The organism is Bradyrhizobium erythrophlei (genome assembly GCF_042430365.1).
Lineage (GTDB): Bacteria > Pseudomonadota > Alphaproteobacteria > Rhizobiales > Xanthobacteraceae > Bradyrhizobium > Bradyrhizobium erythrophlei.
The window spans coordinates 2,474-58,879 of the sequence record NZ_JBHMET010000254.1 but is presented as its reverse complement, the minus strand read 5'-3'; the positions used below and the strand labels follow the sequence as shown (position 1 = coordinate 58,879).

Below are 56,406 nucleotides of genomic sequence, written 5' to 3'. Positions count from 1 at the left end.
GACAGTATCGCGACCTTCTATCGCGTATTTCGTACGGCCTACGGAATGACGCCGGGCGATGCCAGGCTCGTTCCTGCCGTGAATTAGAGCACGATGAGATTAGGTCGATTTGGCGCCGCGAAGACGCTGCACTCCCTCTCCCGCTTGCTTGCGGGGGAGGGCTGGGGTGGGGGCTCTCTCCACGAATCGTACTGTGGAGAGAGCCCCCACCCGACGCGCTCCGGACGACGCTTCGCGTCGCTCGGCGCGCGTCGACCTCCCCCGCAAGCGGGAGAGGTGAAGCGAGTCCGCGGACAGTCGGTTCATCAAGCTCTAGTCTAGCTCGCGAATTGCGCAAACCGCGTTGCGACCGCGCGATAGACGTCGCGGCGGAACGGCACCACGAGGTCGGCGACCCGGTCGAGCCGCTCCCAGCGCCATTGATCGAATTCGGCGGGCTGGCCGTTGCGCGGCGTCAGCGGGTCGATCTCGTCGTCACGCCCGGTGAAGCGAAGCGCGAACCATTTTTGCCGCTGCCCGCGGAATTTCGCCAGCCGGTGCGACGGCGGTCCGTCATAGGGCGGAAATTCGTAGGTCATCCAGTCGGTCTCGGCGAGGTAGTCGGCGCTGACGGCGCCGGTCTCCTCCCAGAGCTCGCGCATGACAGCCTGGCGCGGATCCTCGCCCGCGTCGATGCCGCCCTGCGGCATCTGCCATTCGAGACCGGGCAGGACGATCTCCGGTCCATCGTCCTTGAAACGATGGCCAATCAGCACGCGTCCGTCGGCGTTGAACAGCGCGATGCCCACGTTCGGGCGATAGGGTTTGCTTGTCGGCATGGCAGTGGTCGCGCGTCGCTATTCGGTCGCCAGCGGCGCGAATTCCTTCACGACGCGCTCATAGACCGGGCGTTTGAACGGCACGATCAGACCGGGGAGGTTCTTCATCGGCTCCCAGCGCCAGGTGACGAACTCGGCCTTGTGTCCGCCTCCGCCGGGATTGGCGACGTTGATCTCGTTGTCCTTGCCGGTGAAGCGCAACGCGAACCACTTTTGCCGCTGGCCGCGATAGCGGCCCTTCCAGGCGCGACCGGCGACGGTGCGGGGGATATCATAGATCAGCCAGTCGGCGACCTCGCCGAGCTTCTCCACCGATCTGACGCTGGTCTCTTCGTAGAGCTCGCGCTTGGCGGCCTGAAACGTGTCCTCGCCGGGATCGACGCCGCCCTGCGGCATTTGCCACACATGGCTCTCGTCGACATGCTCAATGCCGCCGGCGCGGCGCCCGATGAAGACCAGTCCGGCCGCGTTGAGCAGCATGATGCCAACGCAGGTCCGATAGGGCAGGTCCTCGTAACGTGCCATGCCGTCGCTACCTCACACACCTTCTAAGCTGCCGACTCGGCCCAGCGGGGATGGAGTCGCGCCAACAGATTGATCTTTAGCCCGATTTTGATTTCAGCATCGCCGTTGTCAATGGCACAAGCATGATGCCGTGGGAGTCCAGCGTCTTGATCCAGGCCGAGAGCCGCTCGATCGAGACCGGCAGCGCCGAGGCGACGCCCACGGCCGTGCCGCGTTCCTTGGCAAGCGTCTCCAGTTTCACCAGCGTGCGGTCGATTTCGGCCGATGTCGGCACCGCATCGATGGTGAAATCGGCCTTGGCAAACGGCATCGCCTGCCCCGCGGCGAGGGACGAGGCGACGCTGCGCGGGGTGGAACCATCGTCGAAAAAGCCGAGGCCTCGCTTGGCCGCCTCGCGGACGATCGGCTGCATCACCGGGTCGGTGGCGACGAAGCGGGCGCCCATGAAGTTGGCGATGCCCGCATAGCCCTGCAAACGGCTAAGGTGCCAATAGAAGCGGTCGAGATTTTGCTCCCCGCTCAGCGACGTCAGCAGGGTCTGCGGCCCCGGGTCGTTGTCGGGATAATCGAACGGTTCCATCGGGATCTGCAGCAGGATCTCGTGGCGCTGCGCGCGGGCGCGTTCGGCGAGCTTTCCGGGGTCGGCGCCATAGGGCGTGAATGCCAACGTTACGGCGGACGGCAGCTTCATGATCGCATCGGCGGTCTTTGCCGCGCCGACGCCGAGGCCCCCCACCACGATCGCGACAACGGGCATCCTGGCGGCCTTGGCGCGGTCCGCCTCGGCAGCATAGACCGTGAACGGCTTCAGGCCGTCAGCGACCACCGGGATCATGCCGTAGCGGGTCTTTTCAAGCAGACGCTGGTCGACGCCGGTCATCATGGGGGCGGGGGTGTCCCCATCGGACTTGTCGGCGGCATCGCCCGCGCCGATCACCACGTCCTGGCGCTTGCCGCTGGAGCCGTCGATGATGGTGACGGTCTTGGCATCGCCAGCGGTGGCCGGCGACTTGGATGCGGCCTTGGCGGCCGGTTCGGCATGGCCGGGCGGGGTCTGCTTCTCGGCCGGCGCTGATGTCTCCACCTTGCGGAGCGCGATGTGGGCGATCGGCTCGCCGCCAAGCGGATTGTCGTTGAACAGGGCAATCCCGCCGAAGGTGACCAGGATCAGGCCGAGCAGCACCGCGAGCGCCTGCATCGCCGTGAACGGCAGGCGGAAGCGGCGCGTCTTGCCCCCCGTCCCCTGCCCGAGCGGCGTGCTCAGTTCGTCGGCCGCCTCTGCCATCATCCTCCCCGAATCAACAGTGCGAACGATAGCACGGCGCGGCGCGTTCCCACCCGCGCCGGCGGCCCGTCAAAGCACGGTTAGAGGGGAGATGTCTTACCCCACAAGCAAAAAGGGCGGCCCGGAGGCCGCCCTTCTCGTCAAACTGATATTGCGGGTCAGTTGGCGGCCTTGTTGGCCGGCTTGTCGACCGCGGCCTTGTCGCCGGTTGAGCCGGGCGTCGGCGCCGAGCTGGCGGTCGACTTGATGCCGTGCAGGAGGTCGTCGGCCATCTTCAGCGCCTTGTCGTCCTTGGCATCCGGCGGCACGTAGGACTGCGAGCCGGTCTTCTCGTCGCCGTCGTTCTTCAGATGGCCGCGGAGCGAAGCTTCGCCCTTGGTGTCGGTGCGCGCCTTCAGCTCGTCCGGCACGTCCTGCAGCACCTCGATGTCGGGCACGATGCCCTTGGCCTGGATCGACTTGCCCGACGGGGTGTAGTAGCGCGCCGTGGTCAGGCGCAGCGCGCCGTTGCCCGAGCCGAGCGGGATGATGGTCTGCACCGAGCCCTTGCCGAACGAGCGGGTGCCGACCAGCGTCGCACGCTTGTGGTCCTGCAGCGCGCCGGCGACGATTTCGGAGGCCGAGGCGGAGCCACCGTTGATCAGCACGATGACCGGCTTGCCCTTGGTCAGGTCGCCCGGATGGGCGGCGCGGCGCTGGGTTTCCTCGGCGTTGCGGCCGCGGGTCGAGACGATCTCGCCGCGCTCGAGGAACGCATCCGACACGGTGACCGCCTCTTCGAGCAGGCCGCCCGGGTTGTTGCGCAGGTCGATGATGTAGCCCTTCAACTTGTCACCGATCTGGCTCGAGAGATTGGCGATCTCCTTCTTCAGGCCTTCGGTGGTCTGCTCGTTGAAGGTGGTGATGCGGATATAGGCGATGTCGTCAGCCTCGACGCGGGCGCGCACCGAGCGGACGCGGATGTTGTCGCGCACCAGCGTGACGTCGATCGGATTGTCCTGGCCCTTGCGGATGATCTTGAGCCGGATCTTCGTGTTCACCGGACCGCGCATCTTCTCGACGGCCTGGTTGAGGGTGAGGCCCTGCACCGCTTCGTCGTCGAGCGTGGTGATGATGTCGTTGGCCATGATGCCGGCCTTCGAGGCCGGGGTATCGTCGATCGGCGAGACGACCTTGATCAGTCCGTCTTCCATCGTGACTTCGATGCCGAGACCGCCGAACTCGCCGCGGGTCTGCACCTGCATGTCACGGAAGCTCTTGGCATCCATGTAGCTCGAGTGCGGATCGAGGCCGGACAGCATGCCGGAGATCGCGGATTCCACCAGCTTGCTGTCGTCGGGCTTCTCGACATAGTCGCTGCGCACGCGCTCGAACACGTCGCCGAACAGATTGAGCTGGCGATAGGTGTCAGAGGTCGCGGCGCGCGCGCTCGATCCCATCAGCACAGCGCGGGGCTGGGTGACGAAGAGCGTCAATGCCGCGCCGGCAGCGGCGCTGAGAAGGATTACAGAAGTCTTGCGCATCATCCGCGAACCTTTTCGCCTTCATTTGCGGCCCACCATGGACCTGGATCGATTGGAGTGCCGTCCTTACGGAACTCAACATAGAGCACGGGCTGGCTCGCATTGGTTGCGAGAATGGATGCGACTTGGGATGTCGACCCCATCGTCGCGACCGGCTCCCCCGTAAGTACAAACTGGCCGATGTTTACCGAAATGCGCTCCATCCCGGCGATCAGGACATGATACCCGCCCCCGGCATTGAGGATCAAGAGTTGTCCGTAGGAGCGGAAGGGGCCAGCGTAAACAACCCAGCCGTCACACGGGGTTGTGACCTGAGCCCCCGCCTTGGCTGCCAAAGAAATGCCTTTTTGTACGCCGCCTGCGCCGTCGGAACCGCCAAAATCGCGAATCTTGGTGCCATTGACGGGGTACGAGAACAGGCCCTTGGCCGAGGCGAAGGCGACCGCCGGGCTGAGCCGGGCCGGGTCCTTGAACGCCCCCAGATTGGGCTTGCCGTTCGGAGCAGCCGGCGCGCCCTGGAGGTTGGCGGTGGCGGCCGCCTTGGCGGCGCTCTTCAGGTCCTGCTCCATCTTGGCGATCAGGCCCTGCAGGCTGTCCACCTGCTTCGACAGCGCAATGGCGCGGGCACCTTCCGCCTCCATGTCCTTTTCGGCGGCGCTCTGTTGCCGCTGCCGTTCGTCGACCAGGGCCGCGAGCCGGGTCTGGTCCTCTCTCAACTTGTCGCGATCGCGTGCCAGCGCGTCGCGCTCGGTCGAAATCGTCTTGCGCAGCTCGACCAGTTCGCCGAGATCGGTGACGAGCCGCTCGGCGCGGCCGCGCAATTCCGGCACTACTGCGCCGAGCAGCATCGCGGTGCGCAGCGACTGCAGCGCATCCTCGGGCCGCACCAAAAGCGCCGGCGGCGTGCGCCGGCCTGCGCGCTGGAGCGCGGCGAGCACTTCGACGATCTCGGCGCGGCGCGAATCCAGCGACGACCGGATCTCGCGCTCGCGGCCGTCGAGCGGCTGTAGCCGCGCTTCGGCGGCACCGATCCGCGTTTCGACGCTGCGCACCTGGCCCGCGATATCGATGATCTGCTGATTGAGCTTGCTGCGGTCCTGGCCGATCGCCGCGATGTCGGCCTTCAGCTTTTCCTGCAACTCGGTTGCCTTGCGCTGCTGCTCGCGCGCAGCCTCGAGCTCCTGCTCGCGCTGCTTGATGGCGTCGGGCGACGTTGCGGCGGCCTGTTGCGCCGGCGGCGCGGCTTGCGCGTACGCTGGCGTCAACGGCGTCGCTGCGAGCAGGCCGATCGAGAACGCTGCGAGCCGTCGGCGACGGACGACGTCGAGTCGCGAAGCAATGTCCCGATTGTGCTGCATCCAGTTTATATCAGTGTTCGTCGGTTCGCCGCCAAGTTCAGGCGCGGTGATAGGGGTGGCCGGCAAGAATGGTCGCGGCCCGATATATCTGTTCCAGAAGCATGACGCGGACCATTTGATGCGGCCAGGTCGCCGAGCCGAACGCAATGCGCAGTTTAGCCGTGCGCTGCAATTCAGGCGAAAGTCCGTCCGCACCGCCGATCACGAAGACAGTATTTGCTACTCCCTCGTCGCGCCAGCGGCCGAGCTGCTGGGCGAAGCTTGTGCTGTCGACACTCTTGCCACGCTCGTCGAGCGCCACGAGCACATATTCCTTCGGGATCAACGCCGAGATCGCGTGCGCCTCTTCGGCGATTCGCGCAGCCGCATCGCGCGCGCGGCTTTCCGCAATTTCATGGATGTCGAGGCCGCGAAAGCCGAGCTTGCGGCCGATATCGTCGAAGCGCGCGCGATAGCGCTCGGCAAGCTCCCGTTCCGGACCTTGCTTCAGGCGGCCGATGCAGATCACGACAAGTCGCATCAACGCAGATTAACTGCGCCGCAGCCGATTCGCATCGGCTTCGAACCCCCCTTAGACCGCCGCGACCGCCGAGTTCTGAGCCCACAACCGCTCGAGATTGTAGAACTCGCGCACCTCGGGTCTGAACACGTGCACGATCACGTCGCCGGAATCGATCAGCACCCAGTCGCAGTTGGACATACCTTCGACGTGGACGCCTTTGACCCCGTTTTCCTTCAGGCCCTTCGTGACATTTTCCGCGATCGCGCCGACGTGCCGGTTGGCCCGGCCCGAGGTGATGATCATGTAGTCGGAATATGCCGATTTGCCGCGAAGGTCGATTGTGACCGTTTCTTCCGCCTTCATGTCGTCGAGGCGGGAGAGGATCATATTCAGCGTCTTGTCGGCGTCGGGTTGCGCCTTCAAGGCCGCGGTTTTCGTCGATGTTTTACGCGCAGTCTTGGGAACCTTGGGTAAAACAGACTTTGACAATACAGATGTGGCCAGGGACCATTCCTTTCACTGTATCGCGAGGGCCGAATCCTCGGCGCCCGCCGACCATACTACGCATGTGGGGTTAATGGTTTCAATATTCCAGTAACCCTTTTTGCACTTCACGCCGTCCTCCAGCTCCCGTCCGGGTTCCGAAGGCCGGTCGAAGACAGATTGGATTTCATCCCGGTGAGGAAAACCCAAGCCGGTGCGCGCTGGTCGGCGAGGCGAGTCGCCTGATTTTCGGGCATGCGGTAGCGCGCAAGCGCCTGTGCCGCCGGTGCGGCGAGGGCGCGGAAACTCTGCGGCGGTCGGTCGATCACGGCAATCGGCACATCCGAGGCGATGCGCCGCCAATCCTTCCAGCGATGGAACTGCGCGAGGTTGTCAGCGCCCATGATCCAGACAAAGTGCACACCGGAGACGCGGCGGCGCAAGTGGATGATCGTGTCGACAGTGTAGCTGACACCAATGACAGCTTCGAGACAACTGATGTCGATGCGGGGATCGTCCGCCACCCGCCGCGCGGCCTCGGCGCGCTCGGCGAGCGCATGCAGGCTGTCGTGATTTTTCAACGGATTGCCCGGCGTCAGCAGCCACCAGACACGGTCAAGCTGCAGCCGCTTGATCGCGAACTGGCTGATGGCGCGGTGCGCCGCGTGCGGCGGATTGAACGAGCCGCCGAGCAGTCCGACGCGCATGCCGTTGGTGTAGAACGGAAGCGCTCGGGCGGTTGGTTGCTGCGCGGTCGAAGCTTGCTGCAATGGCTCTACCGCGCGCGTCGGGGGAGGATCACGGCCGCGTCTGTCCGGTGCCGTGGACGCGATATTTGAAGCTCGTCAGCTGCTCGGCACCGACCGGGCCGCGGGCGTGGAATTTGCCGGTCGCGATCCCGATCTCGGCGCCGAAGCCGAACTCGCCGCCGTCGGCGAACTGCGTCGATGCGTTGTGCAGCACGATCGCGGAGTCGACTTCACTCAGGAACTTCTCCGCGGCCCTAACATCCTCGGCCACGATCGAATCGGTGTGATGCGAGCCGTGATCGTGGATATGCGCGATCGCCGCATCGACGCCGTCGACGACGCGTGCGGCGATGATGGCATCGAGATATTCGGTGTCCCAATCATCCTCGGCTGCCGGCTTCACGCGCGCATCGACCTTTTGCACGGCATCGTCGCCGCGCACCTCGCAGCCGGCGTCGAGCAGCATCTCGACCAGCGGCTTCAGGCTCGTCGCAGCGCTGGCGCGATCGACCAGCAGGGTCTCGGCCGCGCCGCAGACGCCGGTGCGGCGCATCTTGGCATTCAGCACGATGGACTTCGCCATGTCGAGATTGGCGGATCGATCGACGTAGACGTGGTTGACGCCTTCGAGATGCGCGAACACGGGCACGCGCGCTTCTGTCTCGACGCGCGCGACGAGGCTCTTGCCTCCGCGCGGGACGATGACGTCGATGCCGCCATTGAGGCCCGACAGCATCAATCCGACCGCCGCGCGGTCGCGCGTCGGCACCAGCGTGATCGCGGCCTCGGGCAGGCCGGCCTCGCGCAGGCCCTGCACCAGGCATTCATGGATCGCACGGCAGGAGCGGAAGCTGTCGGAGCCGCCGCGCAGGATCACCGCGTTGCCCGACTTCAGGCACAGCACGCCGGCGTCGGCCGCGACGTTGGGGCGGCTCTCGAAGATCACGCCGATCACACCGAGCGGCACGCGCACGCGCTCGATCGTCATGCCGTTCGGCCGCTGCCAGCTCTCGGTGACGGCGCCGACCGGATCGGGAATCTCGCGCACGGTGGCGACGCCGTCGGCCATACCGTCGATGCGCGCCTGCGTCAGCGTCAGGCGGTCAAGGAACGCCGCGGTCGTGCCGCCGGCACGCGCCTCCGCGACATCCTCGGCGTTGGCCGCCAGGATCGCCGGCGCATGTTCGCGGATCGCGCGTTCGATCGCCGCCAGCGCACGGTTCTTCTGCTCCGGCGGCGCCAGCGCCAGCACGCGCGCCGCGGCGCGCGCCTTGGTGGCGAGGTCGGTCATCAGGGCGGTGAGATCGGCGTTGCCGTCGATCGCCTTCAGCGCGGTCATGGACGTCCCAGCTTTTGTTTGAGCATGATCTTCTCGGAAAACCGGTTTCCACTTTTCCGGATCATGCTCCTAAGGCCATGTTCTAGCATGGCAATTGAGGGGTGGCGAGGCGCGGAGCCGGCATGGCAGGTGGGCGGTAGGCCGTCCCGCGGTCGGCCAATGGCCTATTTGGCCGGAATGGTACCGGCCGGGCCCACAACTAGGTCGTCGCGATGGATCATCTCGGCGCGGCCGCTGATGCCCAGAATGGCCATCACGTCGGGCGAGGAGCGGCCCTTGATCTTCTCGGCGTCCTCGGCGTCGTAGGCAACGAGGCCACGGCCGATCTCATGGGTGTCAGGGCCGCGCACCACCACGGCATCACCGCGGGCGAACTGGCCGTCGACCCTAATGACACCGGCCGGCAGCAGGCTCTTTCCGGCGCGCAGCGCGTTCACCGCGCCGGCGTCGATAGTCAGCGTGCCCTTCGGCTCGAGCGAGCCTGCGATCCAGCGCTTGCGCGCGGTGACCGGGTTGGCCGGCGTCAGGAACCAGGTGCAGCGGCCGCCGTCGGCGATCGCCTGCAACGGATGCTCGATCTTGCCGGAGGCGATCAGCATATGCGTGCCCGCGGTGGTCGCGATCTTCGCGGCCTCGATCTTGGTGTACATGCCGCCGCGCGACAGCTCGGATTCGGCTGCGCCCGCCATCGCCTCGATCTCCGAGGTCACGCTCTCGACGATAGGGATCAGTTTCGCATCGGGGTTGGCGGACGGCGGCGCGGTGTAAAGGCCGTCGATGTCGGACAGCAGGACCAGAAGGTCAGCGCTCGCCATGGTGGCGACGCGGGCGGCAAGCCGATCATTGTCGCCGTAGCGGATCTCGTTGGTGGCGACCGTGTCGTTCTCGTTGATGACGGGCACCACGCGCCAGTCCAAGAGCTTTGCGATGGTCGAGCGCGCGTTGAGGTAGCGGCGGCGCTCCTCGGTGTCCTGCAGCGTGACGAGGATCTGCCCAGCGCCGATGCCGTGATGGCCGAGCACCTCCGACCAGATTCGCGCCAGCGCGATCTGTCCGACCGCAGCCGCCGCCTGGCTCTCTTCAAGCCTCAGCGCACCACGCGGCAATTTGAGGCGGCTGCGGCCGAGCGCGATCGAGCCCGACGACACCACCATGACCTCGCAGCCGTCCCTGTGCAGCCCGGCGATGTCGTCGACCAGCGCCGCAAGCCACGCCGCGCGCAGCTCGCCGGCCTGCGAATCGACCAACAGCGACGAGCCGACCTTGACGACGATACGGCGAAAATTCTTGAGCGCGGGGCGTTTCATGAGCTGGCTGGATCAAGCGAAGGTCGGAGGAAGCAATACGCGCCACAATGTGGCTTGGGAAGTGCAGGGGTTGTTCAGCCCTGCGGCACCGGCGTCGCCCACGGCTCCGCCAGGCCCTTGGCCTTGTGGGAGACCGGCGCCTCGCCGATCACCTCGACCAGCGCGCGCAACGCCTCCTGCACGCCTTGACCGGTGGCGCCGGAGAGCAACAGCGGGGTCTTCTTCGCCGCCCGCTTCAGCCGGTCCTTCTGCTTCTTCAGTTCGTCCGGCGTGACCGCGTCGATCTTGTTCAGCGCCACGATCTCGATCTTGTCGGCGAGATGGCCCTCATAGGCCTCGAGCTCGGTGCGCACGGTCTTGTAGGCCTTGCCGGCGTGCTCGCAGGTCGCATCGACCAGATGCAGCAGCACGCGGCAGCGCTCGACATGGCCGAGGAAGCGGTCGCCGAGGCCGGCGCCCTCATGCGCGCCCTCGATCAGGCCGGGAATGTCGGCGAGCACGAATTCGCGGCCGCCATAGTCCACCACGCCGAGCTGCGGGTGCAATGTGGTGAAGGGATAGTCGGCGATCTTCGGCCGCGCTGCGCTGACCACCGAGAGGAAGGTCGATTTGCCGGCGTTGGGCAGGCCGACGAGGCCGGCATCGGCGATCAGCTTCAGCCGCAACCAGATCCAGCGCTCTTCGCCCGGCGCGCCCGGATTGGCGTTGCGCGGCGCGCGGTTGGTCGATGATTTGAAATGCGCGTTGCCGAAGCCGCCATTGCCGCCCTTCGCCAGCACGAACTTCTCGCCGAGCTCGGTGAAGTCGTGCAGCAGCGTCTCGCGATCCTCGTCGAACACCTGGGTGCCGACCGGCACCTTCAGCACGACGGACTTGCCGTTGGCGCCATGGCGGTCCTTGCCCATGCCATTGCCGCCCTTCGGCGCCTTGAAGTGCTGCTGGTAGCGGTAGTCGATCAGCGTGTTCAGTCCGTCGACGGATTCGATGATGACGTCGCCGCCGCGGCCGCCATTACCGCCCGAGGGGCCGCCGAACTCGATGAACTTCTCGCGCCGGAACGCGACGCAGCCGTTGCCGCCGTCGCCCGAGCGAATATAGACCTTGGCTTCATCGAGGAATTTCATGATCCGCCCTAGTTAGGCCAGGGGGGGCGATGCGGCAACCCCAGGACGTCGGGACTTTGCCGAGAAGCCTTAATTTTCGGGCCTTTTTGCGGCCCGAGGGGCCCGGATCAGCGGCTAGGCGGGCCGGCGTCGCACCAAGAACTTCTGGGTCCCCTCCAGCACCAGCTCACGGCGCTGGTTGTGCACGGTCGAGCGCAGCGTCACCACGCCGGTGCTGCGGCCGGGCGCGAGCTCGATCACCTCAAGCGCCGGGTAGATGGTGTCGCCGGCGTAGACCGGCTTGAGGAACTTGCAGGACTGCTCGAGGAAGCCGACCAGCGACTCCTCGACGATGTAGGGAAACAGCCCCGCGCCGGGCGCGGTGTGCACCAGCGTCTGGAAGCCATGTGCGAGCAGGTCGGGCATGCCGCGGGCGCGACAATATTCGACGTCGTAGTGGATCGGATGGGTGTCGCCGCTCGCGGTCTGGAATGCGGCGAATACCGCCGAGGTTTGGGTCCGGCTCGGAATCACGAAGCGCTCGCCGAGCACGAAATCCTCGAACCAGCGTTGTGCTTGCACCATGCGATGCTGGGTGGGGTCGAACTCGGTCATCCGGCGTTTCCTGCGTTGCTTTTTGAACGGCTGACCAACCGGTAGCGCAGGCGCCGGACTGCGACAATTGGGGCGATTCGCAACCCTCGGGGTTGTCCTGCGCATCCATGCCGGTAAAACCAGATGGCAAAGAGACACCGCCTGCTCACGCGCGGCGACAACGAGCAACAAACAACAAGCAAGATGAGCCTGTTCGCAAAACTGTCCTCCTACGACGATCGGTCCGCGCGGCTCGCCGGCATCGGGCTGATGCTGCTGTCGATCTTCATGTTCTCGTTCGGCGATGCGATGGGCAAATTCATCGTCGCGACCTATTCGGTCGGGCAGCTGTTGTGGCTACGCGCCTGCGCCGCGCTCATCGTATTGCTGCCGATCGTGTGGCGGCAGCGTGCGGAATTTGTCCATCTCGAGCGGCCATGGCTGCAATTGCTGCGGGTGACGCTGTCGACGCTGGAGGTCGCGGCGTTCTTCCTCGCCACCGTCTATCTGCCGCTTGCTGATGTCATCACCTATTACCTCGCAGGCCCGATCTTCGTCACCGCGCTGTCGGGCATCGTGCTCGGCGAGCATGTCGGCTGGCGGCGCTGGACCGCGATCCTGGTCGGCTTCTGCGGGGCGTTGATTGCGCTCAGGCCGTCAGCGCAGACGTTCAGCTGGCCCGCGATGATCGCGCTTGGCGGGAGCCTGTCGTTTGCCGTGCTGATGCTGATCACCCGCTCGCTACGGTCGACGCCCGACATCGTGCTCGCGACGTCGCAGTTCGGCGGCACGTTCATCCTCGGCGCGGCGCTGTCGCCGTTCGGCTGGGTGACGCCGAGCGCCGGCAGCCTCGTGCTGTTCGCCACCGCCGGTCTGATCTCGGTCGCGGCGCTGCTGTGCGTCAACCGCTCGCTGAAGCTCGCGCCGGCGAGCGTCGTGGTGCCCTACCAATATTCGATGATCGTGTGGGCGGTGATCTTTGGCTTCGTCGTGTTCGGCGACGTGCCGTCCTGGGCCACGATCATCGGCGCCGCGATCATCATCGGCGCCGGCCTCTACATCTTCCTGCGCGAGCAGAAGCTCGGAAGGGAAGAGCCGGTGGTGAATCCGCCGGTGTAAGGCTGTTCGGCAATTCGTCATTGCGAGCCACCCGGTCGGCGCGAAGCGCCGCCGGATGACAGGCTCCGCGAAGCAATCCACGGTGCCGCATGCGGTGAAATGGATTGCTTCGTTCGCTTTGCTCCTCGCAATGAGGCGGACCTATCCGGCGCGCCGTGTCGAATGGCCCCAGTTCTTCAGCGACGACCAGACGCTGCGCGACAGGCGGAAGCAGTCGACCGGGGTCGACGAGCCCAGCGCCTCGAAGCGGTGCAGCTCGACGCCGCTCCACTGGAAGCCGCACTTCTCGAGAATGTTGCGCGACGACGGGTTGGTGACGCGGGCGCCTGAGATCAGCTGGTCGAGGGCGAATTCCTCGAAGAAGTAATCGATTGCCGCGCGCGCGGCCTCGGTGCCAAAACCCTGGCCCCAATGCTCGACGCCGAGCCAATAGCCGAGCTCCGGCGTGGTCTCCTCGCGCCAGTTGATGCCGACCATGCCGATCGGCGTGTGATTGTTCTCGATCAGGAACACGGTCTCGCGCCCGCCCTCGGCCAGCGCCCGCACGAAAGCGATGGCGTCGTCCTGGGTATAGGGATGCGGCAGGCGGCGGGTGTTCTCCGCGATGCGACGATCATTGGCGAGCCGCGCAATTGCTTTTACGTCCGCGAGCGTCGGCTTGCGCAATGTCAGCCGTTCGGTCTCGAGGACGCAAGCTCTCGCCTCGCGCAAGGTCGGGGTTGGAATCTCCTGCAGCATGTCGGGCTCCTGTGATGCGAAAAAACGATACGCAACGCTTGGAACGTTGGGCGTGATCGAAGCCGAACACGCGCAACAAAAAGGGGAGGCCGGTTATCCCGCCTCCCCTGGAGCCCTTTTCGACTCCGCCGGTTCAACAGGACCCGGCGGACTCGGATGTGTCCACCGTCTATTCGGCCGCTTCCGCCATCGGGATAACCGATACGAATGTGCGGCCGTTGGCTTTGGCACGGAACTCGACATGACCCTCGACCTTGGCGAAGAGAGTATGGTCGGTGCCCATGCCTACATTAAGGCCGGGATGCCAGGTGGTGCCGCGCTGACGCGCGATGATGTTACCGGGAATGACGTGCTCGCCGCCGAACGCCTTGATGCCAAGGCGCTTGCCCTTGGAATCACGCCCGTTGCGCGATGAACCGCCTGCTTTTTTGTGAGCCATGGCTCGTCTCCGACTTCGCTCGAATTCCTAGATCAATTCCTTGACGGAATCACTTCAATTCTGGTCACGCTAACGTTTGCAGCGTGACGATCACTTCTTCTCGCTCTTGGCCGCGGCCTTCTTGGCCGGAGCCTTCTTCGCGGCCGGTGCCTTGGCGGACGCCTTCTTCTTGGCCGCCTTCGGCGCTGCGTCCTCGCCCTCGGCGGGAGCTGCGACCTTTTCCTTCTTCGGCCGCGGGCCGACGGTCGGCTTGGCGTTATCGGCGAGGATCTCGGTGATGCGAAGCACCGTGAGCTCGTCGCGATAGCCGCGCTTGCGGCGTGAATTCTTGCGGCGACGCTTCTTGAACGCGATCACCTTGGGGCCGCGCTTGTGCTGCAGCACCTCGGCCGCAACGGACGCGCCTGCCACGGTGGGCGTTCCCAATACCGGCGTGTCACCGCCGAGCACCAGAACTTCGCCAAGCTGCACGATCGTGCCGACGTCGCCGGCGATCTTGCCTATCTCGAGTACATCATTCGGAACGACACGGTACTGCCGGCCGCCGGTCTTGATGACTGCGAACATCGTTTGATTCCTTCGTGTTCGGTCCCGGCCTCGGACGGATCGCCCGGGTCGGCTTTTTGTTCAGTCGCTATGGGTTACGATTTTCGCGCGAAGGGAACGAATTCCCGCATGACTCGCGCAAAAACAAGCGGCGCGAGAAATCCTCGCGCCGGATGGGCGGGACTTATAGCCGCAAACGTCGGGGAGTCAAGGCAAGATAGGGCAAAAACCGGCCATAAATGAAGGATTTGGCGCCATTTTGGTCCCGTCGCCGCCGCCCGCCGCCCCTCCGAGGCATGAAACCAACGGGTTCCGCATCCGTTGTCCCTCGAACCTCCACCCGGGCAGAGGGGCATATGGCCGACGACATTGCAACAACCACGGGCATCGCCCGCCACGGCGCCTCGCGGCTGCCGTCGGTCGATATCGACAGTTTCAACCTCGAGCTCAAGGACGAGGACGGGTTTCTCGGCGACCGCGCCTCCAAGGGCGCGTTCCGCAAGATCCTCGATCACTGGCGCAAGCCCTTGCGCAAATCGGGCGCGGACCCGTTCGGCGACGAACCGTCGGACAAGATCAGCAAGAAGACGCTGGACGCCATGCTGGTCGGCGACGACACCGAGGCCTCTGCCGTCGTGCACAGCGCGATCGAGGAGTTCGCGCAGGAGCTCGCCTATGTGACACGGCGCTTCCTCAAGACCAAGGCCTGGGCGAAGACCGAGCGCATCGTGGTCGGCGGCGGTTTTCGCGAGAGCCGGCTCGGCGAGCTCGCCATCGCGCGCACCGAGATCATCCTGAAATCCGAGGACTTCAAGGTCGACCTGGTGCCGATCCGCTTTCATCCCGACGACGCCGGCCTGATCGGCACGCTGCATCTGGCGCCATCATGGATCTTCGAGGCCCATGACAGCATTCTGGCGGTCGATATCGGCGGCACCAATATCCGTTGCGGCGTGGTCGAGACTCGCTGGAAGAAGGCGCCCGACCTGTCCAAGGCGTCCGTCTGGAAGTCCGAGCTGTGGCGCCATGCCGACGACGAGCCGACGCGCGACGGCGCGGTGAAGCGGCTGGTGAAGATGCTGAAGGACCTGATCGCCGCTACCGAGGCCGAGGGGATGAAGCTCGCGCCGTTCATCGGCATCGCCTGTCCCGGCGTCATCAAGGAAGACGGTGGAATCGAGAAGGGCGCGCAGAACCTGCCGGGCAACTGGGAGAGCAGCACCTTCAACCTCCCGGCGAGTTTGGTCGAAGCTATCCCCGAGATCGGCGGCCACGATACCGCTGTCGTCATGCACAATGACGGTGTGGCCCAGGGGCTCGCGGAGGTCCCCTTCATGCAGGATGTCGAACGTTGGGGCGTGCTGACGATTGGAACCGGGCTCGGCAACGCCCGCTTTACCAATCGCAGGAAAGAGAACGGCAAGGACGAGAAGAAAGCCAAGGACGACGACGAGGCGGAAAAGAGCGAGAAAAAGGCCAGGAAAGCCAAGGCCTGAGGCTATCTCGCGGTTTACAAGCCGGGTTAAGGTTGACCGGTTAGGTTAAGAAACGGTTCGCGTTGCCGTTTCGGTGCCCGTTGCTACCGTGATCCAGTCGCTCCCGCTGGCCGGCGAAGCCGCACTTCCCGGCCAGCATTTTTTAAGCAGCGGCACGGGACCGCCAGTTTTTTTGTCGCGTCTGGCGGTCCCACCCAATTTCTACCTCCAATTGATCCGTTCGAAGAAGCCGGAAATTTCGGAGGCCGCACGATCGGGATCCTCGCGGTGTGGGAAGTGCCCGACATCGGGGAACACCTTGAGGTCGAGATCGGTGAAGGTCTCACCGAGGCGGTCGGTCCAGGCATAGGGAAACAGCGGATCGTGTTCGGCCCAACGGATGCAGGTCGGAGTTGCGATCGGCGGAAGCGCGGGCGCTTCGCCCTGCATCATCTTCACGCGCGCCGCATGCGCCGCCCGATAATGCGCAAAGCCGCCGGCGAGGTTGCCTGCCTTCAGGAAATTGTCGGTGAAGGCCTCGCGCACGTCGTCGAACGCAGCCTTGCGATGCGACCAGTTGCGCAGGAAATGCCCGATATAGAGGCGGCAATTCTCCCGCGTCGCGCCGACCAGCGCCGACGCCATCTCCATCTGATGGAACGACTGGTACCAGATGTGGTTCAGCCGGTCGGGCGTGGCCATCCGCACCCCGATGCCGGGATAGACGAAGTCGAAGAAGAACAGGCCGGCGAGTCGCTCCGGCGCCTTGCGGGCAAGTGGCTGCATCACCGCGCCGCCGACATCGTGGCCGACGATTCCGCACCTTTCGATGCCGAGCGCATCCAACAGCGCCAGCATGTCGTCGGCGTGCTGGTCCGGGCCGTAGGGGCCGTCAGGCTTGTCGCTGTCGCCGAAGCCGCGCAGGTCGGGGGCGACCAGCGTGAAGCGGGAGGCCAAGCGCGTCATCACCGGCTCCCAGGTCCGCCAGAATTCCGGCCAGCCGTGCAGCAGAAGCAGCGGCTTGCCGCCGCCGATCCGCGCAACGTGGAACGCCGCGCCGTTGGCTCGAACCGTCAGATGCTCCATTTGCAGGCTCCTCTTCTTGATTCGATTTGGCGTCCGATCGATCGCAACGCGGCTGCTAGTGCCTTGTTTCCACGCGTGTTCTTCGTGCCGTCCGATTCCGGTCATCGCCTTAGGACGCCATGACGGAAATATTATTGCAGCGCCTTGTCTGGCCCGCCATCCTCGCCTAGAACACGCCCCGACCGCGGGTGACGCAAATCACCTGCGCCACTGGAGAGGTGGCAGAGTGGTTGAATGCACCGCACTCGAAATGCGGCATAGGTGCAAGCCTATCGGGGGTTCGAATCCCTCCCTCTCCGCCACCCGCCTTCGCTAACGCTTCGGCGCGGCATGCCGCGACGGAACGTTTGCGAAGGCGGGTGCCGCGCCAAAGCTGCGCAGCAGCGACGGCGGGCCCCTTCGCTGGGACGCCGATGATCTTTGATCCACAAGTCAAACAGCGTGAGGGCATGACACCGCGTTCTCGCGACACGATTTGTCCGAGCTTTGCATCTTCGGCTGCCCTCCTGAAGTACAGAGGGCGCAGGGAAAGCCGGGTGCCGATTGCACCCATGGGCGGCGCCGATCGCACCCATGGGTCCCGTGCAACAAAAAGCACGGGGGTAGGACCACAGGTGTAACCGGAATCCCGGCTTTCCCTGCGCGATGGTTTTACGGCTTCCTTCGTGCTCTCCCCGGCGAGACCGGGCTTGTTTGTCACCGTCTTCGCAGGACGTTTCGCGTCTTGCGAGGAGACACCTGCCACTGGGGCGTCAGGACCACACGACTTCGCCGTCCGCATTGCGCGCACTCGTCAGTTGCCCGCTTCGCGTCCACCGCATCTCACCGCAACACTCGTGACGATCGCGACGCGCCCCTCAAGCGGGTGAGACGGGCGGATCATTACACTAATTTTCACTTACGATAAACCGAAATATTTTTGACGCGCAGGCTTGCGCCGTCGGGCAAATCAGTGGCATGGGCGCGCCCGTCGGCGCGGCATGCCCCGGTAACCTTAATTTTTCCTTTCGATTGTCGATAAAGTTTTATCGGTTATCCTGACGACAGTTGAGCGGTGTGACGAACCGCACGATGAGAGGCAGCGAAGAGCCGCGTGGCTTGACGACCTCGCCGAAATCGACGGGTGGGCAGAGCGCAGTGCCAGCCACCTTTCGGGCTGTCCGGCGGTTCCCGACAGGGCAAATCAATTCCTGAAGTGCTGTTGATTGCCAGGTTGCTGCGCATATCGCGCAGCACGAAGCTTCTCAATCGGGATGGTCCAGGATGACGTTCGCGCATTGCCTAATCGCGGCCGGTGGCTTGCTGTTGTTGGCCAGCTTCGTCGGATTTGCCTTCAAGAGAAACGCGCTTCATTCGACGGCGCGCATTTAGCAACAGCAGAGATTTGGTTCCGACAGTCTCGCTCATTTGGTTGAGCGAGGCCAACGGGATGGCCGCACCGCCGCGCGGCCTGACAGCCGAGCACCGCGCCTACGACCTGCCCCAAGGCGATGCGTGCTCGGCTGTCGCTATTTGATCAACCGTCACCGTTCGAAACATTGATTGCGTGAAAGCAAGGGCCCCGGCGCGGGACGTCAATCGCTATGCGATCGCGACAATCTGGATTTCCTGACCCGACGTCTCGATGACGTCTCCAACAGACTTGCCCATCAAAAGCCTGGCGATCGGTGAAACGAAGGAGATCGTTGCCTTCTTCGGGTCGGCCTCGTCTTCACCCACAATTCGATACGTCTGGACACGTCCGTCGTCGCGGCTGAAGGTGACCGTGCTTCCGAAGCTGACGGTGTCGAACGTTGTTGGATCAGGAATCACCTGAGCCGTTCGAACCCGCGCTGCGAAGTATCGCGCATCTCGCAGTGGCAGCGCACCTTGTCGCCGCCGCTCGTTCACATCCTCGATCCTTTGCGAGATGTCGTGGGCTTCCTGGGCCTCCTTCAATTGGGCTTCCAGGGCCTTCAGCCCTGCCGCAGTGACGAGGTTCGGGTGAGGCGAGATCGGGCGGTCCGGCAGCAGTGTCTCTGATGCGGTTTCGGCACTGTCTTCCTTGGTGAATGCGACGCTCACGCGTGGAACTCCTGCAACGAGGCGCGAGCCGGCGCGCCGACTTCTCTCTTTCCTTCGCGATGCCCTGCAACCCGCATGCCTGCGCCTCGGCTCTTTGAGAGTTTCGCATGCCAGCGTTACCGTCCAACGGCTCACAAGCAGGTCGGGATCAGCGCGCCAGTTTACGCCCCCGATCCGAAGTCCGCAAACGCTGATCGGGGCCGTGATCGTCGTCTATGATCGCTGGTCTTTGCGAAGCTCGATCTGATGCAGCGTTTCTTCCGCTCTTGAGCGGATCGCGCCTCCAGCTCTCCGCGTCATCGCCACGAAGCGAGATCCAGCCTGCGTGTGATCGCGATGGCCTCAAGGAAGGCTTCATCGTGGCTGACGACCAGCAGCGCTCCGTCATAGGCCCGCAATCCGGCCTCGACCGCTTCGATCGACTCGATGTCCAGATGATTGGTCGGCTCGTCGAGGATCAGGAGAGGTGGTGGCGTCGATCCCACCAGCACACAGGCGAGGCCGGCGCGAAGCAACTGCCCGCCGCTGAGGCACGCGACGGTCTGCAGGGCGGCATCGGCCCGGAACATGAATCGGGCGAGCGCAGCCCGACACTCATTTTCGCTGGCCTCCGGATTGATGCGTTTGAAGTTGTCCAGAATGGTGCTTGAGGCATCGAGCAGACTGACCGTCTGGTCGAACATGGCAAAGTCGGGCGCGACCTGCACTGTGCCCGCCGCCGGCGGCAGATCACCGCCGATCAGCTTCAGCAATGTCGTCTTGCCGGAGCCGTTGGGCCCGACAAGGGCGACGCGCTCCGGCCCGGTGATTGACAGAGTGAGATTGCGCAGGATTGGCTCGTCCGGCCGATAGCCGACACTTGCATCTTCGATCCGCAGAACCGTCTTGCCGGCCGGCAGGTGCGTCGACGGAAGATGAACCGAGAACGGTTGAAGCACCTCAATGCGCTTGCGCGCTGCGGTCGCGGCTTCCTGCGCCTGTGTCCGCCGGCGTTCCGCGAGGCGGGCGTTTTCGCCGCTCGTGTCTTCGCTGCGGTCCTTGCGCAGGCCGGCAACGATGCGCGGCATGTCACCCTTCGCGCGCTTGCGATTGCCTGCGCCATCCTTGCGCGCCTTCCTTTCGGCGGTTTGCCTCTCCTTCCGGTCGATGTCGGCGACGCGCTTTTCGGCATCGGCCAGGTCGCGCCGGGCGGCCGCCAGCTCGACCGCCTTGCGGTCCCGGTACTGGCTCCAATTGCCGCCATAGCGTCTGGCTTCCAGCGATGTCAGTTCGACGATCGCGTCAACGGCTTCCAGCAGCTCGCGGTCGTGGCTGACAATGATCGCGCCATGTCGCCAGCCGGCGATTAGATTGATCAGTGCCTTGCGTCCCTCGCGGTCCAGGTTGTTGGTGGGCTCATCCAGCAGCAGGAAGTCAGGTTCGGCGAATATGAGCGCGGCGAGGCGAGCCCTGGTGTTCTGTCCGCCGGAGAGCGTTGCCAGGGGCGCGTCGAGGGCATCGTCCAGTCCCACACGGCCGAGCGCGGAAGCGATGCGCCCTTCCAGCGTCCAGTCGACATCTGCGAGTTCTTCGGTGGTGGCATGGCCCTGTTCGGCACGACGCTGCGCGACAAGGGCCTGTCGTGCGCCGAACAGGTCGATAACCGTTTCATCGTGCTTCACCTGAACCGTCTGATGCAGCACTCCGACGCGTCCCTCGACCGAAACCGTGCCGGAGTGTGGCGGGCGCGCGCCTGCGATCAGGGCGAGAAGCGTCGTTTTTCCGATGCCGTTGCGGCCAACGAGGCCGGTCCGTTCGGGCCCGAAACTCAGACTGATGTTGGAGAGGAGCGATCGGCCGTCAGGCGCGGACAGGGTCAGATTGGAGAGCGTGATCGAAATGGGCATGACGATGGATTTCCCCGTTGGCAAGGCTGAGTGGCGTTGCAGTCGGGATGAAATCCATGGCGGTACGCATCCTGTCGGTTGATCAATTCGAGTGATCTAGTTGCTGTTCGAATCCAGATCAAGTCACGCGAGCGCGTCGACTTGTGCTTCGAGCGCTTCGATCACCATCGTCAGCGAGGCCGCTTCGCCAATCGTCCGCGAAATGATGGCCGCGCCGGATTGGAAGCCGGTCAAACCCGCAATCATTAGCACGGCGCGGACGCGTGCCTGCGCCGTGGTCAATTTCTCTCCGGAAGCGGCGATGATCAGCTTCGCGACCAGCTCGATTCCCGGCCGCCACAGCCCGGCGTAGAGAATCTCGAATGCGGGCCCGGGGTCCGCCAGCTCGCGTTGAACAAACAGCCGATTCTGGGCGCTCGCGGATGTCAGAAGGAACCGCGCCAAAGCAGTGAGCAGAAGCTTCAACTGCGCTCGGGCGCCGGCCGGATCAGGCGGCCCCTGCAGCGACGCGAAGGCGGTCTGGCCGACGTCATCCATTCCTTCGCGATAGCGCGCCAGGATTTCATGCGCGCAGGCCAGATAAAGGCCTTCCTTATTGCCAAAGTAGTAGTTGAGCGCGGGCAGGTTGATGCCCGCCTCTTCGGCGATCTGGCGCGTCGTAACCGCGGCGAAGCCGCTGTTGCCGAAAGCGGAGAGGGCGACGTTGAGGATGCGGACGCGCGTTTCGTCGCCCTTCCTGTAACCGGTCGTGGCCGACCGCGTCGGCGGTGGGAGGGGGCTGTTTTTCGAGTTCATCGCTAAATCATATCACCTGATATTAATCTGTTGCATTTCATATCGGCTGATATAAATTTGGCCTGACCATAGCTACCAGCCGATTTCAGGGGGAGACGCGCATGCAGACCGAAACGTTAGAGAGGCTGCGTAGCAATGTCGCGGCCCAAAGAGAAAAATTCCCGAAATCTACGGCAGGGTCGATTTTTCCATCGTCCCGGAGCGATTTGCCGGAGATATCGGCGTCACGAGCGCCCTCTCCAGCAAATACGCTGCCGCCCGCGCGGCGCTGTTGGCCGATGCCGACCGCATGGCGTTCATCCGCAGCTACACCATGATGGGCGATCCGGCAGCCGATGCCTATGCCGCACTGATGCGCGAATACGGCTTCCGCCGGCTGGTCGCCATGCTGGTTCAGGCGTGCGAGGCGGGAGTCGAGGCGGTGCCCGATGCGCCGCGCGAACTCATCGCCCTGATCCGCGACATGGAGCGAACGCCCGCCTGGCTCGACATGACGCTGGTCGAGGAAGGCGCAAGGATCGATCGCAACGGCGCCGCCAATCTGAGCCCCTTTCTCATCCGTGGCGCGTTTCTCGCAACCTTCATGAACAAGTACGCGGCGCTGCCGATGGCGATCACCAACGCACTGTCGAGCGGCACGTCGGCGCGGCGCGTCAAGGAAACCGCGACGTTCTTCGCCACCTCGGTGCTTCCGGGTGCGCTCGGGCGTTTCGGCCCGGGTTTCAAGGCGGCCGCGATGGTGCGGCTGATGCACTCCATGGTGCGCGCCAACGTGATGCGCCGGGCCGACAATTGGGACCTTGCGGTCTACGGCATCCCGATCCCGCAGGTCGACCAGATGCCCGCCGGACTGATCCCGATCTTCCTGCTGGCGCAGCAGGTGCTGGCAGATGGCCGCACGCAGTTCACGCCGGCGGAGCGGGCCCGCGTCGAGCTCGCGCGCTACCGCTGCTTCCTCCTCGGCCTGCCGGAGGACCTGCTCGCCGATACACCGAAGGGAATTGTCGAGCTCATGCTCTTGCGTTCTGCGACGCTGCGGGCCGGCTACGATGACAAGACGTGTGGCGAACTGGTTCGGGCAACGATGGCTGCAACCCTGCGGTCTGACGAATCCCTTGGCAGCCGTCTCTTCGAGATCTTCGAACGCAGCTTCTCGAAGGTGTTCTTCGTGAACAGCTTCCTGAACGGCGACAAGGCCAGAGCCGCATCGATCGGTGTTCCCATCACCGCGAGGGATCGCGCTCTCACGGCGCTGGCGGGGCTTTTCGTCTACACCAGGCTTGCGTTGCACCGGTTGGCATCCCGCATTCCCGGTGTGCGGGAGGTAGCCGAGCGGCGCCTGGTCAAGAGAATCGAAAACCAGCTGAAGGATTATGGCCACGCCGAATTCACGACGGACGCCTCCGCCTACCGGCCGGCCCATCCCTCGGTCGCGAAGTCTTAAGCCCGCGTCGTTGCGGCGTGGATGCTAGAGCATAGTGAGGTTAGGTTTGATTGGCGACCGCGACCGCGACGGCGCTGCGCTCCCTCTCCCGCTTGCGGGGGAGGGCTGGGGTGGGGGCTCTCTCCACGAATCGTACTGTGGAGAGAGCCCCCACCCGACGCGCTCCGGACGACGCTTCGCGTCGCTCGGCGCGCGTCGACCTCCCCCGCAAGCGGGAGAGGTAAGCGAGTCTGGGGACAGCCGATTCAACCAACAATCATCACGTTCTAGCGTCGCTGCGGCCATATCGCGGTCGCAGGGATGTCAGCCGCCGCGCGCCAACGGCTTGCCGAGGTAATCGTGCACGCCCTTGTCGAGGCCGCCGATCAAGTCCGCAAGCTCGCCGCGGGCGGTGAGCACCAACACCGCACGGCATTGCCGCGCTCGCGCAGTTTCGGAATTAGCGACAGGCCATCGCCGCCGGGGAGCTGGCGATCGCGCATAATCGCGTCGTAATTGCCCACGGCCGCGATCGCCTCGGCCTCGCACAGGTCCGGCTCGTCTTCCATCAATCGCAGTCGCATCGAGACGCGCTCGTCGTCGCCCTCGCCGAGTTTACGTCGCATTCATTGCGGCAACCTTGCGGCCTCGTCAGGCGAAAACGTCGCGGATGATTTTCTGAAAAATGAGGCGTCGCGACAGGTTCACGCAAACTTTGCGTGAGACTGAAGACAGCGTCGGGCCCGGCTTGATTTTCCTGCTTCACCCGACGTGGCTCATTTCGCGCGTGCCGCCGCTTTCGACGGCGGGCACACGCAAGCGGAAAGACATTTGAATGGCCCTGCTACCGAACCACCGCCGCGCGATCGGCTGCGTCTCAACCGCAAGTGAGATCGGCCATGTCGGCTGCTGACATCCTGCCGTTCTTCCTCGCATGGGTGCGCAATCCGATGCGCGTTGCCGCCGTCGCGCCGTCGGGCCCGGTTGCGGCGTCGCTGATGGCGCAGGAGATATCCGCCGACACCGGTCCGGTCATCGAGCTCGGCCCCGGCACCGGCGTGTTCACGCACGCGCTGCTCCGTCGCGGCGTCAGGCAGCAGGATCTGACGCTGGTCGAATACGGCTCCGATTTCATCCCGCTGCTGCAGCAGCGCTTCCCCGGCGCGCGGGTGCTGTGGATGGACGCAGCCTGGCTGGTGAAGGAGAAGCTGTTCGAGGGGGCGCCGGTCGGCGCCGTCGTCTCTGGGCTCGGGCTGCTCACGATGCCGCCGGAGAAGGTGCTGGCGATCCTCGGCGGCGCATTTGCCTATCTCCGCCCGGACGGCGCGTTCTACCAGATCACCTACGGCCCGCGCTGCCCCGTTCCCGACGCGATCCTCGATCGCCTCGACCTGCGGGCCAGCTGCATCGGGCAGACTTTCCGCAACCTGCCGCCGGCCTCGGTGTACCGGATCAGCCGCCGTCCTCCTTACGCGTGATCGAGGCATCATGGACACGTCGAGCACGATCGCATTGTTTCTGCACTTCGGCCTCTTGGGCATCGGATGCCTCGCGGTCGCCGAGAAATTCATTCCGCTGTTTCCGTCCTACGTGCTGCTGATGCTGCTCGGTCTCACCGTGTCCGATGGCGCTATGCTCGCCATGACCATCGTGGCGACAAGCGTAGGCTCCGTCGTCGGTGCTATCGGCTGGTACGGGCTCGGCCGCGCGCTCGGCTCGCAGCGCATCGAGCGACTGGTGGGGACTTACGGCAAATACGTGCTGCTGCGGCCTTCGTTCTATCAGCAGCTCACCAATGCCTATCGCGGCAATCATTTCTGGGTGACGTTGATCGGCCAGACGCTGCCGACCGTGCGAATCTATCTTGCTCTGCCGGCCGGCGTGCTGCGGCTCGAGCCGCGCGCCTTCGTTGCGGCCACCGCGATCGGCACCGTGATCTGGAACATGCCGTTCCTCAGCCTCGGCTACGCGCTGCGCGGCAGCGGCCAGGATCCGGTCAGCATCGGCTTCTGGGTGGTCGCCATCCTCATCGCCGTGGAGGTCGCAATCATCCTCGGGCTTCGCTTCTACAAGCGCGCGATCGCGCGGCCGCGCCGCGCGCCGTCGCGCGCCATCGCCGCCCCCAAGCCTGTCGAGGAGATCGCATGAGAGCCCTGTTGTCCCGCTTCCGGCCCGGCTCCCACACCATCGAGCATCTCACCGCCGCGCTGCTGACCCTGCTTGCCGGCCTTCAGTTCGGCATAGCTGTGTCCGACGGGCGGCATCGTGGCGCGCAACTCGCGCTGTTGGTGTTTGCCGTCGCGGTCTACTGGCATCGCTCGATCTTCCGGCGACGCGCCAACCGCGATGTGACGAAAGCCGTCGCGGGCCTGGCGGAAGCCGCGGCAATGGCGTTCCTGCGCGAGGGCGGCAATTGCGACCATCAGGCGCAGCGCCAGGACCTGATCGCGTCGTCGCCGCGCGACGTCGTCAGGGTCAGAAGCCTTTTCATCTCCGATGTTCATCTCGGCACCAGGGGATGCCAGGCCGAGCGGCTGATCGACCTTCTCCGGCACCACGACGCCGACACGGTGTATCTGGTCGGCGACATCGTCGACGGCTGGTATCTGCGGTCGAGCTGGTATTGGCCGAGCGCGCACAATGCTGTCGTGCAGGAGCTCGTCGAGCTCGCGCGGCGCGGCAAGCGGCTCGTCTATGTGGCCGGCAATCACGACGAGTTCGTCCGCGACTATGTCGGCTCGACCTTCGGCGGCCTCGAGGTGGTTGAGCATGCGATCCACCGCGGGATCGACGGCCGCGACTATCTCGTCGTTCACGGCGATCATTTCGATCTCGTCGTGCGCCACGCCCGCTGGCTCGCGCTGCTCGGCGATGTCGGCTATCGCACCGCGCTCGCCGCCAACGTCTGGCTCAACTGGATCCGGAGCCGGTTCGGGCTTGCCTACTGGTCGTTCTCGTCCTGGGCGAAACTCCGGGTCAAGAATGCGGTCAACCACATCAGCCGCTTCGAGGAGGTGCTGTCATCGGAAGCGCGGCGCCACAATGCCGAGGGCGTGATCTGCGGCCACATCCATCACGCGGCGATGCATGACGATTTCGGCATCCGCTACATCAACACCGGCGACTGGGTGGAATCCTGCACCGGCGTGGTCGAGCATCATGACGGGCAGTTCGAGATCATCCGCTGGGCCGAGGCGCGGCCACGGCAGATGGCCGGCGAGGCGAGCGTCGTGCCGTTCGCAAGGGCGGTCGCCTGATGCGCGTGCTGGTGGCAACCGACGCCTGGCGTCCGCAGGTCAACGGCGTGGTTCGCTCGCTTGAATATCTCGCGAGCGAAGCGCCGTCGTTCGGCGCCGATATCGAATTCCTCACGCCGGGCGATTTCCGCACCGTGCCGCTGCCGGGCTACCGGGAGATTCGCCTGGCGCTGGCCACCGTGGGGCGCATCGAGCGCGCGATCAAACGGCTGCGCCCGGACTCTGTGCATATCGCGACCGAGGGGCCGATCGGCTGGATCACGCGCTACGTCTGCCAGACCCGCGGCTATCCGTTCACGACGAGCTATCACACCCGCTTTCCCGAATATCTGGCGGCGCGGCTGCCGGTGCCGCTGAAGTGGAGCTATGCGGCGTTGCGCCGCTTCCATAACAGTGGCGACGGCACCATGGTCGGCTCGCCGACGCTGGAGCAGGCGCTGAAGGCGCACGGCTTCCGCAACCTGATGCCGTGGTCGCGCGGCGTCGACGCCGAGCTGTTTCGTCCGCGCAGCGTGCGGCCGCTCAGCTTCGCGGGACCGGTGTTCCTGTATGTCGGCCGCGTCGCGGTCGAAAAGAATCTCGAGGCATTCCTCAATCTCGACCTGCCGGGTTCGAAGGTCGTGGTCGGCGACGGGCCACTGCGTACGAGCCTCGAGGCGCGATTTCCGCAAGCGCATTTCTTGGGCACGCGGACCGGACGCGCGCTCGCCGACGTCTACGCCTCGGCCGACGTCTTCGTCTTCCCGAGCCTGACCGATACGTTCGGGATGGTGATCCTGGAAGCGCTGGCGTGCGGCCTGCCGGTTGCGGCCTTTCCGGTGATGGGGCCGCTCGACGTGATCGGCAAGTCTGGCTGCGGTTGTCTCGATCCCGATCTCCGCCGCGCCGCGCTCGCTGCACTTGAGGTGCCGCGTGAAAAATGCCGGGCCTACGCCCTGACCTTCACCTGGCGCGAAAGCGTGCGGCAGTTCCTCGACAACGTCAAACGGGCGCATGGCATGCTCGCCGACGCCGCACGGCCGCTGCTTGTGGGTGTTTGACGAAGGCTCGCACGCAATAGGTCGCGAGACGACACCACTCAGGCCGCGGCCGCAACGGTCCAGCGGTCCGGGTCCGGCGTGTGGCCGATCAGGGCGAGGCCGTAGGCGATCGATTCGAACTGATCGGCCGATGTCAGCCGTTCCGCGCCGAAGCGCTCGGCGAACAGGCGCTGCACCGCCGGCACGAACGAGGTGCCGCCGGTCAAGAACACCTTCTCGACGTCGCGCGCGGTGATGCCGGCGCTGGCCAGCGCCTCGTCGACGGTTGCGCCCAAGCGTTCGATGTCGTCGGCGATCCACTCTTCGAAATCGCTGCGGGTGACGGTCGCGGCGATATCGATGCCCTCGCGGTCAAAACGGAATTCGACGCTGTCCTGGGTCGACAGCGCGACCTTGGTGTCGGACACCGCGCGATAGAGCGAAAAGCCGAGATCGTGATCGACGATGGTGATGAAATCCTCCAGCGGCGCGGGATCGAGCGCGGTGCGCACGAGCTGCTTGAGGTCGCGCAAATCGTTGCTTCCCTTCATCATCGCGAGCTGATGCCAGCGGGCGAGGCTGGAATAATAGTGATTGGGGATCGGCAGCACCTTGTTGAACGAGCGGTAGCTCGTGCCCTTGCCGAGCCGCGGCGAGACGATGTGGTCGACGATGCGATAGTCGAAAGTGTCGCCGGCAATGCCGATGCCGGAATGCCCGAGCGGCTCGGCGCGCAGCACGCCGCCCTTGCGCGAGAAGCGCATCACGGAGAAGTCGCTGGTGCCGCCGCCGAAATCAGCGACCAGCACGGTGGCGTCGTGGTCGAGTTGCCGGGCGAAGGAGAACGCGGCGCCGACCGGCTCGTAGACATAGCGCGCGTGGCCGGCGCCCAGCCGCTCGAACGCGGCCTGGTAGCGCTGCATGGCGAGCGCATCGTCGGGATTGCCGCCGGCGAAGCGCACCGGGCGGCCGACCATGACGGTCGGCGCGCCGAGATCGAAGCCGTCGCCGGCGTGACGCGCCAGCGTGCGCAGGAACGCCGCCAGGAGGTCCTCGAACTTGTAGCGCTGCCGGAAGATCTGGGTGGTGTTGAAGGCCGTGCTCGCCGCGAACGTCTTGAACGACTGGATGAAGCGATGGATGGTGCGGCCCTCGAGGAACTGCTCGATCGCCCACGGCCCGCCCTCGGCGCGCGCATGTAGCCCGCTGCCCGGCCGCTCCTCCCAGAAGCACAAGGCCGACACATAGACGCTATGGGTCCGGCCGCCATGGTCGAACCTGATGGCCTCGACGCGGCCATCGCCGTCGGACAGCGCCACCACGGTGTTGCTGGTGCCGAAATCGACGCCGATCGAGACGGCGGGCGGGGCGCTCGACATGTCATGCTCTGATTGTGATGTGAAAGGGGGCGGACGTTTAGCGGCTTTGGCCGGCTTTGCCAAGCGCTCGCGGCGCCGCAGCGTTCACGATCTGGCTATCGCGCGGCGGGCGTTGCCGCCGTCACCGGCTGGTCACGATCTTCCACTTTCCCTTCGCGTCACGCCGCAGCGACGGATCGCCGATGCGGATGTGCTGTGAGAGGAAATCGATGAAGGCGCGCACCCGCGCCGGCAGCGGCCCGGCATGGCCGACATAGACGGCGTGGATGTCCTCGCGGTCGCCGGGATTGTAGTTTTGCAGCACCGGTACGAGACGGCCCGCCTCGATGTCGGGGCCGATGTGGAACAGCGCGAGCCGCGCGAGCCCGATGCCGCCGAGCGCGAGCTGGCGGGCGGCCTCGCCATTGCTGGCGCGTGCGATCGGCGGCGGCAACGCCTCCTGGAGTTGCTCGTTGCGGTGGAACGGCCAACCACGGATGCTGCGCGGAAAGGTCCAGCCGATGCCGCGATGGCCGGCGAGATCGGCCGGCGTCTTCGGTGCGCCGAAGCGGGCGAGATAGGACGGGGCTGCGACCACCACCATGCGGCTGGTGCCGAGCTTGCGGGCGACGAGGCGCGAGGCGCTGAGCGGACCGACGCGGATCGCGACGTCGGCGCGCTCCTGCATCAGGTCGATCAACGTATCGGTGAGGGTGATGTCGAGCGTGATGTCGGGATTCTCGCCCATGAAACGCGGCAACAGCGGCATCACATGCAGCATGCCGAACGGAATGTTGCTGTTGACGGTGAGGTGGCCGCGCGGTGTGCAGGATGCCGCCTCGCGTTCGGCCTCGTCGATATCGGCGAGGATGCGCAGGGCGCGCTCGTAGAAGGCCTGCCCTTCCTCGGTGAGCTGGAGCTTGCGCGTGGTGCGGTTGACGAGCCGGGTGCCGAGCCGCGCTTCCAGCCGGGAAACCAGCTTGCTGACACCCGACGGCGTCTGCCGGAGATTCTTTGCAGCAGCGGTGAAGCCGCCAAGGTCGACGACACGGACGAAGACGTCCATCTCGCCGGAGCGGTTGGTATCGGATCGGGCCACGTTGAATTCACGTCACAAATGATTGGATTGGCGCCATCCTAATCCTTACGTGCCGACGTCGCTATGTCCCCGGCGCAATTCCCATCCGCTCCGGAGCGACCCATGCCTCTTGCTGTTCTTGCCCTGACCGCCGGTGCCTTCGGCATCGGCACCACAGAATTCCTCATCATGGGCTTGCTGCTGCAGGTCGCCGCCGACATGCAGGTGTCGGTCCCCGTGGCGGGTCTGTTGATGTCCGGCTATGCGCTCGGCGTCTTCGTCGGCGCGCCGATCCTGACGCTTCTGACGCGGCGGATGCCGCGCAAGGCGGTGCTGCTGGCGCTGATGGCGATCTTCACCCTCGGCAACGCCGCCTGCGCGCTGGCGCCGAACTATACGCTGCTGATGGCGGCGCGCATCCTCACCTCGCTCGCGCACGGTACCTTCTTCGGCGTCGGCTCGGTGGTGGCGACGAGCCTCGTCCCTGAGGACAAGCGCGCGTCGGCGATCGCCACGATGTTCATCGGGCTAACGGTCGCAACCCTGCTCGGCGTACCGTTTGGCGCCTGGTTCGGCCTGATGCTCGGCTGGCGCGCCGCGTTCTGGGCGGTGACCGCGATCGGTGTCGCGGCGTTCGTCGTGCTGTCGGTGCTGGTGCCCGGCCATGTCGGCAACAGCGACAAGCCCGCGCCGCTGCGCCAGGAACTGGCCGTGCTCGGCCGCCCGCAGGTTCTGCTCGGGCTTGCCATGACGGTGTTTGGCTTCGGCGGCCTGTTCGTGGTCTTCACCTATGTGCAGCCGATCCTGACGCGCCTGACCGGCTTCTCGGAGGCTGCGGTGTCGCCGATCCTGTTGGTGTTCGGTGCCGGCCTTGCGATCGGCAATGTCGCGGGCGGCCGGCTCGCCGACAAGGGGCTCGCGCGCGCCTTGATCGTGACGCTCGGCGGGCTCGCAATCGTGCTCGTGGCGCTCGCGGCCGTGCTCTCGATCAAGCCGCTCGCGGTTGCGGTGCTGTTCCCGCTCGGCATCGGCGCCTTTGCCACCGTCGCGCCGCTGCAACTGAGTGTGCTCGAAGCGGCCGGCGTGGAAGGGCGCACGCTGGCGTCGAGCCTGAATATCGCGGCCTTCAATCTCGGCAACGCGCTTGGCGCCTGGGCCGGCGGACTCAGCATCGATCACAATTTCGGCCTCGGCGCGCTGCCGCTGGTGGCGGCCGCGATCACGGCGGTCGGGTTGCTGCTCGCGCTTTGGAGCCTGCGGCTCGACCGGCCGGCGGTGGCCGTGGCGTGCCCGGCGGAATGAGGGGCCGCGGACGCCCCGGTCTCACGCCTCGATCGTCGTCTCGCAGACCTGTCGGCGATATTCGGCGGGCGTGACGTTCATGTGCTGCCGGAAGACGCGATTGAGGTGGCTCTGATCGGCGAAGCCGGCGAGCAGCGCGATCTCCTTCAGCGCGACGCGGTCCTTGCGCAGATGCCGGCACGCATGCTCCACCTTGCGCCGCAGGACATAGGCATGCGGCCGCATGCCGTAGTGAACCCGGAATTTGCGGGCGAACTGCACCGGCGTGCAATTGCAGATGTTCGCGAGCTCCTCCAGCGTGATGTTCCGGAAGATGTTCTGCTCGATGTAGTCCTCGATCAGCCGCGCATGCGCCGGCCTGAACCGTCCCTGCGCGCACGGCATCTTGAATTCGATCGCCGCGTATTTGCGCAGGATGTGCACGCTCGCCTGCAGCGCCAGCGCATCGTAGCAGAGACGGCCGCCCGGACCGCCTGCCGCAACTTCCTGAACCATCTGGTCGTTGATCCAGGTCAGGATCGGATCCTCGACCTTGAGCAGGTCGTGAAGTTCGATCGATTCAGCGTCGCGGTCGAAGGCATCGCTCGCGGTCTTCGTCATGAGGGCGGGAGCGATGTAGAAATGGGTGACCTCGATGTCGTTCTTCCATTGCCAGCTTGATGGCTCGGCGCGCGTCAGGAATGACGTGACGCCGCGGCCGACATGATCCTGCTTCCACGCGCCGGTGACGCGGCGGTTCATCGACGTCACGCCGTCGCGATAGAGCACGAGAAGGAAGTTTGCTGATGGGGGGACCCAGATGTCTGACGGCGCATAGCGGAAAATCCGCAGCCGGAAGTCGTTCCTCCCGACCGAGGCGCTGTCCAACTTCAGCTCACCGGGAGCGTAGCGTGGCAGCTCCTCGACCGTGATCAACTGGCCCATCGCGCGAGCCTCCTCCTTGGAATCCGTCCCTCGAAATCCCTGGCGCGGGTGACTGCTTGTTTTCCTTGGCCGGCCGGCGACGCAGATTAAGCCGCTTTTGCCGTTTGCCAAGCACGTCAGCCGGCGATCGCGGCGATTGAACGGCCGCGTTCCAGAGATTGTCTGTTTCATCCAAGTCGCGAAGGCCGCAGGCCCCTTAGCCTCCTCTGCGTCTCGGCGGCCTGACCATGCCGCCGAGGCTCAATTTGGCGCAACGCACCGTCATCCGGCGACACAGCGGATGGGAAAGGGCGTGCGAGAGACCACACAGGAGGGAACCATGACCGAGACCGCAACCAGGTCCAATGGAAGCAATGGCGCACATGCGACGTCCAAACTCGACGCCGTGGTAATCGGTGCCGGCGTCGCCGGCCTCTATCAACTGTTCCGCCTGCGCGAGCAGGGCTTGAATGTCAGGGCGATCGATGCCGGGTCAAGCGTCGGCGGCACCTGGTACTGGAATCGCTATCCGGGCGCGCGCTTCGATTCCGAAGGCCACACCTATCAGTACCTGTTCTCCGAGGATCTCTACAAAGGCTGGAGCTGGAGCGAGCGGTTCCCGGGGCAGCCGGAAATCGAGCGCTGGCTGAATTACGTCGCCGACCGCCTCGACCTCAAGAAGGACATCCAGTTCGGCACCACGGTCAAGAGCGCGCATTTCAATGAGGCGACGCAACGCTGGCTGGTGACGACGGACAAGGGCGAGGTGATCGACACCCAGTTCCTGGTCACCTGCTGCGGCATGCTCTCGGCGCCGCACGTGTCCTTCCCGGGACAGGAGAGCTTCAAGGGCAAGCTATTCCACACCGCGCGCTGGCCCAAGGGGCCGATCGAGCTTGCCGGCAAGCGGGTCGGGGTGGTCGGCAACGGCGCAACCGGAATCCAGGTGATCCAGTCGATCGCCGGCGAGGTCGGCCATCTCAAGGTGTTCATCCGCACCCCGCAATACATCATCCCGATGAAGAACCCGAAATGGGGTGCGTCGGATGCCGAGGCCTACAAGTCGAAGTTCAAATTCCTCACCGAACGGCTGCCGAAGACCTTCACCGGCTTCGAGTTCGACTTCGAGCACCTCTGGGCCGACCTGACGCCCGCGCAACGCCGCCAGGTGATCGAGGACTGCTGGAACGACGGATCCCTGAAATTGTGGGTTTCGTCCTTCGCCGAATTGTTCTTCGACGAAGCCGTCAACGCCGAGATCACCGAATTCGTGCGCGAGAAGATGCGCGAGCGGCTCAAGGACCCCAAGCTGTGCGAACAGCTTATTCCGACCGATTACGGCTTCGGCACGCACCGGGTGCCGCTGGAGAGCAATTTCCTCGAGGCCTTCCACCGGCCCAATGTCGAGATCGTCAGTGTCAAGGACAATCCGATCGCGCGCATCACGCCTGGGGGCATCCAGACCGCCGATGGCACCGTGCACGAATTCGACGTCATCATCCTGGCGACCGGCTTCGACGCCGGAACGGGCGCGTTGACGCGCATCGACATCCGCGGCCGCGACGGGCGCTCGCTGAAGGAGGATTGGGGCCGGGACATCCGCACCACCATGGGTCTGCAGGTCCACGGCTACCCGAACCTGTTCACGACCGCGGTGCCGCTCGCGCCCTCCGCCGCGCTCTGCAACATGACCACTTGCCTGCAGCAGCAGGTCGAGTGGATCTCCGATTGCATCAAATATCTGCGCGGCAAGGATCTGAACGTCATCGAGCCGGCCAGGGAGACCGAGGACCAGTGGGTGGCGCATCACGATGAGACGGCCAACGCAACGCTGATCGCGAAGACCAACTCCTGGTATCTCGGCTCGAATGTCGAAGGCAAGCCGCGCCGGGTGCTGTCCTACTGCGGCGGCGTCGGTACCTATCGCCAGAAATGCGACGAGGTCGCCGCGAGCGGCTATCAGGGCTTTGCCATGCAGTAGGCGCGATTTCGTAGCCTCGATGGAGCGAAGCGCAATCCGGGGACTTATGCCGCAACGGTGACACCGAGCCCGGATTTCGCTTCGCTCCATCCGGGCTACGCAGGCGAAGACCGAGCGGGAGGCCGTTCGTGAAAGCAGCCATCCCGATCGAGGCTGACCACATCACAAGCAATATGGGAGGAAGACAATGAGCACGAATTTCAGTGCGGCAGCAGATGCGATTCTCGACGGCGTTGTGACATCAAACCCGCGCGTCCCCGGCGTCGTTGCCATGGTGACCGACCGCCATCGCAACATCTATGAAGGCGCCGCCGGCAAGCGCCGCCTCGATCAGCCCGCCGACATGACGACCGACAGCGTGTTCGCCATCTTCTCGACGACCAAGGCGATCACCGGGACGGCCGTGCTGCAGCTCGTCGAGGAGGGCAGGCTCGATCTGGACGTGCCGGCCAGAACCTACGCGCCCGACATCGGCAAGCTCCAGGTGATCGAAGGTTTTGACGACAAGGGCGAGCCACGGCTCCGCGCACCAAAGCGCGACATCACCACCCGCATGCTGATGGTGCATTCCGCCGGCCTGAGCTACGACTTCATCAATCACACCTACAACCGCCTCGCGCAGGAGAAAGGGCAGCCGAGCGTCATCACGGCGTCCAAGGCGTCGCTGATGACCCCGCTGCTGTTCGATCCCGGCGAGCGGTGGGAATATGGCACCAACATGGATTGGTGTGGCCAGATCGTCGAGGCGATCACGGACAGGCGGCTCGGCGAGGTCTTCAGGACGCGCATCTTCGAGCCGCTCGGCATCAAGGACACGACCTTCGAGCTCTCCGACCCGATGCGCCGCAAGCTTGCCGGCATCCACGCGCGCAACGCCGACGGCTCGCTCGCGCCGATGGATTTCGAGCTGCCGGCCAATCCCGAAATCCACATGGGCGGCCACGGACTTTACGGCACCATCGGCGACTACATGCGCTTCATCCGCATGTGGCTGAATGACGGCGCCGGCGAGCACGGCCGTGTCCTGAAGGCGGAGACCGTGCGGATGGCGGAGAAGAACCACCTCGGCAACAACAAGGTCACCGCGATCACCGGCGTGATCACCTCGCTCGCCAACGATGCCGAGTTCTTCCCCGGCCAGTCGAAATCCTGGGCGCTCAGCTTCATGATCAATGAGGAGCAGGCCCCGACCGGCCGCCCCGCCGGCGCGCTGGGTTGGGCCGGCCTTGCCAATTTGTTCTACTGGATCGACCGCCAGAACGGGTTCGGCGGCTACTGGGCCACGCAAATCCTGCCGTTCGGCGATCCGACATCGTTCATCGGCTACATCAATTTCGAAACGGCCTTCTACGACGCGCTGAAGCTGCGCAAGGCAGGCTAGGGAATGATGAGATGAAGTGGTGGCCGCGCAGGTGCTGCGTTCCCTCTCCCGCTTGCTGGCAGGGCAATTGCGCATGACGTCAGCGGGCTTTGGCGCTGACGTTTCCGCATCGTCATGGCCGGGCTTGTCCCGGCCATCCATGCCTTTCTTCACAGGGAAACCAAGACGTGGATGCCCAGGACAAGGAGGCGCCGCGATCCGGAGGCGATCCTCCCCCGGCGCTGTGAGCGTTCCCGACTATCGCGGTTTCATGTCGGCGGGCCGCATCGCGATGACGGAAATCAGGCCGAGGGCCACGCCGATCATCACATAGAAGATCGGCGCCAGCGGCGAGGCCGTGAGCGCGAGGAGCCAGGTTACGAAGAACTGCGCGAAGCCGCCGGAGATCAGCACCGCGACATTGTTGACGATAGAGAGCGAGGTCGACCGGATCCGGACCGGGAAGAGCTCGACCAGTGTGGTGCAGTAGACGCCGAGGAAGAACGCACTGAAGAATCCGATCACGACCTGGCTGACCAGGAGCTTCGTGATCGAGGGCTCGGCGATCACCCAGCTATAGAGCGGATAGAGCGAGACGAAATAGCCGACCAGCGACACCAGCAGCAGCGGCTTGCGCGGGTAACGGTCGGACACAGTGCCGGCGATCGGGACCACGATCACCATCACGAGCGCCGCGATCATCTGCACCAGGAAGCTCTGCGTCAGCGGCAGCTTGAGCACCTCCTTGGCGTAGGTCACGGTGTAGCCGAAGGTGACGTAGAACGAGACCGCGCTCGCGACCACCATCCCCATGCCGATCAGGTAGTTGCGGCCCGGTCGCTTCAGGTCGGATGTGAAGGCCGCCTTCTGCGCGGTCGCCTTGTCCTGCCGAAGGGCATCCGGCTCGACCAGCCGGGCGCGCATGTAGAGCAGGATCGGAATGATCGCGAGGCCGACGAAGAACGGAATCCGCCACGCGCCGGCGGTGAGCTGCTCCGGCGTGAACATCAGCGTCAGGCAGGCGCCGAGCGTTGCGCCGAGCACATTGGCCATCAACTGGCCGGTGATCTGCCACGAGCCGTAGTAGCCGGTGCGGCCGGGCGGGGCGGCTTCGATCAGATAGGCGGTGGAGGTGCCGAACTCGCCGCCGACCGAGAAGCCCTGCAGGAGGCGCGCGACCAGCACGATGAACGGTGCTGCGATCCCGACGGTCGCGTAGGTCGGCGTCAGCGCCAGCATGGCGACCGCCAGCGCCATCAGCGTCATGCCCAGCGTCATTGCAGCCTTTCGCCCCTTGCGATCGCCGAAATAGCCGAGCACGACGCCGCCGATCGGCCGCATCACGAAGCCGGCGCCGAACAGCGCGGTTGTCAACAACAGCGCGTTGATCTCGCTGCCGGGGATGTTCGGATCGACCGGAAAGAACAGGTTCTTGATGACCGGGGTCATCAGGGCGAAGATCGTGAAGTCGTACCATTCCATCGCGTTGCCGGCGATTGCCGCCACGATGGCATTCCGGTTGTTACTCGTCTGCATCTGCGCTGACCTGTTGGTTTCCTGAGGCGGGTCTATCCGGCGGGTTGCTTCGCATCGGCGTCGGTCCATTCGTCGCCGAGGATCTCGGGCGTTGCGAATGCCTTGAGGTTTTCGAAATGGCGTTCGCGATCTTCGACGAACAGCCGGCGGACGATGCCGCGCGCGAGCCGGTCGGCACCCTCGCTGATCGCCGGGATGTCTCCACTGAGCTTGCCGTGGCTGAGCGTCGCCGGGTAGTTGAAGCAGTGCAGGCGGGACAGCGCCGGACATGCGCCCGGCACCTTTTCGAGGAATTCGAAGCTATCGCCGAGGTCAGGCGACGATTCCAGCTCCGGATTGGCCATCCCCTCGGGGACGCCGAAGCGATCGGACCACTGACGGACGTGGGGCGCGAATTCGGCAAGCTCGGGACGCAGACCGAAGTCGACCTTGAAGCCGGTGCCGAAGATGATGAAGTCAACGGCGTAACGGCCCTTGGGCGTCATCACGACGAGATGATCGCTGTCGACGGCGAGATCCGTGACCGGGCTCGCCAGGTGGAAATGCGCCTGCGGATGGGCGGAGATGCGCAGCACGCTCGGCCGCGGCGGCGGCGTCTGCGCCCGCAGCGTGTGATCGAGGAAGCGCCACTTCCACTCGTCCGGCAGGCCCGCGAAGCCGTGGACGACGCCCTGGCTGCCGATCCCGGTGAACTTGTTGATGCGCGGGATGTCCGGCCGACGGATGAAGAGATCGAGCCTGCCGGCGCCGGCTTCGAGCGCGGTCGCGGCATTGTCCATCGCGGAAGCGCCCGCGCCGACCACGGCGACGCGTTTTCCCTGCAGACGCGCGAAATCGATGGCCTCGGCTGAGTGCGCCCAGAAACGTCTGTCGATCCCATCTGCGATCGGCGGCAGATAGGGACCGCCGAGACCGTCGCGTCCGGTCGCCAGCACGACGCGGCGCGCGAGAAGCTGCCGTGTGCGATCGCCCTCGTTGATGTCGAGCGCCAGCAGATCGTCGGACCGGGCGCGAATACGCTCGACCGACACCTCGTTGCGGACGGGCAGGTCGAGCACCCGGCGGTACCAGATCAGGTACTCCATCCACATCGTGCGCGGCGCGCGATCGAGAGTTTTCCAGGCCGCCTCGCCATACTGCGCCTCGTAGAAGGCGCGGAACGTCAGCGCCGGCAGCCCCATGGCCGGGCCGGTCAATTCCTTCGGCGAGCGCAGCGTGCGCATCCGCGCGAAGGTGACCCACGGGCCTTCCAGGCCGGCCGGCGCGCGATCGAGCACGAGGTGATTGTCGACGCCGAGGCGCTTCAGCATGCCTGAGGTGACGAGGCCGGCCATTCCGGCGCCGACGATAACGACGTCGACCACGTCCCGCCCGTCGGCTACGCGGCGCGGCACCCATGGCTTGGACGGCAGTTCGAGCCAGGCGAGGTCCTGCTTCAGGCGCGCTTCGAGCGCGGCCAACCCGGCTGCGTTCGCGGTGGTCGCCGTCATGAACGTTCCCTCTCGAAAGTATCGGCCTCGCCGGCCGGCTCGGACCACGCGGCCTCGCCGCCGTGAAGGGTCGCGCCGGGCATCAGCGTGACCGCAACGCGCAGCGCATCGTTGATCGCGGCGACCGTCGGCGTGAGCTCGCGCCCGGTGGGCGAGATCGCAGCAAACAGGAAGGGGATGGCAACATCGAGCGGGCGGGTGACCACGCCGTCCACCGCAAGGCTCGAGGTGAGCACCGGCTCGACGATCGCGATGCCGAGCGACTGTTTGGCCATCGCGATCGCGGTCAGCGACGCGTTGGTCGCAATGACCTCTGCCGGCGCCGCGCCGGCGCGCGCGATAGCTTCCTCGACGCGGCGGCGCAGCCGATAGGGATTCGCCATGGTCAGGAGCCGGCGGCCGTCGAGATCCTTCAGGCGGATCACCTTGCGCTTGGCGAGCGGATGATCCGCGGCGAGGCACGCCACGCAGGGAACCTCGCAGACCCATTGCACGTCGAGGCCAGGATGCTGGACCGGCAGGCTGGCGAGCCCGAAGTCGACCGATTGCGCAAGCACCGATTGCACGACGTTCTCGGCCGAGAGCGCCTGCACATGGATCTGCCGCGGCAACAGATGTTGATCCACCGTTGCGAGCGCGACCGGCACGACGCCTGCAGCAAGCGCCGGGATCGCGGCGAGGCTCAGCACCGGCAGCGAGCCGGCTCCGATCGCCGCCGCGCGATCGCGGATGTGCTTCAGCCCGAGCAGAAGACGCTCGACCTCGGCGTGGAACAGGATGCCTTTCGGCGTCGGCGTGATGCGCGGGCCATTCCTGGAAAACAGGAGATAGCCGACATCGGTCTCCAGGTCCTGGATCTGCCGCGTGACCACCGGCTGCGAACGGCCGAGCAGCCGGGCCGCGCCGGTGATGCTGCCGGCCGACATCACAGCGGCGAAGGCTTCGAGCAGGCGGATATCGATGACGTCGTCTTGCATCCTTCAATTCTGTATCATTTATATTTGGAATGATAAAGCTATCTTGATGCTCATTAAGAATTATGATTTCATGGCGGCATGTCGAACGGGCACATGTCCTCCCGCCAAAATCGCCCGGCCGGGCCGAACTACCGGCGCGGCTGGGTCGATGAGGCCGTGTCCGCGATCGAGGCGGACCAGTGCCGCACGGCCGATACGCATCTGATGCGGCTGATCGTGCCGGCGCTGTCAGGCATCGACATCTATCTGAAGGACGAATCGACCCACCCGACCGGCAGTCTCAAGCATCGCCTCGCGCGATCGCTGTTCCTCTACGCGCTGTGCAACGGACACATCCGCGAGGGCACGGCCGTCGTGGAGGCATCATCGGGCTCGACGGCGGTCTCGGAGGCCTATTTCGCGCAGATGATCGGCGTGCCGTTCTACGCGGTGATGCCTCGCACGACGTCGGCCGAGAAGATCGCCGCGATCGAGCATTACGGCGGCAACTGCCATTTGATCGACGATGGCCGAGCGCTCTATGCCGAGGCCGCCGCGCTCGCCGCGCGTCTCGGCGGTCACTACATGGATCAGTTCACCTTCGCGGAGCGCGCGACCGATTGGCGCGGCAACAACAACATCGCCGAGTCGATCTTCACCCAGCTCAACGGCGAGCAGCGCCCGCTGCCCGAATGGATCGTGATGGGTGCCGGTACTGGCGGCACCTCGGCGACCATCGGGCGCTATTTGCGCTATCGGCAATTTCCGACGCGGCTTTGCGTCGCCGACGTCGAACATTCCGCCTTTTTCGATTGCTTCCGCACCCAGGATCGCTCCCATGTCTGCGAGCGGCCCTCGCTGATCGAAGGCGTCGGCCGCCCGCGCTGCGAGCCGTCGTTCGTTCCGGGTGTGGTCGACCGCATGATGAAGATTCCGGATTCGGCATCGATCGCGGCGATGAACGTGCTGTCGCGCCTGCTGCGCCGGCCGGTCGGCGGCTCCACCGGCACCAATTTCCTGGCGCTCTGCCGCCTGGCGTCGGAAATGCGCAGCGCGGGCGGCACCGGATCTCTGGTCACGCTGATCTGCGATTCCGGCGAGCGCTACCGCCAGACCTATTACGATCCGGCGTGGCTGAAATCCCGCGGGCTCGATCCGGCGCGTTACGAAGACGAGCTGAACGCATTCCTCGGCAGCGCGCATCCCCTCGGCTTCACGGTCGAGGATGTCCCAAACCCTCGCGACCTCAGGGAAACGGCATGACGACGCTGATCGAAACGTTGGCCGGCGTTCCGCCGGCTTCAAAGCTCGGCGCGGCGTTGAAGGCGCGGGCCGAAATCCTGCGCCTCAGTGAAGCCGCGCATGACGCAGTGCTGCTGCCGCGAGAACCGGGCGGATTGAGCCATGCCCTGCGGGCCGCGCTCGCAGCGCGAATGTGCCGCCATGTCGGCAATGATGAGCTCGCCGGCCACTACGATGCCTATCTGGCGCATTCCGGTGATCTCGATGTGGCGCCGCTCGCGCACCCCGACGGGACATGCGGCGAGCCGCGGCTCGATGCGGTGGCGCGTCATGCCGACCTCTTGACGATCGCGCCCCGCGAGGCGACGCGCCGGGATATCGAAGCGCTCAAGGCTGCCGGCGTCCGCGAGCCGGATATCGTGCGCCTCGCCGAACTGGCCGCTTTCGTGAATTATCAGCTCCGGGTCATCGCCGGTCTGAAAGTCCTGAAAGGCGTGCAATGAGCGAGCCCGTCCACCGCTTCACGGCCAAGGTCCCGACCTGGTCGCCCTATGTCACGCCCGTCGATCTCGCGACTGCGACGCCTGAGCAACTCGCGGCGATGAAAGTGACGCCGTCGAACACCGGCTTCTCGCCATACGTCCTGACGCTGGCGCACGATCCGGAGTCGCTGGAGGTGCGCTCGCCGCTGTTCAACATGATCATGTATGGCAAGGACGGCCTGTCGTCGGCGGAGCGCGAGCTGGGCGCGGTCGGCGCCTCCATCGTCAATCGCTGCGTCTATTGCGCCGCCGTGCATGCCTCGCGTTTCATCGGCATCACCCGCCGCAGCGACATCATCGACACGATCTTCGCCGACGAGCGCGATGCCAAGCTGCCGCCGCGCGACCAGGCGCTGTTCGATTTTGCGGCCAAGCTCTCGACAACACCGGTCGAAGTCGGCGCGGACGATGGCAGGGCGCTGGCGGATGCCGGGCTGAGCGAGCTCGAACAGCTTGATCTGGTCCTGTCGGCAGCGCTGTTTGGATGGGCCAACCGGTTGATGCACACGCTCGGCGAACCGCGCGCGTAAGTTAGAGCATGATCCGGAAAAGTGTGAAGCGGTTTTCCGAAAAGATCATGGTTAAACAAGAAGCTAAGGCGCGATGACGATCTAACCTGATCTCATCGCGCCTTAGCCCTTCGTCAGGATATCCGTGATCAGCGAGGCGGCCTTGATGCCGGTCCCGGTGATGATGACGACGGTGCGCTCGCCAGGCCGGATCGCGCCGCGCTGCGCAAGCACGTCGATCGCGGCAGCCGCCGAGGCCGATGTCGGCTCGACGAACAGGCCGGTGCGCGCAAGCCGTTTCAAGGCGGCGACGATCCCGTCCTCGGGGATCGCGACCGTGCCGCCGCCGCTCTCCTTAAGCGCCGCCACCATCTGCGTCAGCCGCAGCGGATGCCTGATCGCCGTGCCCTCGGCGATCGTCTTGTGGACTGCGCGATCGACGGGTGTGTCGACGCCGGCTGCGAAACTGGCATCGACCGGCGAGCAGTTCAGCGGTTGCGCGGCGAACAGCCGCGGCATCCGCTTGATCTGCCCGGCCGCCAGCAGCTCCTTGAAGCCGATGTAGCAGCCGAGCAGGCTGCTGCCGGCGCCGACCGGCATGATGACGTTGTCGGGCGCGGAATGGTTGAAGTCCTCCCAGATCTCATAGGCAAAGGATTTCGTGCCCTGGAGGAAGAACGGCTGCCAGTTGTGGCTGGAATAGAAGGTCTGCTTCGATTGGCGGATGGCTTCCGCTTCCGACTCCTCGCGCGGGCCTTCGACCAGTTGAACCTCGGCGCCGAAGGCGTGCATCTGCGCGACCTTCACCGGCGACGTGGTGGCGGGTGCGAGGATCTTCACCCGCATGCCGCCCGCGGCGCCATACGCTGACACGGACGCACCGCCATTGCCGGAGCTGTCTTCCAGCACCGCATCGACGCCGAGCTGCCGCAGGAACGACAGCATCACGGTGGTGCCGCGGTCCTTGAAGCTCGCGGTCGGATTGAACCATTCGAGCTTGAAGTGCGGGCGAAGGTCGCCCCATTCCCGCTCGACCATGGGCGTGCAGCCTTCGCCCATGGTGATCGGCCTTGCGATCTCGGCTGGCAGCGCGGCGCGATACCGCCACAGCGATCGGACGCCGCGATCGATCTCGTCGCGCGAGATGCCGGCGAGCGGTGTCACCAGCAGCGGCTTGCCCTCATCCGAGCACCAGCGCGGAACATCCAGCGGGTAGAGCTTGCCGCTGAGCGGGTCGATATAACTGGGCGATTGCATTCGTCAGATCCTCACGCGGCGCCGGCCGTCTTGCTCAGATAATTCCGCGCAAACTCCAGATACCAGTCGAGAGACCCGGGATTGGCCATCGCGTCCTTGTTGATGACCTTTTCCAGGGGATGGCCGAGCAGGAGCTTCTTGATTGGCAGCTCCTGCTTCTTGCCGGACAGCGTGCGCGGGATTTCGGCGACCGCGAAGATGTCGTTGGGCAGGAAGCGGCGCGACAGCCCGGCTTCGACCGCCTTGTTGATTTTCGCCTTCATCGCGGCATCGAGCGCGACGCCGTCGCGCAACACCACGAACAGCGGCATGTAGCTGTCGCGGCCGAGGTATTCGAGGTCGACGACCAGGGAGTCGAGCACCTCCGGCAAGGCCTCGATCGCGGAGTAGAGCTCGCTCGTGCCCATGCGTAGGCCGTGGCGGTTGATGGTGGCATCGCTCCGGCCGTAGATCACGCAGGAGCCGTCGGGGTTGATCCTGAGCCAGTCGCCGTGCCGCCACACCGGGCCGCGACCGCTGCCGTCGAAATTGTCGGGATAGGTCTCGAAATAGCTCGAGCGATAGCGCGCGTCGCCGGGATCGTTCCAGAAGCGCAGCGGCATCGAGGGCAAAGGCTCGGTGCAGACGAGTTCACCGACCTCGTCGATCACGGCACGGCCCTGCTCGTTGAAGGCCTCGACCGCGCAGCCGAGCAGGCGGCATTGCATGCTGCCCGGCGTCTGCGGCAGCTCGCGATTGCCGCCGATGAAGGCGCCGGCGAAATCGGTGCCGCCGGAGATATTGGCCCACCAGATGTCGGCCTGCGCGGCGCTGCCGTTGCTCTTCGCGAGCGCGGCAAAGCGCTCGTTGAACCAGGCCTGGGTGTCGGCGCTGAGCGGCGATCCGGTCGAGCCCAGCGCGCGCAGCCGCGCGAGATCGCCGACCGCGGCGAGATCGATCCCGGCCTTGGTGCAGTTGGCAAAGAACGCCGCGCCCGCGCCGAAGAACGTCGCCTTTGCATCGGCGACGAAGCGCCACAGCGTGGTCCAGTCCGGCTTGTCCTTGGTGCCGCCGGGACTGCCGTCGAAGATGCAGCAGGTAGTACCGTTGAGCAGGCCGTTGGCCTGACAGTTCCACATGATCCAGCCGGTCGAAGAGTACCAGTGGAAGCGTTCGCCGAACGAATTGTCCTGATAGCTGCAGCCGATGTCGTTGTGCAGCGTCATCAGCGGCAGCGCCACGACGATGATACCGCCATGGCCATGCACGATCGGCTTCGGCAATCCGGTGGTGCCGGAGGAATAGACAATCCAGAGCGGATGGTCGAACGGCAGCCAGTCCGGCTCGAACGCATCGATCTCGCCGCCGGTGGCGGACAGGATGTCGGAGAGACGCGGCTCGGACGCGGTTGCCGCGTCGCTGTGCAGGATGACGTGCGCGACGGTCGGCAGCGAGCGGCGCAGCTCGTCGATCACCCCGCGCCGATCATGACGCTTCCCCGCATAGGTCACGGCATCGCAGGCGATCAAGACCTTCGGCTCGATCTGCTTGAAGCGGTCGATCACGGCGGGGGCCGCCATGTCGGGCGCGCAGACGCTCCAGATCGCGCCGATGCTGGCGGTGGCCAGCAACGCGATGATGGCCTCCGGGATGTTCGGCAGATACGCGGCGACGCGATCGCCCGACTTGATGCCGTTGCGCTTGAGATGCAGCGCCAGCGCGGCGACCTTGCGCCGCAATTCCGGCCAGCTCGTTTCCGTTAAGATGCCGTCTTCGCCGCTCGCGACGATGGCGGGCTGGCCGGCAGCGTGCGCGGCGTCGACATGGCGCAGCACCTGGCGCGCATAATTCAGCGAGGCGCCCGGAAACCAGATAGCGCCGGGCATCTTGCGGCTCGCCAGCACCGCGCGGTGCGGTGTCGGCGACTGAATGTCAAAATAGTCCCAGATGCTCTGCCAGAAGCCGTCGATGTCGGTGACCGACCACTGCCGCATCTCCTCGAAGCTGCCAAGGCTCAGGCCGCGCGTTTCCTTCAGCCATTGGCGATAGAGGGCCATCTGCGGGACGTAAGGTGCTGTCATGGTCTGTTCCGGCTCGTCTTGCTGCTCTCGGCGGCAGCCATTGTTGCGCAACGCTTTAACACACAGCGTGGTTCAATCCCGCTTGTCGTCTGGCGGCCTGTCGCTGGCCCCGGAGCCGATGGTGATTTGATGAAAGACACGTCGCAACTCAGGCTCGAAGGTGTCGTCGTCGAGCTGGATCGGACCGGGGGCGATAAGGACCGCGTTATTAAGCGTGCCGTAGAGCATCTGGCACGCGAAACGAGTCCTGCGCTCGATGTCGGGATCGTTTGGAAACCGTGGCAGCAAGCGCGCCACCAGCCGGTCGGCGATTGCCTGCCCGTGTAGACGAAATGGCTCCCATACGGTCGGATCCGTCATGCTGCGGCGGATGGCGGCGCGGATCAATCCCCGCCGCTTCCGATAGGCCTTCAGCGTGGTCGCGATCGCATCTGCCAGAATTTCCTCTGTACTCAAATGTTCGGCGCAATCGAGCGGGCTGTGCATGAATGCGCTGTCGCGATCGACGACGTCGTTGATCAACGCGCGAAAGAAGCCGTCCTTATCGGCGAAGCGGCTATAGAACGAGCCCACCGAGCATTGGGCGGCGGCGGCGATCTCGGCCACCGACAGGTCGTCGAAACTCTTGATTTCACAAAGTTTTCTACCCGCGCCGACAAGCGCGTCACGGGTCGCGCGGCTGCGCGCCTGCTTGGCGGGCAAGACATCGCCTGGTTCCGGATGTTTCATCGCTGTTGACTATAATTCGAATTTGAGTTCGAATTCATATATGGGCGCGCCCAGAGCAGGGCAGATGCCGCAACAAAACGATGAGGGGACGCCAGTATGCAGAAGGAGACGGTCACGATTCGCAGGCTCACGGGCGGATGTGGTGCGGAAGTGCTTGGGGTCGATCTCGCAAGCGACCTCGGCAATCGCCAATGGGACCAGGTTCGCCAAGCCTTTCTGGACCATGGCGTCATTTTCTTTCGCGATCAACAATTGACGCCGGAGCAGCACATCGCCTTCGCGCGCCGATGGGGAAATATCGACATCAACAAGTTCTTCACGGCGGCGCCGGGCTACCCGGAAATCGCCGAGGTTCGCAAGGAGAAGGATCAGAAGACCAATATCGGCGGCGGCTGGCACACCGACCATAGCTACGACGCCGAGCCGGCGATGGGCTCGATCCTGCTCGCGCGCGAAGTCCCCGACGAGGGCGGCGACACGCTGTTCTCGAATATGTATCTCGCCTACGACACCTTGTCGGACGGACTGAAGCGGACGCTCGAGGGACTACGTGCCATCCACTCCGCTGCTCACGTGTTCGGCGCGAAATCCGCCTACAAGCAGGGCAACGATGAGCACAAAAAGCGCTTCGGCAACGAAGACTTGGCCGTGGGTGAAGTCTCGCATCCAGTGGTGATCAATCACCCGGAAAGCCGCCGAAAGGCGCTCTACGTCAATCCTGGGTTCACCCTTCGCTTCGACGGGTGGACCGCAGACGAGAGCAAGCCCCTGCTCGACTTTCTCTATCGCCACGCTGCCCGCCCCGAATTCACCTGCCGCTTCCGCTGGCGTCCGGGTTCGATAGCGTTTTGGGACAATCGCTCGACGTGGCATTACGCCGCCAACGACTATCACGGACACGATCGCCTGTTGCATCGGATCACCGTTGCAGGCACGCGCCTTTCCTAGAGCAAGATCCGGACCCGCAGGGCCGCGTTAGCGCAAAGCGTGGAGCGGTTTTCCCTCGCGACAAACGCGGAACGCGTTTGCACGGAGGTCATGCTCAAACAAGAAGCCAAAGCGCAATGACGATTCAACCTGATCTCATCGCGCTTTAGTGCACGCGGAGGCGCTGAACGCGCGTTCAGATGCCGCCCGAATTCGCGACGGTCCGGGTCGACCTGACGACAACGTCGCTTCGTTAGAAAACAAGACGCAACTAAAGCGTCAATCCAGACCGCTAACGCAAAGGAAACGCCATGACTGTGGTCCGGCCCGAGAAAGGCGCGTGGGGCATTGTCGCCCTGTTGTTCCTGTTCATGATGATCAACTTCGCCGACAAGGCCATTATCGGACTTGCCGGCGTGCCGATCATGACTGAGCTCAATCTGACGCCCAAGCAATTTGGTGTCGTCGGATCGAGCTTCTTCCTGTTGTTCTCGATCTCGGCCGTTGTCACCGGATTCATCGTCAACCGCATACGGTCGAAGTGGGTCCTGCTGGTCATGGGGCTGGTTTGGGCGCTGGTTCAGTTTCCAATGCTCGGCACCGTGGGGGTTGAACTCCTGATCGCCTGTCGCATCATCCTCGGCGCCGGCGAGGGACCTGCCTATCCGGTCGCGCTGCATGCAGCCTATAAATGGTTCCCGGACCAGCAGCGCGCGATCCCGAGCGCAATCATCGCACAGGGCGCGGCGGTCGGCGTCGTGATCGCGATTCCGCTGTTGAACGCCATCATCACGAACTACAACTGGCACTACGCATTCGGCGCGCTTGGCGTCGTTGGACTTGCGTGGGTTGCGGCGTGGGCGCTGATTGGCAAGGAGGGCAGGATTGAGGAGCAGGCGGTGACTGCCGCGACGGACGCTCACGCGCATATCCCCTATCGCGATCTCCTGCTCAGCCCGACCAACCTGGCGTCCTGGTGCGCGTATTTCGGTGCCTATTTCGGTCTTGCGCTCGTCTTGTCCTGGTTCACTCCGTATCTGGTCAAAGGGCTTGGCTTCGAGCAGTCATTGGCGGGCAAGCTGACCGCCTTGCCATTCATCGTCGGCTTCTTCGTTGTCGTCGGCGCGAGCTGGTTGTCGCAGCGAATGATGCAGGCGGGATCGAGCAGCCGGGCGGCCCGCGGTATCTTTTCGGGCGTTGCCATTTGTCTCGGTGGCCTGGCCTTGCTCGCCGCACCCTATGCGCCGAACGTGGTGGCGACACTAACGCTGATAGTTGCCGGGACGACGCTGCCGTCGGTCGTCTACGTTCTCTCTCCGGCGATTCTCGGCGAGATCACGCCCTCTTCTCAACGCGGTGCGGTGTTGGCGATCAATAGTGCGGTCGGTACCTCGGCCGGTATCGTCGCTCCCTATATCATGGGCAGCATGATCGAAGGCGCGGCATCGGCCGCGGAAGGATACAGTCAAGGATTCATGGTCTGCGGCGCCGTGACGCTTATCGGCGGCGTGATCGGGCTCGCGTTTCTGCGTCCGGAAGCAGATCGGGCGGGCCTTGCGTCGCGCGCAAACGCGAGAGTCGTCGCATCGCCAGCGTAAGCCTGGCAAAGGACGTCAACCCCGCGAGTGGCGTATCCCGGTCTGCTCACGGGGCGGCCTATTCTTGTCGCTTCCGTCGCGTGCTATGTCGTCTGTGCGCCTGATCCAGGCATACGCACAGCCAAGGCAAGCAAATGCCCATGCCGTTCGGCGAACTCTTCATCCTAGGCTTCCACGGCAAGGTGATCCCGCTATGGCTGAAGGATTTCGCCGCACGCTTCGGGCTCGGCGGCGTCATCCTGTTCGACTACTCCTGCCAGACCCGGCAATACGACAACAACATCGCCTCGCCCGATCAGGTGCAATCGCTCTGCGCCGAGATCGCGGCGCTGCCATCTGGCCCGCTGGTCTTCATCGACCAGGAGGGCGGGCTCGTGCGCCGGCTCAAGGACAGTCTTGGATTCCAACCGCTGCCGAGCGCGAAGGACTTCAACTTGCTCGACACGGCGGAGAAGCGGGAGATTCTCGCCGCGAGCTACGGCGAACTGCGCCGGCTCGGCATTCGCTACAATTTCGCGCCCGTCATCGACGTCGATGACAATCCCGACAATCCCAACATCGGCAAGATCAAGCGGTCCTATTCGGCTGATATCGGCGAGGTCGAAGCCAACGCGCGGCTGGTCGACGCGGCGGCGCGCGCGGCGCGGATCGGGCTCTGCCTGAAGCATTTCCCGGGCATCGGCGGCGCCAGCGTCGATTCGCATCTGGAGTTCATGGATATCTCGGACGCGTTGCGTCCGGAGCAGGAGGAGCTGTTCTATACGCTGGCGCCGCAGATCCATGGCGATGCGGTGCTGGTGAGCCACGCCATCGTCCGTCCCTGGGACGCGCACAATCCGATGACATTGTCATCGGCAGGAATCGGCCGGCTCCGCCGCCGCCTGCCCGAGACGCTCCTGATCACCGACGACATGCAGATGCAAGGGCTGCAAAAGGCGCTCGGCACCGCCGCCGCGAGCCGGCGGGCGCTCGGTGCCGGCATGGACATGGTCTGCATCGGCAACAATCTGTTCGTCCAGGAGCGGGAGATGGCCGGGCTCGCCGAGGCGGTTGCCGCTGCCGCGCAGGATGGGGCGCTCGATCGGGCGGCCGTCGCGCAATCCATTGCGCGGGTGCGAAAGCGCAAGGCGCTGCTCGCGTGAGTGCGGGCAAAATTCTCCGGGAGACGCGACGACGATGGAACCAACCATCATTGCCGCGAATTAATGCAGACGCTTACCGGGGCTCAACAACCATGAAGATGCTCACGCGTCTCTTCCGATCGATCTGGCCACGCCGTGTTGCGCGCAGATCAGCCGATGTCTCGCCTGCTTCCATTGATCCTGACGAATTCACCCGCTTGCTCTGCAGCGGGCGCCGCGAGGATTTGCGGATTCTGGCTCGCAAGCTGAGTCAGCGCCCCAGGGCTCACGCGTAGCGGTGGCCCGCGCGCACCGGGCGCCGGCTCCGGTCGGCGGAACCGGCACGGCCCCGTCGCGACCGCAACGCGATCGCCCATTGCCTCATTTTGCCTTCTCGTGGTTCGCAATCCCGATTGCGCCCGGCATCGCAGTCATTTTGCCTTCTGGTGGTTCGCAATCCCGGATTGCGCCCGGCATCGCCGTCATTTTGCCTTCTCGTGGTTCGCAATCCCAATTGCGCCCGGCATCGCAGTCATTTTGCCTTCTCGTGGTTCGCAATCCCGATTGCGCCCGGCATCGCAGTCATTTTGCCTTCTCGTGGTTCGCAATCCCGATCGGTTTGTAGTCGTAGGTCGGATAGAACTCGGTGCGATAGGCGCCCCAGGCATTGTTCTCGATGACGCGGTTGACCTCGCGCAGCCGCGACGCCGGCAGCCGCAGCGTCACCACCTGACCGATACCCATCATCACGTACCAGCTCACCACCTCGACGCCTTCAGGCGGAAACGCCTTGTAGAAGCCTTGCCGCTCGAGTTGCGCGTTCAGTTCGCTTAAGGGGCGGGACTGGTCGTGCTTGAAGAGGATCGTGATCATGACGGCGTTGTCAGGCGTCGGCGGTGTCTGGTCGGTCGGCGCGGTCTGCGCCAACGCACCGGATCCCAACGCCAGGACAACGGCCACGGCCGCGATCGCCATCCAGGATCGCTGTCGTCCTTGCTTCATCGCAGCCTCCTTGTCGGGGTCTTGCGGGATATTCCGAGGTCGCGATCATTGGGGCGACCGCAGCGGCTGTAAATCGCGATCTGTCGGTCCAGGGAGCTGTTGGCGAGGATGTGAACCGTCTCACAAGCGTGCATTGCAGCGCGCGTTATGCAGGGGAGGTGGGGCCATCTCGGTGTCGAGGACATCACATGTCGACGCGGCGACTGGCGTATTGGTGGTTCAGGTTCGTGGTGTCCGGGCGGTTCCTGCAAAAGTTCCTGCGGCTGCGCAGGCGCTGACGCCGGATAGGGCTCCGAAGTGCCCATCATGGCGAATCATCACCTTGCCGGTCGATCGCTGTCGTCAAAATGCAACCCGCTGATCTGGCGAAGGTAAACGCAAACCCCGTCAAATTACGGGGATTTGGGCGGTCGAATGACCGTAGTACTACCGGAATTTGATTCCCTTATATGAGATTCATTGCAAAATTGGCGGCAACCTGCCTCTGTTTGGCTGTTTGGGCGCCCGAATCACAGTTGCGTTATCAGTATTTCTACCGAGTTCCACGTTAACCGAGACACAGTTCAGCTTCGGTAAACCATACTCATGACGCAGCACGACAATCGCGCCGAGGCCCATCTCCCGAAGTGGATCGAGGAGGGGCCTCTCCCCGAGCCCCAGAATGAAGTTGGCCGGTCGGCCGCCCCGCGGGCGCAGGCCGTCGAGGAGGCCGGAGCGGCGCTTGCCCGCCAGTTCAACGGACCCATGACCGCGCTGCTGCTCTATATGAACGAGATCAAGCAGCACAGCCATCAGTTCGCGCAGGCGCCGGGCAACGGCATCTATCTGCAGCAGATCATCGAGAATGCCTTCGAGCAGACCGAGCGTGTCTGCGCCATGCTGAAGCAGATCTCCGACCTGTATCCCAACGCGGTGCCTGCCATCGATCTCAATCCGCTCCGCGAGAACAAGCCGGCACGCCCGCGCTCGCCCGACGTGATGTTTGCGCCGGAAGCCGGACAGAAGCCGTTGACCAAGCGCGAGCGCGAGGTGCTTAGCCTGATCAGCGACGGCTATTCGAACAAGCAGGGCGCGCTTCGCATGAACATCAGCCCGCGCACCTTCGAGAGCCATCGCGCCGAAGCCATGCGCAAGCTCGGTGCGCGCAACACTGCGGATCTTGTCCGCAAGGCCCTGCTGCATCCGGCCTGAGCGGTCCCTGACATTTCCTGGAGCAATGAAGGCGCAAGCGAGCGCCGACGCCCGTTGTGCGTCTCGGGAAGCGCCGCGGCGCGACGGCGCGGGATTGGCTCAGAAATAGTCTTCCGCGAGCGCCCGCATGCGCGGCGCCAGCCGGAGCGCGGAAGCGGCGGGCTTCGGCTCTTCCGGAATGATCGTGATGATCCATGCCACCGCGACGCTCGTCTTGCTTTCGACGATCGAGCGGATGCGGCCCGTGATCGTCGCGTCGGCCGAGCGCACGGTGGCGGTCCTGCCATTGAACTGAGCGATGCGGAAGCGCCTGGCTTCCTTCCGGTCGGTCGTTTCGTAGATGAACATCAGCGCCCCCGCGTCTCCACCCGACCATCGCCATTCAACGTTATCCGACGGTGAAAATCGCAAGCCGTAGAAGTACGGCAGCACGCGGCGCGGATCGCCGCCGGCAGCGTCAGGCGGCGGTGCAGGCGATCTGTTGGTGATGGAGCAGTCTCGTGTACTGCGCCTTGACCGTCGCGTAGCATTCGCACGAGGTCTTCATCAGGCCGTCGAGATTGGTGATCTCGATATGGCCGCGGCTGTAGTGGATGAAGTTCGCTTCCTGCAGGGTATGGGCGACCAGCGACACGCTGTTGCGCCGCGCGCCGATCATCTGCGCCATCGCTTCCTGCGTCAGGACGATCTTGTCGCTGCCGGAAAGGTCGCGTGTGTGCAGCAGGCACCGCGCAAGCCGCGATTCCACGGTGTGCGCGGCGTTGCAGCCGGCGGTCTGCTGGATCTGGGCGTAGACGGCGAGCCCGTGCCGCGCCAGCGCGGCACGAAATGTCGGGCTCTGGTCGGCTGCGGCGCGCATCACGTCGAGCTCGACTGTCGAGGCGACCCCGGGCACCAGCACGACCGCGCTGTTCAGCGCGGTCGCATCGCCGAGTGCCGAGAATGCGCCAAAGATGCTGTCGCGGCCGACCATCGCGATCTGGACGTGTTCGCCGCGCGCCAGTTTGACCACCAGCGAGATCACGCCCTTATGCGGCATGTAGGCGCGGCGGAGCGCCTCGTCGACCTCGACCAGAACCATCTCGGGGGCGAGGTCGACCGTGCGCAGGTGCTGACGGATCAATTCGAAATCGCTTGCCGACAGCGACGACAGGAATCCGTTCGGTGAACGCGGAACCGAATCCAAAGCAACCTCCTGCCTGACGGGCAAAGCTTGACTCTGGTACCTGGCGCTTGGCGCGCGCAAATCAGCTTGTGCCCGATATTGGCACGACTTCGCGCCAAGACAAACGGTCCGAATGGGCGAGCCGATATGCAGTTTGTGCCACGGATCGCATTTTGGGCCGCGATCGGGCGCGCGAAAGCGCCTTCAATCCGTCCTGCCGATCAATTGTTCGGCATGCCCCTTCACCGTTGCGTAACACTCGCAGGCGGTTTTCCGCAGAGCATCGATATCGGTGATCTCGATATGGCCGCGGCTGTAGCGGAGGATGCCGGCCTGCTGAAATGCGTGCGCCACGATCGAGATCGCGTTGCGGCGGACGCCGATCATCTGCGCCAGCATCTCCTGGGTCAGCGGCAGTCCCTCGCTGCCGCAGAGATCCCGCGCGCGTAGCAGCCAACGCGACAGCCGCGCCTCGACCGGGTGCGAAATGTTGCACGCGACCGATTGCTGGGTCTGCGCCGACAGTGCCTGCTCATGAAGTGTGACCAGGGTTCGGAACGTGGTGCTGCGATCCGCCGCCTCGCGAAAATCCTCCGCCGTGAACACCGAGGCGGTCCCCGGCACCACGACGATCGCATCCGTGAGCAGCGGGCCGCCATAGAGTGCGGCCGACGCGCCGACGATGCTGTCGCGTCCGACGGTCGCGATCTCCACCGACTGCCCGTCGGACAGATTGACCATCAGCGAAACGACGCCACTGTGCGGCAGGTAGACGCGCTGCACCGGGGCGCCGGCCTGGACCAGCATCGCGTCCTTGGTCAGCTCGACGGTTTCGAGATGCGGCTTGATGAGCGCAAGTTCCGCCGCGGGCAGGGCTTGCAACAGATGATTAAGCGGACGCGATACCGCAGACATTGGGTCTCCTGCCGAAAGGCGGGAGCACGAAGGTCTCGCATCACCTACTCATGGCGTGTGGGATGGCAGTGAACATAGCTTCCCCATCCAATTGCACAAGAGTTGCGGTTTGCGCCTTATGCCCTCTACAGGGCAGACCGCCGCCGTTGCCGCGGCGGAACCGGCGACGCACCGCGATTTGCAGAAAAAAGTGCTGCGCGATCAAGGCCCGGTCGGAAACTACGGCAGTAGGTTGGGCGCACGGGGGTGCCATACCGCGCGTCGCGGTTCCCGAAGCGCCACGTGTTGCGCTCGGAGAGCACGGCGTGACGTTGCCTGGGGCGGCAAAGGTTTTCACAATCTGCGGCATTTATTGATTTCGATTAAGCATACGGTGTGCCGGAGGCGGTGCGATCGCGCGACGGATTTTCGTCTCGGCGCACATTCGGCCGGCGCCGCAACAGCGCGCGAAGCCCTGCAAATACAGCACGACTCCACTTGTCGCCGCGCTTGCCCCGGCGGCGTCGTCAGCTCGTTTCCCAACGCGTGCAGCGAGCTCCCGTAGAATTACCGAACGGCCCTTGTTGGTATTTGTACGGACCGGCCCTTTAACGAACGGGTAGCGCGGACAGCCCAGTGTGGCACCGACCGCCGCGTGAAAGTTGCGGCGTTGCGTCAACGTGTTCATCCAGAAGGGTACCCAGTATGTCTGAGATTGTTCTCTCGGCTTCGGTTCGTCAGAACCTCCTCTCCCTCCAGTCGACCGCCGATCTGCTCGCCACCACGCAGAACCGCCTTGCCACCGGTAAGAAAGTCAACACCGCGCTCGACAATCCGACCAACTTCTTCACCGCGCGGTCGCTCGACAACCGCGCCAGCGACATCAACAATCTCTTGGACGGGATCGGCAACGGCGTGCAGGTGCTGCAGGCCGCCAACACCGGCATCACCTCGCTGCAGAAGCTGGTCGACAGCGCCAAATCGGTCGCCAACCAGGCGCTGCAGACCCAGGTCGGCTACTCCTCGAAGTCGAATTTCTCGGTCTCGCTCGGCGCCGGCGCCACCGCGTCCAACCTGTTCGGCGGTAGCTCCTACACCGCCGCGACCCTGACCGGCGTGACCGCCAAGAACAACCTGACGACGCCCGCCAACGTCACCGCCGCGACCTCGCTGACGGTCGCAGCCAACGCCGACACCATCACCGCCACGATCGCCAACGGCGACACGTTGACCGTCGACGGTCACACCATCACCTTCAAGACCGGTGCGGCACCGGCGCCCGGCGCGGTCACCCCCGGCTCCGGCGTCAGCGGCAACATCGTCACCGACGGTGCGGGCAACTCGCAGGTCTATCTCAACGGCGGCGCCGCCAACATCGGCGACCTGCTGAAAGCGGTCGACCTCGCCACCGGCGTCCAGACCGCCACGATCTCGGCCGGCTCGGCCACCATCGCCGCTTCCGTCCCCGCCACCGGCACCGTCGCCTCGGTGAACGGCACCGGCCAGCTCGTGATCTCGACCGGCACCGCCGCCGACCTCGCGATCAGCTCGAGCAACGCGAACCTGTTGTCCTCGCTCGGCATCGGCACCGGCACCGCGACCACGTCTCTGGCGCGCACCCCCTCGACCAACTCGAACCTTGCCATTGGCGCGGTCCTTCAGGTGGCGGCGGTCGGCACCGGCACGGCGACCAACATCACCTTCGGCACCGGCGCGGGCCAGATCAAGGATCTCAACGGGCTGAACGCGGCGCTCGCCAACAACAACCTCCAGGCCACGCTGGACTCCGCCGGCACGCTGACGATCACGACCAACAACGACAACGCCTCGCAGCAGATCGGCTCGCTCAGCGGCTCGACCAGCCTGTTCGCCGGCAAGTCGGCCTCGGCTCCGGTCGTCGATCCGAACGCGCAGGCCGCCCGCGCCGGCCTGGTGTCGCAGTTCAACAACATCCTGTCGCAGATCACCACGACCGCGCAGGACTCCTCGTTCAACGGCGTCAACCTGTTGAACGGCGACTCGCTGAAGCTGGTGTTCAACGAGACCGGCAAGTCCACGCTGAACATCACCGGCACGACCTTCAACGCGGCGGGCCTCGGCCTGTCCAACCTGACGGTCAATGTCGACTTCATCGACAACACCGCGACCAACAAGGTGCTGACCTCGCTGTCCAACGCCTCCAACTCGCTGCGCTCGACAGCGTCTTCGTTCGGTTCGAACCTCTCGATCGTGCAGATCCGTCAGGACTTCTCGAAAAACCTGATCAACGTGCTGCAGACCGGCTCGTCCAATTTGACGCTGGCCGACACCAACGAGGAAGCAGCCAACAGCCAGGCGCTGTCGACCCGCCAGTCGATCGCGGTCTCCGCGCTGTCGCTGGCCAACCAGAGCCAGCAGAGCGTGCTCCAGCTGCTCCGCTAAGCCGCACAACGAAAACGACGACGGAAACGGCGGGGAAATCCCCGCCGTTTTCTTTTTGAAGCGATCAATCGAGCGGGTTGATCGCGCCCGCGCGCCCGCCTCAACTTTTGCAGACGCGCATTAACCTTCTGGTAGCCATAATCGAAATAATATCCGGGCGTCGGACCAAGAAGGTCCATCCAGAAGGTTGCCAGCATGTCCAGCATTGTTCTCTCGGCGTCGGTGCGCCAAAACCTGCTTTCGCTGCAGTCGACGGCGGATCTGCTCGCCACCACGCAGAATCGCCTCTCCACCGGCAAGAAGGTCAACACCGCGCTCGACAACCCGACCAACTTCTTCACGGCGCAGGCA

Annotated in this window: 52 protein-coding genes, 1 tRNA gene and 1 pseudogene (1 of these 54 running past the window's edge); 21 read left to right on the top strand and 33 right to left on the bottom strand. The window is 64.8% G+C overall.

The window, feature by feature from the left end; genetic code table 11:
* Positions 1-87, top strand: the 3' portion of a protein-coding gene (locus ACFFWD_RS38225) for a helix-turn-helix transcriptional regulator (protein ID WP_376974530.1). It extends 870 nt beyond the left edge of the window; only the last 87 of its 957 coding nucleotides appear in the window; its start codon lies off the left edge, out of view; its stop codon occupies positions 85-87.
* Between the two features lie 230 nt (positions 88-317).
* Here ACFFWD_RS38225 and ACFFWD_RS38220 read toward each other — a convergent pair whose 3' ends face one another.
* From ACFFWD_RS38220 to ACFFWD_RS38165, 12 genes are all read right to left on the bottom strand, one after another.
* Positions 318-818 (bottom strand): RNA pyrophosphohydrolase, encoded by a 501-nt coding sequence (locus ACFFWD_RS38220; protein ID WP_376974529.1) that lies wholly within the window; start codon positions 816-818, stop codon positions 318-320.
* 18 nt (positions 819-836) lie between these two features.
* Positions 837-1,343 (bottom strand): RNA pyrophosphohydrolase, encoded by a 507-nt coding sequence (locus ACFFWD_RS38215; RefSeq protein WP_376974528.1) that lies wholly within the window; start codon positions 1,341-1,343, stop codon positions 837-839.
* Positions 1,344-1,419: 76 nt separating this feature from the next.
* A complete protein-coding gene (locus ACFFWD_RS38210; RefSeq protein WP_376974527.1) occupies positions 1,420-2,628 on the bottom strand; it encodes a divergent polysaccharide deacetylase family protein in 1,209 nt (402 codons plus the stop codon).
* 158 nt (positions 2,629-2,786) lie between these two features.
* Positions 2,787-4,154, bottom strand: a complete 1,368-nt coding sequence (locus ACFFWD_RS38205; RefSeq protein WP_376974526.1) for a S41 family peptidase — start codon at positions 4,152-4,154, stop codon at positions 2,787-2,789.
* Positions 4,151-5,509, bottom strand: coding sequence for a murein hydrolase activator EnvC family protein (locus tag ACFFWD_RS38200; RefSeq protein WP_376974525.1), 1,359 nt, complete (start codon positions 5,507-5,509; stop codon positions 4,151-4,153). The genes ACFFWD_RS38205 and ACFFWD_RS38200 overlap by 4 nt, the downstream gene beginning before the upstream one ends.
* A 37-nt stretch (positions 5,510-5,546) precedes the next feature.
* Complete coding sequence (gene rlmH, locus ACFFWD_RS38195) at positions 5,547-6,029, bottom strand: 23S rRNA (pseudouridine(1915)-N(3))-methyltransferase RlmH (protein ID WP_376974524.1); 483 nt, start codon at positions 6,027-6,029, stop codon at positions 5,547-5,549.
* A gap of 51 nt (positions 6,030-6,080) precedes the next feature.
* Positions 6,081-6,434, bottom strand: coding sequence for a ribosome silencing factor (gene rsfS / locus ACFFWD_RS38190; protein WP_376974523.1), 354 nt, complete (start codon positions 6,432-6,434; stop codon positions 6,081-6,083).
* Positions 6,435-6,622: 188 nt separating this feature from the next.
* Positions 6,623-7,264, bottom strand: coding sequence for a nicotinate-nucleotide adenylyltransferase (locus tag ACFFWD_RS38185; protein ID WP_376974522.1), 642 nt, complete (start codon positions 7,262-7,264; stop codon positions 6,623-6,625).
* 28 nt (positions 7,265-7,292) lie between these two features.
* Positions 7,293-8,582, bottom strand: coding sequence for a glutamate-5-semialdehyde dehydrogenase (locus ACFFWD_RS38180; protein ID WP_376974521.1), 1,290 nt, complete (start codon positions 8,580-8,582; stop codon positions 7,293-7,295).
* 164 nt (positions 8,583-8,746) lie between these two features.
* The gene (gene proB, locus ACFFWD_RS38175) at positions 8,747-9,889 is read right to left on the bottom strand and encodes a glutamate 5-kinase (protein WP_376974520.1); all 1,143 of its coding nucleotides are present in this window, start codon (positions 9,887-9,889) and stop codon (positions 8,747-8,749) included.
* 74 nt (positions 9,890-9,963) lie between these two features.
* Positions 9,964-11,013, bottom strand: coding sequence for a GTPase ObgE (gene obgE / locus ACFFWD_RS38170; protein WP_376974519.1), 1,050 nt, complete (start codon positions 11,011-11,013; stop codon positions 9,964-9,966).
* Between the two features lie 114 nt (positions 11,014-11,127).
* Positions 11,128-11,607 carry a MaoC family dehydratase gene (locus ACFFWD_RS38165; RefSeq protein ID WP_376974518.1) on the bottom strand — a complete coding sequence of 160 codons (480 nt, stop codon included), beginning with the start codon at positions 11,605-11,607 and terminating at the stop codon, positions 11,128-11,130.
* A 183-nt stretch (positions 11,608-11,790) separates the two neighbouring features.
* On the opposite strand from ACFFWD_RS38165, the gene ACFFWD_RS38160 reads away from it, so the two are divergent.
* The gene (locus ACFFWD_RS38160) at positions 11,791-12,705 is read left to right on the top strand and encodes a DMT family transporter (protein WP_376974576.1); all 915 of its coding nucleotides are present in this window, start codon (positions 11,791-11,793) and stop codon (positions 12,703-12,705) included.
* Between the two features lie 141 nt (positions 12,706-12,846).
* Here the strand turns inward: ACFFWD_RS38160 and ACFFWD_RS38155 are convergent, their stop codons facing one another.
* From ACFFWD_RS38155 to rplU, 3 genes are all read right to left on the bottom strand, one after another.
* Positions 12,847-13,443: a GNAT family N-acetyltransferase gene (locus ACFFWD_RS38155; protein WP_376974517.1), complete on the bottom strand. Its 597-nt coding sequence runs from the start codon at positions 13,441-13,443 to the stop codon at positions 12,847-12,849.
* Positions 13,444-13,612: 169 nt separating this feature from the next.
* Positions 13,613-13,882 carry a 50S ribosomal protein L27 gene (gene rpmA / locus ACFFWD_RS38150; RefSeq protein ID WP_376974516.1) on the bottom strand — a complete coding sequence of 90 codons (270 nt, stop codon included), beginning with the start codon at positions 13,880-13,882 and terminating at the stop codon, positions 13,613-13,615.
* A gap of 90 nt (positions 13,883-13,972) precedes the next feature.
* Positions 13,973-14,449, bottom strand: coding sequence for a 50S ribosomal protein L21 (gene rplU, locus ACFFWD_RS38145; protein ID WP_376974515.1), 477 nt, complete (start codon positions 14,447-14,449; stop codon positions 13,973-13,975).
* Positions 14,450-14,784: 335 nt separating this feature from the next.
* Between rplU and ACFFWD_RS38140 the strand changes: the two genes are divergently transcribed.
* Positions 14,785-15,924 carry an ROK family protein gene (locus ACFFWD_RS38140; RefSeq protein WP_376974514.1) on the top strand — a complete coding sequence of 380 codons (1,140 nt, stop codon included), beginning with the start codon at positions 14,785-14,787 and terminating at the stop codon, positions 15,922-15,924.
* Positions 15,925-16,125: 201 nt separating this feature from the next.
* Here the strand turns inward: ACFFWD_RS38140 and ACFFWD_RS38135 are convergent, their stop codons facing one another.
* Positions 16,126-16,989: an alpha/beta fold hydrolase gene (locus ACFFWD_RS38135; protein WP_376974513.1), complete on the bottom strand. Its 864-nt coding sequence runs from the start codon at positions 16,987-16,989 to the stop codon at positions 16,126-16,128.
* 212 nt (positions 16,990-17,201) lie between these two features.
* Between ACFFWD_RS38135 and ACFFWD_RS38130 the strand changes: the two genes are divergently transcribed.
* Positions 17,202-17,291: transfer RNA gene (locus tag ACFFWD_RS38130), tRNA-Ser, on the top strand.
* Between the two features lie 1,279 nt (positions 17,292-18,570).
* Here ACFFWD_RS38130 and greA read toward each other — a convergent pair.
* The 3 genes from greA to ACFFWD_RS38115 form a co-directional block, all read right to left on the bottom strand.
* Positions 18,571-19,053, bottom strand: a complete 483-nt coding sequence (gene greA / locus ACFFWD_RS38125; protein WP_376974512.1) for a transcription elongation factor GreA — start codon at positions 19,051-19,053, stop codon at positions 18,571-18,573.
* 296 nt (positions 19,054-19,349) lie between these two features.
* The gene (locus ACFFWD_RS38120; RefSeq protein WP_376974511.1) at positions 19,350-20,939 is read right to left on the bottom strand and encodes an ABC-F family ATP-binding cassette domain-containing protein; all 1,590 of its coding nucleotides are present in this window, start codon (positions 20,937-20,939) and stop codon (positions 19,350-19,352) included.
* Positions 20,940-21,062: 123 nt separating this feature from the next.
* Positions 21,063-21,734: a CerR family C-terminal domain-containing protein gene (locus ACFFWD_RS38115; protein WP_376974510.1), complete on the bottom strand. Its 672-nt coding sequence runs from the start codon at positions 21,732-21,734 to the stop codon at positions 21,063-21,065.
* A 271-nt stretch (positions 21,735-22,005) separates the two neighbouring features.
* Between ACFFWD_RS38115 and ACFFWD_RS38110 the strand changes: the two genes are divergently transcribed.
* The 5 genes from ACFFWD_RS38110 (at position 22,006) to ACFFWD_RS38090 (ending at position 27,454) form a co-directional block, all read left to right on the top strand.
* On the top strand, positions 22,006-23,178 hold the full coding sequence (locus ACFFWD_RS38110; RefSeq protein WP_376974509.1) for an oxygenase MpaB family protein: 1,173 nt from the start codon (positions 22,006-22,008) through the stop codon (positions 23,176-23,178).
* Between the two features lie 878 nt (positions 23,179-24,056).
* Complete coding sequence (locus tag ACFFWD_RS38105; RefSeq protein WP_376974508.1) at positions 24,057-24,635, top strand: class I SAM-dependent methyltransferase; 579 nt, start codon at positions 24,057-24,059, stop codon at positions 24,633-24,635.
* Between the two features lie 10 nt (positions 24,636-24,645).
* On the top strand, positions 24,646-25,305 hold the full coding sequence (locus ACFFWD_RS38100) for a DedA family protein (RefSeq protein ID WP_376974507.1): 660 nt from the start codon (positions 24,646-24,648) through the stop codon (positions 25,303-25,305).
* Between the two features lie 239 nt (positions 25,306-25,544).
* Positions 25,545-26,414, top strand: coding sequence for a UDP-2,3-diacylglucosamine diphosphatase (locus tag ACFFWD_RS38095; RefSeq protein ID WP_376974575.1), 870 nt, complete (start codon positions 25,545-25,547; stop codon positions 26,412-26,414).
* The gene (locus ACFFWD_RS38090; RefSeq protein ID WP_376974506.1) at positions 26,414-27,454 is read left to right on the top strand and encodes a glycosyltransferase family 4 protein; all 1,041 of its coding nucleotides are present in this window, start codon (positions 26,414-26,416) and stop codon (positions 27,452-27,454) included. Before ACFFWD_RS38095 ends, ACFFWD_RS38090 begins: the two co-directional genes overlap by 1 nt.
* A gap of 38 nt (positions 27,455-27,492) precedes the next feature.
* Here ACFFWD_RS38090 and ACFFWD_RS38085 read toward each other — a convergent pair whose 3' ends face one another.
* Positions 27,493-28,812, bottom strand: coding sequence for an Hsp70 family protein (locus ACFFWD_RS38085; protein ID WP_376974505.1), 1,320 nt, complete (start codon positions 28,810-28,812; stop codon positions 27,493-27,495).
* Positions 28,813-28,933: 121 nt separating this feature from the next.
* Positions 28,934-29,890, bottom strand: a complete 957-nt coding sequence (locus tag ACFFWD_RS38080) for a LysR family transcriptional regulator (protein WP_376974504.1) — start codon at positions 29,888-29,890, stop codon at positions 28,934-28,936.
* A gap of 102 nt (positions 29,891-29,992) precedes the next feature.
* Between ACFFWD_RS38080 and ACFFWD_RS38075 the strand changes: the two genes are divergently transcribed.
* Positions 29,993-31,171, top strand: coding sequence for an MFS transporter (locus ACFFWD_RS38075; RefSeq protein ID WP_376974503.1), 1,179 nt, complete (start codon positions 29,993-29,995; stop codon positions 31,169-31,171).
* A 21-nt stretch (positions 31,172-31,192) separates the two neighbouring features.
* Here ACFFWD_RS38075 and ACFFWD_RS38070 read toward each other — a convergent pair whose 3' ends face one another.
* Positions 31,193-32,095, bottom strand: coding sequence for a helix-turn-helix transcriptional regulator (locus ACFFWD_RS38070; protein ID WP_376974502.1), 903 nt, complete (start codon positions 32,093-32,095; stop codon positions 31,193-31,195).
* Positions 32,096-32,414: 319 nt separating this feature from the next.
* Between ACFFWD_RS38070 and ACFFWD_RS38065 the strand changes: the two genes are divergently transcribed.
* On the top strand, positions 32,415-34,055 hold the full coding sequence (locus tag ACFFWD_RS38065) for a flavin-containing monooxygenase (RefSeq protein WP_376974501.1): 1,641 nt from the start codon (positions 32,415-32,417) through the stop codon (positions 34,053-34,055).
* 187 nt (positions 34,056-34,242) lie between these two features.
* A complete protein-coding gene (acmB, locus tag ACFFWD_RS38060) occupies positions 34,243-35,436 on the top strand; it encodes a methyl acetate hydrolase AcmB (protein ID WP_376974500.1) in 1,194 nt (397 codons plus the stop codon).
* A gap of 237 nt (positions 35,437-35,673) precedes the next feature.
* On the opposite strand, the gene ACFFWD_RS38055 is transcribed toward acmB, so the two are convergent.
* Genes ACFFWD_RS38055 through ACFFWD_RS38045 form a run of 3 tightly spaced genes read right to left on the bottom strand, consistent with a single transcriptional unit; the run spans position 35,674 to position 39,418 of the window.
* Complete coding sequence (locus tag ACFFWD_RS38055; protein WP_376974499.1) at positions 35,674-36,951, bottom strand: citrate-proton symporter; 1,278 nt, start codon at positions 36,949-36,951, stop codon at positions 35,674-35,676.
* 32 nt (positions 36,952-36,983) lie between these two features.
* On the bottom strand, positions 36,984-38,441 hold the full coding sequence (locus tag ACFFWD_RS38050) for an NAD(P)-binding domain-containing protein (protein ID WP_376974498.1): 1,458 nt from the start codon (positions 38,439-38,441) through the stop codon (positions 36,984-36,986).
* Complete coding sequence (locus tag ACFFWD_RS38045; RefSeq protein ID WP_376974497.1) at positions 38,438-39,418, bottom strand: LysR family transcriptional regulator; 981 nt, start codon at positions 39,416-39,418, stop codon at positions 38,438-38,440. The genes ACFFWD_RS38050 and ACFFWD_RS38045 overlap by 4 nt, the downstream gene beginning before the upstream one ends.
* A gap of 93 nt (positions 39,419-39,511) precedes the next feature.
* Between ACFFWD_RS38045 and ACFFWD_RS38040 the strand changes: the two genes are divergently transcribed.
* From ACFFWD_RS38040 to ACFFWD_RS38030, 3 genes are read left to right on the top strand one after another with little or no spacing between them, the layout of a single operon-like run.
* Complete coding sequence (locus ACFFWD_RS38040; protein ID WP_376974496.1) at positions 39,512-40,660, top strand: PLP-dependent cysteine synthase family protein; 1,149 nt, start codon at positions 39,512-39,514, stop codon at positions 40,658-40,660.
* Complete coding sequence (locus ACFFWD_RS38035) at positions 40,657-41,142, top strand: CMD domain-containing protein (protein WP_376974495.1); 486 nt, start codon at positions 40,657-40,659, stop codon at positions 41,140-41,142. Before ACFFWD_RS38040 ends, ACFFWD_RS38035 begins: the two co-directional genes overlap by 4 nt.
* Positions 41,139-41,711 (top strand): peroxidase-related enzyme, encoded by a 573-nt coding sequence (locus ACFFWD_RS38030; protein ID WP_376974494.1) that lies wholly within the window; start codon positions 41,139-41,141, stop codon positions 41,709-41,711. The genes ACFFWD_RS38035 and ACFFWD_RS38030 overlap by 4 nt, the downstream gene beginning before the upstream one ends.
* 102 nt (positions 41,712-41,813) lie before the next feature.
* Here the strand turns inward: ACFFWD_RS38030 and ACFFWD_RS38025 are convergent, their stop codons facing one another.
* The 3 genes from ACFFWD_RS38025 to ACFFWD_RS38015 all read right to left on the bottom strand — a co-directional run bounded on the left by ACFFWD_RS38025 (position 41,814) and on the right by ACFFWD_RS38015 (position 45,709).
* Positions 41,814-42,947 (bottom strand): threonine synthase, encoded by a 1,134-nt coding sequence (locus ACFFWD_RS38025; protein WP_376974493.1) that lies wholly within the window; start codon positions 42,945-42,947, stop codon positions 41,814-41,816.
* A gap of 11 nt (positions 42,948-42,958) precedes the next feature.
* On the bottom strand, positions 42,959-45,007 hold the full coding sequence (locus tag ACFFWD_RS38020; RefSeq protein ID WP_376974492.1) for an acetoacetate--CoA ligase: 2,049 nt from the start codon (positions 45,005-45,007) through the stop codon (positions 42,959-42,961).
* A 72-nt stretch (positions 45,008-45,079) separates the two neighbouring features.
* Complete coding sequence (locus ACFFWD_RS38015) at positions 45,080-45,709, bottom strand: TetR/AcrR family transcriptional regulator (protein ID WP_376974491.1); 630 nt, start codon at positions 45,707-45,709, stop codon at positions 45,080-45,082.
* 123 nt (positions 45,710-45,832) lie between these two features.
* Here ACFFWD_RS38015 and ACFFWD_RS38010 point away from each other — a divergent pair, with 123 nt between their 5' ends.
* From ACFFWD_RS38010 to ACFFWD_RS38000, 3 genes are all read left to right on the top strand, one after another.
* Positions 45,833-46,684, top strand: coding sequence for a TauD/TfdA dioxygenase family protein (locus tag ACFFWD_RS38010; protein WP_376974490.1), 852 nt, complete (start codon positions 45,833-45,835; stop codon positions 46,682-46,684).
* A gap of 290 nt (positions 46,685-46,974) precedes the next feature.
* Positions 46,975-48,261, top strand: a complete 1,287-nt coding sequence (locus ACFFWD_RS38005) for an MFS transporter (RefSeq protein ID WP_376974489.1) — start codon at positions 46,975-46,977, stop codon at positions 48,259-48,261.
* Between the two features lie 134 nt (positions 48,262-48,395).
* A complete protein-coding gene (locus ACFFWD_RS38000) occupies positions 48,396-49,403 on the top strand; it encodes a glycoside hydrolase family 3 N-terminal domain-containing protein (RefSeq protein ID WP_376974488.1) in 1,008 nt (335 codons plus the stop codon).
* Between the two features lie 561 nt (positions 49,404-49,964).
* Here ACFFWD_RS38000 and ACFFWD_RS37995 read toward each other — a convergent pair.
* On the bottom strand, positions 49,965-50,384 hold the full coding sequence (locus ACFFWD_RS37995) for a hypothetical protein (RefSeq protein ID WP_376974487.1): 420 nt from the start codon (positions 50,382-50,384) through the stop codon (positions 49,965-49,967).
* Between the two features lie 585 nt (positions 50,385-50,969).
* Here ACFFWD_RS37995 and ACFFWD_RS37990 point away from each other — a divergent pair.
* Positions 50,970-51,575, top strand: coding sequence for a helix-turn-helix domain-containing protein (locus ACFFWD_RS37990; RefSeq protein WP_376974486.1), 606 nt, complete (start codon positions 50,970-50,972; stop codon positions 51,573-51,575).
* A 99-nt stretch (positions 51,576-51,674) separates the two neighbouring features.
* Here ACFFWD_RS37990 and ACFFWD_RS37985 read toward each other — a convergent pair whose 3' ends face one another.
* From ACFFWD_RS37985 to ACFFWD_RS37975, 3 genes are all read right to left on the bottom strand, one after another.
* Positions 51,675-51,923, bottom strand: a complete 249-nt coding sequence (locus ACFFWD_RS37985) for a hypothetical protein (protein WP_376974485.1) — start codon at positions 51,921-51,923, stop codon at positions 51,675-51,677.
* 109 nt (positions 51,924-52,032) lie between these two features.
* Positions 52,033-52,761 carry a Crp/Fnr family transcriptional regulator gene (locus ACFFWD_RS37980; RefSeq protein ID WP_376974484.1) on the bottom strand — a complete coding sequence of 243 codons (729 nt, stop codon included), beginning with the start codon at positions 52,759-52,761 and terminating at the stop codon, positions 52,033-52,035.
* A gap of 183 nt (positions 52,762-52,944) precedes the next feature.
* Positions 52,945-53,655 carry a Crp/Fnr family transcriptional regulator gene (locus ACFFWD_RS37975; protein WP_376974483.1) on the bottom strand — a complete coding sequence of 237 codons (711 nt, stop codon included), beginning with the start codon at positions 53,653-53,655 and terminating at the stop codon, positions 52,945-52,947.
* Between the two features lie 684 nt (positions 53,656-54,339).
* On the opposite strand from ACFFWD_RS37975, the gene ACFFWD_RS37970 reads away from it, so the two are divergent.
* On the top strand, positions 54,340-56,055 hold the full coding sequence (locus ACFFWD_RS37970) for a DUF1522 domain-containing protein (RefSeq protein WP_376974482.1): 1,716 nt from the start codon (positions 54,340-54,342) through the stop codon (positions 56,053-56,055).
* Here the strand turns inward: ACFFWD_RS37970 and ACFFWD_RS37965 are convergent.
* Positions 56,052-56,261 carry a hypothetical protein gene (locus ACFFWD_RS37965; RefSeq protein WP_376974481.1) on the bottom strand — a complete coding sequence of 70 codons (210 nt, stop codon included), beginning with the start codon at positions 56,259-56,261 and terminating at the stop codon, positions 56,052-56,054. The genes ACFFWD_RS37970 and ACFFWD_RS37965 overlap by 4 nt on opposite strands.
* Between ACFFWD_RS37965 and ACFFWD_RS37960 the strand changes: the two are divergent.
* Positions 56,251-56,406 (top strand): annotated as a pseudogene (locus tag ACFFWD_RS37960) (flagellin); the annotation flags it as partial. The gene ACFFWD_RS37965 and the pseudogene ACFFWD_RS37960 overlap by 11 nt on opposite strands.

Coding starts and splice junctions, on each gene's coding strand:
- ACFFWD_RS37995 (WP_376974487.1), bottom strand. CDS start 50,384: ATGAAGCAAGGACGACAGCGATCCTGGATGGCGATCGCGGCCGTGGCC.
- obgE (WP_376974519.1), bottom strand. CDS start 11,013: ATGAAATTCCTCGATGAAGCCAAGGTCTATATTCGCTCGGGCGACGGC.
- ACFFWD_RS38165 (WP_376974518.1), bottom strand. CDS start 11,607: ATGACCGAGTTCGACCCCACCCAGCATCGCATGGTGCAAGCACAACGC.
- ACFFWD_RS38120 (WP_376974511.1), bottom strand. CDS start 20,939: ATGCCCATTTCGATCACGCTCTCCAATCTGACCCTGTCCGCGCCTGAC.
- rpmA (WP_376974516.1), bottom strand. CDS start 13,882: ATGGCTCACAAAAAAGCAGGCGGTTCATCGCGCAACGGGCGTGATTCC.
- ACFFWD_RS38210 (WP_376974527.1), bottom strand. CDS start 2,628: ATGGCAGAGGCGGCCGACGAACTGAGCACGCCGCTCGGGCAGGGGACG.
- ACFFWD_RS38135 (WP_376974513.1), bottom strand. CDS start 16,989: ATGGAGCATCTGACGGTTCGAGCCAACGGCGCGGCGTTCCACGTTGCG.
- ACFFWD_RS38065 (WP_376974501.1), top strand. CDS start 32,415: ATGACCGAGACCGCAACCAGGTCCAATGGAAGCAATGGCGCACATGCG.
- ACFFWD_RS38140 (WP_376974514.1), top strand. CDS start 14,785: ATGGCCGACGACATTGCAACAACCACGGGCATCGCCCGCCACGGCGCC.
- rlmH (WP_376974524.1), bottom strand. CDS start 6,029: ATGCGACTTGTCGTGATCTGCATCGGCCGCCTGAAGCAAGGTCCGGAA.
- ACFFWD_RS38020 (WP_376974492.1), bottom strand. CDS start 45,007: ATGACAGCACCTTACGTCCCGCAGATGGCCCTCTATCGCCAATGGCTG.
- ACFFWD_RS38095 (WP_376974575.1), top strand. CDS start 25,545: ATGGCGTTCCTGCGCGAGGGCGGCAATTGCGACCATCAGGCGCAGCGC.
- ACFFWD_RS38045 (WP_376974497.1), bottom strand. CDS start 39,418: ATGCAAGACGACGTCATCGATATCCGCCTGCTCGAAGCCTTCGCCGCT.
- ACFFWD_RS38005 (WP_376974489.1), top strand. CDS start 46,975: ATGACTGTGGTCCGGCCCGAGAAAGGCGCGTGGGGCATTGTCGCCCTG.
- ACFFWD_RS37965 (WP_376974481.1), bottom strand. CDS start 56,261: ATGCTGGACATGCTGGCAACCTTCTGGATGGACCTTCTTGGTCCGACG.
- proB (WP_376974520.1), bottom strand. CDS start 9,889: ATGAAACGCCCCGCGCTCAAGAATTTTCGCCGTATCGTCGTCAAGGTC.
- ACFFWD_RS37990 (WP_376974486.1), top strand. CDS start 50,970: ATGACGCAGCACGACAATCGCGCCGAGGCCCATCTCCCGAAGTGGATC.
- ACFFWD_RS38050 (WP_376974498.1), bottom strand. CDS start 38,441: ATGACGGCGACCACCGCGAACGCAGCCGGGTTGGCCGCGCTCGAAGCG.
- ACFFWD_RS38160 (WP_376974576.1), top strand. CDS start 11,791: ATGAGCCTGTTCGCAAAACTGTCCTCCTACGACGATCGGTCCGCGCGG.
- ACFFWD_RS38055 (WP_376974499.1), bottom strand. CDS start 36,951: ATGCAGACGAGTAACAACCGGAATGCCATCGTGGCGGCAATCGCCGGC.
- ACFFWD_RS38035 (WP_376974495.1), top strand. CDS start 40,657: ATGACGACGCTGATCGAAACGTTGGCCGGCGTTCCGCCGGCTTCAAAG.
- ACFFWD_RS38000 (WP_376974488.1), top strand. CDS start 48,396: ATGCCCATGCCGTTCGGCGAACTCTTCATCCTAGGCTTCCACGGCAAG.
- ACFFWD_RS38010 (WP_376974490.1), top strand. CDS start 45,833: ATGCAGAAGGAGACGGTCACGATTCGCAGGCTCACGGGCGGATGTGGT.
- ACFFWD_RS38155 (WP_376974517.1), bottom strand. CDS start 13,443: ATGCTGCAGGAGATTCCAACCCCGACCTTGCGCGAGGCGAGAGCTTGC.
- ACFFWD_RS38220 (WP_376974529.1), bottom strand. CDS start 818: ATGCCGACAAGCAAACCCTATCGCCCGAACGTGGGCATCGCGCTGTTC.
- ACFFWD_RS38205 (WP_376974526.1), bottom strand. CDS start 4,154: ATGATGCGCAAGACTTCTGTAATCCTTCTCAGCGCCGCTGCCGGCGCG.
- ACFFWD_RS38070 (WP_376974502.1), bottom strand. CDS start 32,095: ATGGGCCAGTTGATCACGGTCGAGGAGCTGCCACGCTACGCTCCCGGT.
- ACFFWD_RS38180 (WP_376974521.1), bottom strand. CDS start 8,582: ATGACCGCGCTGAAGGCGATCGACGGCAACGCCGATCTCACCGCCCTG.
- ACFFWD_RS38100 (WP_376974507.1), top strand. CDS start 24,646: ATGGACACGTCGAGCACGATCGCATTGTTTCTGCACTTCGGCCTCTTG.
- acmB (WP_376974500.1), top strand. CDS start 34,243: ATGAGCACGAATTTCAGTGCGGCAGCAGATGCGATTCTCGACGGCGTT.
- ACFFWD_RS37975 (WP_376974483.1), bottom strand. CDS start 53,655: ATGTCTGCGGTATCGCGTCCGCTTAATCATCTGTTGCAAGCCCTGCCC.
- ACFFWD_RS38090 (WP_376974506.1), top strand. CDS start 26,414: ATGCGCGTGCTGGTGGCAACCGACGCCTGGCGTCCGCAGGTCAACGGC.
- ACFFWD_RS38085 (WP_376974505.1), bottom strand. CDS start 28,812: ATGTCGAGCGCCCCGCCCGCCGTCTCGATCGGCGTCGATTTCGGCACC.
- ACFFWD_RS38030 (WP_376974494.1), top strand. CDS start 41,139: ATGAGCGAGCCCGTCCACCGCTTCACGGCCAAGGTCCCGACCTGGTCG.
- ACFFWD_RS37985 (WP_376974485.1), bottom strand. CDS start 51,923: ATGTTCATCTACGAAACGACCGACCGGAAGGAAGCCAGGCGCTTCCGC.
- ACFFWD_RS38105 (WP_376974508.1), top strand. CDS start 24,057: ATGTCGGCTGCTGACATCCTGCCGTTCTTCCTCGCATGGGTGCGCAAT.
- rplU (WP_376974515.1), bottom strand. CDS start 14,449: ATGTTCGCAGTCATCAAGACCGGCGGCCGGCAGTACCGTGTCGTTCCG.
- ACFFWD_RS38040 (WP_376974496.1), top strand. CDS start 39,512: ATGTCCTCCCGCCAAAATCGCCCGGCCGGGCCGAACTACCGGCGCGGC.
- ACFFWD_RS38075 (WP_376974503.1), top strand. CDS start 29,993: ATGCCTCTTGCTGTTCTTGCCCTGACCGCCGGTGCCTTCGGCATCGGC.
- ACFFWD_RS38025 (WP_376974493.1), bottom strand. CDS start 42,947: ATGCAATCGCCCAGTTATATCGACCCGCTCAGCGGCAAGCTCTACCCG.
- ACFFWD_RS38115 (WP_376974510.1), bottom strand. CDS start 21,734: ATGAACTCGAAAAACAGCCCCCTCCCACCGCCGACGCGGTCGGCCACG.
- ACFFWD_RS38215 (WP_376974528.1), bottom strand. CDS start 1,343: ATGGCACGTTACGAGGACCTGCCCTATCGGACCTGCGTTGGCATCATG.
- ACFFWD_RS38200 (WP_376974525.1), bottom strand. CDS start 5,509: ATGCAGCACAATCGGGACATTGCTTCGCGACTCGACGTCGTCCGTCGC.
- ACFFWD_RS37970 (WP_376974482.1), top strand. CDS start 54,340: ATGTCTGAGATTGTTCTCTCGGCTTCGGTTCGTCAGAACCTCCTCTCC.